This is a genomic window from Pseudomonas sp. CGJS7, from assembly GCF_036961695.1.
This window is the reverse complement of record NZ_JBAMDI010000047.1, coordinates 1-57,671: the sequence shown is the minus strand read 5'-3', so window position 1 is coordinate 57,671 and position 57,671 is coordinate 1. Positions and strand designations below refer to the sequence as shown.

Genomic DNA, 57,671 nt, shown 5'->3' with positions numbered 1-57,671 from the left:
AGATAGCCGCAGCGGCCGCAGCGACGCCCAGACCTTGCAGACCGCCCATGATTCGGCCATTGGCCTGCTTGAGCTGATTGGCGATATTCTCGACATTTCCCGCATCGAATCCGGGCACATCAGCCTGCAGCCAGTACCCACCAATCTGGTCGAACTGGTGCGCGCCACACTGCGGGTGTTCGAAGGCAATGCCCGGGCCAAAGGGTTGCATCTACACGGCGAGCTGCCTGCAGAGCCGGTATGGGTGCTGGCTGATCCACTGCGACTCAAGCAAATTCTGTCCAACCTGATCAGCAACGCCATCAAGTTCACCGACCGTGGTGAAGTGCAGGCATGCCTGCTGCTGCCCAAAGTTGCCGGCCACGGCATTCTGGCTATCGAGCTGAATGTGCGCGACACCGGCATCGGCATCAGCCCCGCCGACCAGGCCAGGCTGTTCAGTGCCTTCGTTCAGGTCGATGGCCCGAGGGCACGTCAAGGGGCAGGCCTGGGGTTGGTCATCAGCCGTACCCTAGCCGAACTGATGGGCGGCGCCCTGAGCCTTCAGAGCGTCGAGGGTGTTGGCACCCGGGTACAAGTCAGCCTGCGGTTACCTGTCTGCGAAGCACCGGCACAAGCGGACCCGCAACTCACCACACATGAAAGTAACAGCGGCCCGCTCAATATCTTGGTGGTCGACGACTACCCGGCCAACCTGCTTTTGCTGGAACGGCAACTGCAAACCCTGGGGCACCATGTGACACTGGCGGAGAATGGCAAGATCGCCCTTGCACGCTGGCAGGAAGCGCGCTTCGACCTAGTGATCACCGATTGCAGCATGCCGGTCATGGACGGACATGAGCTCACCCGGCGCATTCGCAGCCTGGAGGGCGAGCGCGGCCTGCCAGCAGGCCGTATTCTTGGCGTGACCGCCAATGCCCAGGCCGAGGAGCGTACTCGCTGCCTGGCCAGCGGCATGGACGAATGCCTGTTCAAGCCGATTGGTCTGCGCACGCTCAAGACCCACCTGCCCCAGGTGCGCCCTCAGCAGCTGTCGCCGGAGCCTTTCCATAGTGGGTTCGACCTGGCCGAACTGCGTCACCTGACCCAGGACGACGAACAGTTGACGCGGCATTTGCTGGAGCAATTGTCGATAAGCGTCGGTGAAGACCTGGCCGCCCTGCGTGCCTTGGCAACAGACGCCCCTGATGAAACCGTGCGCGCCCTTGCCCACCGCATCAAGGGTGGCGCCAAAATGATCAGGGTGCGCACTGTGGTCAAAGACTGTGAAGCTATCGAACACGCCCACGCAAAAGGGCTGCCGACCGTCGAACAACGCGCGCAACTGCAACTCAGCCTGCAGGCACTGCTTGACGAGATGCGCGAGGCGCTCAATGCAATTGCAGCGTCGAGGTTATCTGGCTGATGGCATCCACGACGTGCCGTGAGCCTTGCTGGATTTCCATGATCACCGTCCCCGCCTCATTGGCCAGCGCCACGCCGTGACCGGTGCGGTTGAGGCTCGATTGCATGCTGGCCACTGCCAATAGCGACAGGTCGTGGTTCTGCCGCACCACATCGACGATTTCCAGGGTGGCCTTGCTGGTTCGCGCGGCCAGGTTGCGCACCTCATCGGCCACCACGGCAAAGCCGCGCCCGTGCTCGCCGGCACGCGCTGCCTCGATGGCTGCATTAAGGGCCAACAGGTTGGTCTGGTCGGCGATGCTCCGAATGGTCAGCACAATCTGCCCGATCACATCCGACTGCCTGTTTACCGCGTCGATGCTGCGCGCAGCGTCGTTAAGCTCCTGGGAAATCTGCTCGATTACCTGCACCGCCTGCTGCACCACTTCGGTACCCTTGCGCGCGCAGGCATCGGTCTGCACCGAGCTGGCATGGGCGGCATGGGCGGCGCTTTGCTGGGTGCAGACCTGATGGGTGATGTCGCTGGCAAACTTGACCACTTTGCACAGGCGGCCCTTGCTGTCGAAGATCGGGTTGTAGGAGGCCTCCAGAAAAACGGTCTGGCCTTGCTTGTTGACGCGCTCGAAGCGGTGCGAGTGGTATTCGCCACGGTTCAGCGAAGCCCAGAACTCTCGGTACTGGGCCGATTCGCGTTCATGCGCCAGGCAGAACAGGCCGTGGTGGCGGCCAACCACTTCATCGAGGCGGTAGCCCATGGTGTCGAGAAAATTCTGGTTGGCCTTGATCACCCGGCCTTGCGGGGTGAACTCGATCACCGCCATGGAGCGGCTGATGGCCTTGAGCAGGCTTTCGCTCTCGTGCTCCAGCACTACCCGCTGGGTGATGTCCGACGCCACCTTGATTACGCTGGTGACTTGCCGGTGCTGGTCCAGCACGGGCATGTAGCTGGCTTCCAGCCAGACCTCGCGCCCCGCCTTGTCGATACGCTCGAACGTACCGCTGATAGCCTTGCCCTGCCCCAACTCGCGCCACAGTTGCTGGTACTCGGCGCTTTTTGCATAGTCCGGCTCACAGAACAGCCGGTGGTGCTTGCCACGCAGCTCGTCGGCGCTGTAGCCCATGGCCTGGCAGAAGCGCTCGTTGGCGTCGAGAATAGTACCGTCAGGGGCGAACTCGATCATCGCCATGGAACGGCCGATAGCGGCCAGTTTGGCTTGTGCATCGGCCAACGCCTGGCGGGTGCGCTGGATTTCTGCCAAATCAGACTTGCGATGGAAATCGAACATGACGCGGGGCTCCCTATGCGCGGTTTTCTGAGCATAGATCGCCGTTGGCAAGTCGTGGCATCTACAGCGCCTGTCTTGAACCAGCGCGCCCCCCGTAGGAGCGGGTTCACCCGCGAACACCGGCACAGCCGGTGCCATGCCCCGCATCGCCTGCTTCGCGGGTAAACCCGCTCCTACACCTACGGCGCATGTCTTGAGCCAGGCTGATTTCCTTGCAATCACTCGCCTGGCACAAAATCCAGCCGTTAGCGCGCGCGCCCTCCGTAGGAGCGGGTTCACCCGCGAACACCGGCGCAGCCGGTGCCATGCCCCCGTCGCCCGCTTCGCAGGTAAACCCGCTACACAATCGTTTCGGGCCAATCATTCCTGTGGGAGTCGCGCGAGAAGGCCTTGGCGGGCACTCTCAGGTGCTCTCGCGCACCATCAGCTCAAAGCCCAGATCCTGCTGCGCATTCGTCACCCGCTTGCCATCCAGCAACGCCAGCAGCGCCTGTGCCGCGCCCCGCCCCACCGCGGCCCGTGGTGTGCGAATGGAGGTCAGCCGCGGCACCATATGCGCCGACGCAGGCAAATCGTTGAAACCGACCATCGCCACCTGGCGTGGCACCTCCACCCCTTGACGCAAGGCCTGCAGCACCGCGCCCTGAGCCAGGTCGTCGTTACAGAAGAAGATACCGTCGACATCCGGCGCCTGCTGCATCAGCTGACTGAACAGCACACTGCCCAGGGCAATCGACGATGGCTCCGGGGCCAACACCTCCAGCTCGGCAGCCTGCAAACCGGCCTCTGCCAACGCCTGACGGAAACCCTCGGCACGCTGCATCACCCTCGGGTCCAGCTGCGCGGCAATGAATGCAAGGCGCTTGCGCCCGCGCTCGATCAGGTGCCGTGCAGCAGCACGCCCGGCCTGATGCTGCGAGAAGCCGACCGACAAAGCCCCTGGCTCGCCATTGAGTTCCATCATGTGCACACACGGCACGCCGCTGGCAGCCAGCATCTGCCGGGCAGCATCGCTACGCTCGAAGCCGGTCAGCAAAATGCCGCAGGGCTGATAGGCCAGGTAATTGCGGATCAGGTTCTCTTCTTCGGCAAGGTCGTAGTGATAGTTGCCGATCAGCACCTCTAGCCCACGAGGGCGCATGACCTCGTGAATGGCCTCCAGGGTGTCGATGAACAGTTGGTTGGACAACGACGGGATCAACACCACTACCGACTGGCTGCGTGCCGAGGCCAGCGCCCGGGCGGCCGGGTTGGCCACATAGCCTAGGTTCGCTGCTGCGGCGATGACCTTTTCCACCAGGTCAGGCGCAACGGTGCTGACCCCACGCAAGGCGCGCGAAGCGGTAATCGGGGAAACCCCGGAAAGCCTGGCAACTTCGGCCAGGGTGGGACGACCTGTAGTTCGGGAGCCGGTGCGGGACATGAATGTTGTAATTTTACTACTTGCAAGGAGAGGGAACGGCCACTAAGGTAGCGCTGTCTCAGGATGCAGGCAATGTAATCTTTGGTAGCAGCCACCACGCGCTCGCCACCAGGCGTCCATACTGCGTAAGGACAAGACCAATAACACCGGGGAGGTGGCTGTTCGTCATCGGCGAGACAGCGCTATCTCACCCGCAGGAGGTACTGATGAATTCTCCCCTGTCCGCCATTGTGGTGATGGGCGTGGCCGGTTGTGGCAAAAGCTGCATCGGCGCCGCCATTGCTGCCAGAAGCGGCGGCCGCCTGATCGAAGGCGACGCTTTCCACCCTGCCGAAAACATCCGCAAGATGAGCGCTGGCATCCCGCTGGACGACAGCGACCGTGCCGGCTGGCTGGTCCGCCTTGGTGAAGAGTTGCAAGCCACCACCCAGGCCGGTGAACGCCCGATCCTGACCTGCTCGGCACTCAAGCGCCGCTACCGCGACACCCTGCGCGATGCCATGCCTGGGCTGGTGTTCGTGTTCCTCGAACTGTCGCCTGCCGAGGCCGAAAAACGCGTGCTGGCTCGCCCAGGGCACTTCATGCCGGCCAGCCTCATCGACAGCCAGTTCGCGGCCCTGGAATCGCCACGCGGCGAGCCATTGACGCTTGCACTGGACGCCACCCAACCGATCGAAGCACTGGCCGAAGCGGTGGACCACTGGTTAAAGCACTGCGGTGAGCCGGGCCTGGCGCAAACCGCCTGACCTCGGCGGCTTTTCCGCCTCACCAAAGACAGCGCTACCCCACCCCGTAAACGCGGCAAAGACTCCAAAAAGCTACGCCCAAAACAACGATAAGACCGAGGCCTTCAAACCATGTTCGGACTGGCTACTGATACCTTCCTGCTGCTCGACGCGCTGGTTACCATCGTCGGGCTGATCCTGCTGATCACCCACTTCAAGGTTCACCCCTTCGTCGCCCTCACCCTCGCGGCCGGCTTCCTGGGCCTGACTTCCGGCATGCCGGTGGCCAAGGTCATGAAATCGTTCCAGGACGGTTTTGGCGGCGTACTCGGCTTCGTCGGTATCGTGCTCGCCCTGGGCACCATGCTCGGCAAGCTGATGGCCGACTCCGGTGGTGCCGACCAGATCGCGCAAACCCTTATCCGCGCCTTCGGCAAGAAGAACGTGCATTGGGCGATGATGTTCGCCGCCTTCCTGGTGGGCATCCCGCTGTTCTTCGAAATCGGCTTTGTGTTGCTGATTCCCCTGGTGTTCATCGTCGCCCGGCGCTCGGGCGTATCGTTGGTGAAAATCGGCATTCCGCTGCTGGCCGGCCTGTCGGTGGTGCACGGGCTGGTGCCACCACACCCGGGCCCCTTGCTGGCGATCGGCATTTTCCACGCTGACATTGGCAAGACCATCTTCTACGGCCTGATCGTCGCACTGCCCACCGCGATCATCGCCGGCCCTCTGTTCGGTAACTTCATTTCCCGCTACATCCCGGGCAACCCGTCCCAGGAGCTGATGGACCAGATCGCCAAGGACTCCGATCAGGGCAACCTGCCAAGCTTCAGCATCACCCTGATCACCGTACTGCTGCCGGTCGCGTTGATGCTGCTTAAAACGTTCGCCGACGTGGTGCTGCCTGCCGAGCACATCGTGCGCCAGTGGATGGACCTGATCGGTCACCCGATCACCGCCCTGCTCGCCGCCCTGTTACTGGCCTTCTACACCTTCGGTTCGGCCCGCGGCTTCAACCGCCAGCAGATCATGAAGATGCTCGACCAGAGCCTGGCACCGACTGCCGCCATCGTGCTGATCGTCGGCGCTGGCGGTGGCTTCAAGCAAATGCTGGTGGATACCGGCGTAGGCAACGTGATCGGGCAGATGGCTGTGCAGGCAGAAATTTCGCCGATCATGCTGGCATGGCTGGTGGCGGCGGTGATCCGCATCGCGACCGGCTCCGCCACGGTCGCCACCATCACCGGCGCGGGTATCGTGGCACCGGTGATCGACCTGGTGCCGGGGGTGAACCGTGAGCTGTTGGTACTGGCCACCGGTGCCGGCTCGCTGATCCTGTCGCATGTGAACGATGCCGGTTTCTGGCTGGTGAAGCAGTACTTCAACATGACCGTGGCAGAAACCTTCAAGACCTGGAGCATGATGGAGACGATCCTGTCCATCGTCGGCATCATTTTCATCATGTTGTTGTCGCTGGTGGTGTGACCGTTGATCGGGGTAATGGCACCTTGACGGTTCGGGTAAGGCCAAAGGGAAGTATGAGCCTTACCCTTACAGCAAAGGAGCCTGCCATGTCCCGCTCGATCGTCCTGTCGATTGCCCTGCTCGCCTCGCCGCTGGCCTTTGCTGTCGGCACCGGTCCGACCTACCCCGACGACCCACACAATACGGCGCCACAGCCAGGCGTGGACAGCACCCTCAACCCGATCGAGAAGCCTTTGCCGCGGGCCACCGACCCGCGCATACAGGGCAACGAACCGCAAAGCCCGCCAGCCAAGCAGAATGACAACCGCGATCTGCCGGGGATGGAGGGCAGTGGGTCGGAAGGTACCGGCCGGCAAGGAGAAGGCAGCTCAGGCACAGGTAACCCCTGACGACACGGCCTGTACTACCACTGACGCTTGTCAGGCCGGGTCAGCCCCAGCTTTTCGATCCGGTAACGCAGCATATCCCGCGACAACCCAAGCATCCGCGCCGACTTGGTCACGTTCCAATCGGTGCGGTCCAGGGTCTTGCAAACAAGATCACGCTCCATGTCAGGCAGGCTTGTACCCGGTTCTGGCTCGTGCCGCGGCATTTCGAACATGGTCGCCATCGGCTGTTGCGCCAACGGCTCGTCAACCAAGGTCATGCACAGGTTCAACTGATGCGCTTGCACCACCTCGTTCGGCGCCAGCAACACCGTCTGCTCCAGCATGTTGCGCAATTCACGCACATTGCCAGGCCAGCTATAACCGAGCAGCAGGCTTTCGGCCTCGGCCGAAAAGCGCAGGTTCGGCTTGCCATAGCGCCGGCTATGGTGGGCAAGGAAATGCCGCGCCAGTAGCAGAATGTCCTGCCCACGCGAATACAGGCGCGGCACCTTCAGGGCGATAATGCGAAGGCGGAAGAACAGGTCACGCCTGAATTTGCCCTGCTGCACCATTTGCTCCAGATTACAGTTGGTGGCGCTGATCACCCGCAGATCCACCTTGCGTTCCTTCACGGCACCAATCCGGCGGATGCTGCGGTCTTCCAGCAACTTGAGCAGCTTGGCCTGCAGCACCAGGTCCATTTCGCCGATCTCGTCAAGGAACAAGGTACCACCATCGGCAGCCTCTACCAGGCCTACCCGGCGCTCCTTGGCATCGGTGAACGCGCCCTTCTCGTGGCCAAACAGTTCGGCCTCAAGCAGGTTGGCAGGGATCGAAGCGCAATTGAACTCAATGAAAGGCCCTTTACTGCGCGAACCATCGAAGTGCAGGGCACGGGCCACCAGTTCCTTGCCAGTACCGGTCTCGCCTTCGATCAGCACCGGTGGCAGGTCGTCACTGGCCATGCGCCGCTCGGCATCGAGTACCTGGCGCAGGGTGTGCTTGAGGGTGAGCATCACCGGCGACTCGCCGATCAATGCCTGCAACCCGGACTTCTGCGCCTCGCGCTCCTGATAGAACGACAGCGTGCGCTCCATGCGCTCGGTAGCCAGGGCCTTGTCCAGGGTCAGTTTGAGCTCGGCCAGTACCACCGGCTTGGTGAGGTAATGAAAGGCGCCCTCCTTCATCGCCTGCACGGCATCTTCGACATTGCCGTAGCCGGTCATCATGATCACTTTCAGGTCCGGCGCCTGGGCCACCAACGTGCGCAGCAGGTCGTGCCCGCTCATGCCTGGCAACGAGTTGTCGGTCAGCACCGCGTCAGGTTGCGCCCGCTTGATCTGCTCCAACGCCAGCTCCGCGCTGTGGCACACGATGACTTCGTAGCCCTTGAGGCTGAGGTAGGTGCGAATGTTGTCGGCAAGGATTTCATCATCCTCGACGACCAGGATGCTCTGCTCCATGTTCCCCTCCCGCTGCAATATTGAATGTAAGACTGACGCGGGTTCCTTCCTCTTCGCGGCTGCTCAGGCTGACCGAGCCGCCAAAACGTTCCATGATGCGTTTGACCAGGGCCAGGCCCACACCGAGGCCACCCTGCTTGGTCGTGAAGAACGGTTTGAACACCATCCGTTCCTGCTGTTGGCTCATGCCTTTGCCGGTGTCGGTCAGCACGAACTCGGCACGCAGGCCTTCTTGCACATTGACCTGGGCATTGAGCATCCCGCCAACGGGCATGGCCTCCAGGGCGTTGGAAAACAGGCTGTTGAGAATCTGCGTAAGCTGCAGCGGCTGGCTGACCACCCACTGCACGTCAGGCCCTTCGAAATGGAAGCGCACGCCGTTGCGTTCGATCTGCTGGGCAAAGGCCAAATGGGTGTCCTCGATGGCCGCCACCAGGTCCACGGCCTCGGGTTCGTCACTGGCCGGGCGCAACGACACCAGCAGGTCGCGCACCCAGCGCGACATTCGGTCGACCTGGCTGATGATGTCAGTGATGTTCTTCTGCGCAGCAGCGTTGGCGGTTTCCTGGGCAAGTTCGGCGCTGGAGCGTATGTTGGCCAGCGGGTTACGCATGCTGTGAGCCACGGCCGACGACATTTCTCCCAGCGCCACGTAGGTTTCGCTTGCCACCAGCCGCTCCTGCTGCAGGTGCAGCATGTGCGCCGCACGGCGCACAATCCAGAACAGGCCGAAGTAGATCAACGCCCCACCCACCAGTGTCGAGGCCCAGATCAGCACATAGCCGCGCTGGATGCGCCGAATGAGGTCCTGCGGCTCCTTGTAGATTTCCACCATGGCCAGTACCTGCTCACCCTGGCTGTCGAACAGCGGGATGTAGTTCTCGATGAACAGGTAACGCGGTGCGCGCTGGAACTTCTGCTCTTCGCGATCCTCGGCGGCCTTGTGATAACTGGCCGACACCGCCTTGCGCGAGCGGAAGGCGCGCTCAAGATCGCCATCAGCCTCTATCCGCTTGCCAATCAGCTCCACGTTGGTGGACCAGACAATGGTGCGGTCGCGGGCATAGACATTGGCCAGCAAGGTGTCCGGCAGGTGCTCGACATGATCGAGGAACTCGATCCGGGTCGATTCGGCCAGGGCCGGGGTGACCTGCAAGTGCTGCAGGTCCAGCCGCGGGTCCAGCAACTCGCCCATGGTGGTGCCAGGCGGCAATTGCGAATGCCGCACTTCGGCCTGGGCCATTGCCTGAATGAACTGCGCGGTAAGCATGGCATCGCGCTCCACGCTGTCGCGCACCACGAAGCGCGTCGAAACGTAACCCAGCCCACCTGCCACCGAGGTAATGATCAACAGGCTGATCACCGAAAACCAGCGCAGCAGGTTGAATTCACGCAAGGGTACGGCCCGTCCGCTGGCGGTCGCATTGGCCTTGTCGGGCGCTTCGTCTTCCAGCATCTGCATCGCGTGGTTCCCGCGCAGGGCGTACGTTCAGAACTGCATCAAGGCCAATGGCAGCAGCCACTGGGTAGCAATCCACCTGGGCAGTCGCAGCTGCCATTTGTCGCGTGTCGCGCTTCACAAACTTCGCTGCAAAAACTTGGCCAGCAGCAACATGACAAAATAAAAACTTTAATTTTCAGTAGTTTGCCAGGACTTATTAAGATCGATTAGAGGATCAATCCCCACATTTGGGTGATTATCACCCACAAAACATAAATCCTTTTTATATCAACATCTTACTGAACCATATTGATGTCATTTGACGAATTCAGGCCAGTCGGAAACTTAACGAAACCCTTGTGCCATGGCCTTCGCTGCTGCTGAGCCGGACCGTACCGCCGAAACGTTCCATGATGCGTTTCACCAGCACCAGCCCCACCCCCAGCCCACCCTGTTTGGTGGTGAAAAACGGCCGAAAAGCCATACGCTGCTGCTCTTCGTTCATGCCCTTGCCATTGTCGGACAGGCGCAAGGTCAGGCTGCGCCGGTTGTGTCGTACCACCTCGATACGCAACCGCCCGCCCTGCTCCATCGACTCCAGGGCATTGGCGATCAGGCTACTGAACACCTGGCGCAGCAATACCGGGTGCCCCAACACCTGCACGGCCGGTAACGGTTGCAGGTCCAGGCTTACTCCGCCGCGCGCCAGCGGCACAGCGTAGGTCTGCAGGCTTTCCTGCAACGCCTGCGGCAAGTCCACCGCCAACGCCTCGTCGTTCAGCGGGCGCAGTGACTGCAGCATCTGGCGGATCCACTGCGACATGCGATCGACCTGGCTGATGATATCGTTGACCTGGCGTTGCGCCGGGCCTTCGTCGAACGCCAGGGCCAGTTCCGCACTTGAGCGGATACTGGCCAGCGGGTTGCGCAAGCTATGGGCCACCGCCGAAGACACCTCACCCAGTGCCACGTAGGTTTCGCTGCTGATCAGGCGCTTCTGCTGTACCGCCAGCAGCCGTGCGGCGCGGTGCATGATGCCGTAAAGGCCGACATAGACCAGTGCAGCGCCGACCGTGATGGCCAACCAGATCAGGATCAGGCCACGCTCGATGCGTGCGATCAGGTCGTGGGGCTCCTTGTAAATCTCGACCATCGCTGTGACCCGATCGCCATCGGCATCGAACAGCGGAATGTAGTTCTCGATGAACAACTGCTTGGGCGGGGTGATGAACTTCTGCTCGGCGCGGGCCTGTTCGAAATTGTGGTAGCTGGCCGAGACCCGCATCTTGTACTCGAAAGCCCGACTCAGGTCTTCGTCGCCTTCGATCAGCTTGCCGACCAGTGCCGGGTTGGTGGACCAGATCACTGTATGGTCCAAAGCATAAATATTGGCCAGCAGCATATCGGGCAGGTGAGCGATATGGTCAAGGAACTCGCCGCGGGCCTTGCGCCGGGCTTGCGGGTCGACGTCGGGCAAGTTATTGCGGTCGGTGCGCGGATCGAGCAGTTCGCCCATGGTCCGCACATTGGGGATCGACACATGGCGCACTTCGGCATCGGCAATGGAGGTGATGAACTGTGCGGTGAGTAACGCATCACGCTCGACGCTCTCGTCGATGATGAAGCGGCTGGAAATCAGCCCCAGCCCGGCAGCCACCGAGAGAATGATGGCCAGACTGACCCAGGCATACCAGCGCAGCAGGTTGAATGGCTTGCGCGGGGCGGCCAGCTCGCTACCGGCTGGCACGTCAAGAGTGACGGAACGAGGGGCGGCGTCCATAACGGACTCCTCAGCTGGGCACCTTCAGAAGGTTATAGCCCAGACTTGGGGAAACTATAGTATTAAATTGATGGCATCCGCCGAAGGGTATTTATTCGCCCTGACTTCACCTACCCAAAACAGCTTGAGGGTGGCGCGGCCCCTGCGGGAATGCTTGAGCTGCACGCCCGCTGTTACAAAGACGAATCATCCGTCAACCCTTGCAACTTTCGATACTCGCGCAGCACCGTGGGCACATAGCGCCGGGTCTCGGCAAACGGCGGCACGGCACCGCGCCGCAGTACAGCATCCGGGCCAGCGTTGTAGGCCGCCACGGCCAAGGTGATGTCGTTGTCGAACAGGGTGAGCATCTGCTTGAGGTAGCGTGCCCCGCCCTGCACATTGTCTTCCGGGTCCAGGCGGTCTTGCACCCCCATCTCGCGGGCGGTGTCCGGCATCAGTTGCATCAACCCCACTGCACCCGCCCGCGAACGGGCTTTGGGGTTGTAGCCGGACTCGGCCTTGATCACCGCGTGCAGCAGCGCCGGCGGCAGGTTGTGGAGGCGCGCAGCCGTGGCGACTACCTCGGCGTAAGGGCGGCCGGTGATCATCTGCGCTTTGACCGGCCCGCCCTGGGCCAGCGGCTCGCTGATCACCTTCTCATAGTGTCGCCCTGGTCGATGGACATTGGTCAGTACGTAGCCACCCTTGGCATCGATTGAGATGTACACATCGGCCTGGGCAGCACCTGCCGCCAGCCAGATCAAACCGAGGATGAGTCCACGCATGCCGGTCGCCTCTTCGTCGTGGCCCCCGATGTGGGGGAAATGCCCCGGAAAACCCGAGTACATTCACCACGACGCAAGCACTGTGCCGCTTCCTGTGCCGCATGGCGCAAGGCCCCGAGGCAGACGTGCACGGCTGTTGCATGGTGCATGTCAACGCTTGTCCCCATGCAGTGGAGGGTTTCACCATGCAGCGCAGAACCAACCCGCAACGTGGCTTCACTCTGCTTGAACTCCTGGTGGTCCTGGTGGTACTCGGCCTGCTGGCCGGCATCGTCGCGCCCAAGTACTTCAGTCAGCTCGGCCGCTCCGAGGCCAAGGTAGCGCGGGCGCAGATCGAGGGGCTGAGCAAGGCCCTGGACTTGTATCGCCTGGAGGTCGGCCACTACCCCAACAGCGAACAAGGCCTGCAGGCGCTGGTGGTCGCCCCCAGTGGCGAGGCTCGCTGGACCGGCCCGTACCTGCAGAAGGCCGTGCCGCAAGACCCGTGGGGCCGCCCTTACATCTACCGGCAACCCGGCGAGAACGGCGGTGAGTACGACCTGCTGTCGATGGGCAAGGACGGCCAGCCGGGTGGTGATGGGGAAAACGCCGAAATCACCAGTTGGCAGTAAGGAGAGCGGCCATGCGCTACAGCCTCAAGGCCCTGGGCAGGCAGGGCGTGGTGCAATTGCAGATCGATGCCGAGGACGCCGACCAGGCCCGCCGCCAGGCCGAAGACCAGGGCCTGCGTGTGCTCAGCCTGCGCAGCAGCGGCGGCGCGCTGCGCGGCATGGCCTGGCGCCGTGAAGCGGCATTCGACCTGGTGCTGTTCAGCCAGGAACTGTCAACCTTGCTCAATGCCGGCCTGCCGCTGATCGACGCACTGGAAAGCCTGGCGGAGAAGAGCCCGGCAGCGACAGCGCGCAAGGTGCTCGCCGAGCTGGTGCGCCAGCTGTACGAGGGCCGCTCGCTGTCCCAGGCGCTGGGCCAGCAACCGCGGGTATTCCCGCCGTTGTATGTGGCGCTGGTGCAGTCCAGCGAACGCACCGGTGCTCTGGGCGACGCCCTCACCCGCTACATCAGCTATCGCCAGCGCCTGGACCTGGTCCGGCAGAAGCTGGTGGGTGCCTCGGTCTACCCGTTACTGCTGTTGCTGGTGGGAGGCGGTGTGGTGCTGTTCCTGCTCGGCTACGTGGTGCCGCGTTTCAGCCAGGTGTTCGAAGGCATGGGCACCGAGCTACCCTGGCTGTCACGGGTGCTGATGCAGGTCGGCCTGTTTCTGCATGCCCAGCAAGCGCCACTGGCGCTGGGCACCGTCGGTGGGGTCGCGGCGCTTTGGCTGCTGCGCCGGCACCCGCGTGTACGGTACTGGGCCTCCTGCCAGCTGCGGCGCCTGCCCGCACTGCACCAGCGCCTGATGATGTACGAGCTGGCGCGTTTCTATCGCTCGCTGGGCATACTGCTGCAAGGCGGCATCCCCATCCTCACCGCCATGGGCATGGCCCGCGGCCTGCTCGGCAACGCAGCAGCGCAGGGCCTGGAGCAGGCCAGCCTGCGGGTGGGCGAAGGGCTGCCGCTTTCCGATGCTCTGGCGGCCGGGCACCTGGTGACGCCGGTATCCCTGCGCCTGCTGCGCGCTGGTGAGCAGTCTGGCAACCTGGGCGAGATGCTGGAGCGCTGCGCCGACTTCCATGACCAGGAAATCGGCCGCTGGGTGGAATGGTTCGTCAAACTGTTCGAACCGCTGCTGATGACCTTCATCGGCCTGCTGATCGGCCTGATCGTAATCCTCATGTACATGCCGATCTTCGAGCTGGCCTCAAGTATTCACTGAAGGGCCAGGCCCAGGCTTTCGCGTAACCTGAAGCCCACACAGGCGGTGTTCTGCGCCCAACCCGGGCGCCATCGATAGTTGATCCCCACTTATCATTCAGCGTGATATTAACCTTCGTCCCGTTCGATTCGTGCCTCACGCGCAACACACTCACACTCCGCCCACTACTAATACATTGGCGGAGTTCTCCATGGAACAATCACTCAAACCCTTGCGCTTCCCCCTCGCTGCCCTGGCAGTGGTGGTGATCAGCGCTTGCGGTCGAACCCCCGACGCGGTGCAGGCTCCCGCTGCGCCGAAGGTAAGTGTGGCCAAGGTGATCGAGCAACCGATCACCGAATGGGACGAGTTCACCGGCCGCCTCGAAGCCCCGGAAACCGTCGAGGTGCGCCCGCGGGTCTCCGGCCAGATCGACCAGGTCGCCTTCACCGAAGGCGCCCAGGTCAAGAAAGGCGACCTGCTGTTCCAGATCGACCCACGCCCGTTCCAGGCCGAAGTCCGCCGCCTCGAAGCCCAGCTGCAACAAGCCAAGGCCACCGCCATCCGCAGCGCCAACGAAGCCCGTCGTGGCGAGCGCCTGCGTGACAGCAATGCCATCTCCGCCGAACTGGCCGAATCGCGCAGCAGTGCCGCCGCCGAAGCCCGTGCCGGGGTCGATGCGATCCAGGCCCAGCTCGACCTGGCGCGCCTGAACCTCAGCTTCACCCGCGTCACCGCGCCCATCAGCGGCCGAGTCAGCCGCGCCGAGTTCACCGCCGGCAACATCGTCACCGCCGATGTCACCCCGCTGACCAGCGTGGTGTCCACCGACAAGGTCTACGCCTACTTCGACGCCGACGAGCGCGTGTACCTCAAGTACACCCAGCTGGCCCGTGAAGGCCAGCGTAGCCAGAGCACCCCGGTATACCTGGGCCTGACCAACGAAAGCGGCAACCCGCACCTGGGCCAGATGAACTTCGTCGACAACCAGGTCAACCCGCGCACCGGCACCATCCGCGGCCGCGCGGTATTCGACAACAGCAATGGCCAGTTCACCCCGGGCCTGTATGCGCGCCTGAAGCTGGTCGGCAGCGCCCAGTACGACGCCATGCTGATCAACGACGAAGCCGTGGGTACCGACCTTGGCAAGAAGTTTGTGCTGGTCATGGACAAGGACAACAAGGCCACCTACCGCGCCGTGGAACTGGGGCCGAAGCTGGAAGGCTTGCGCATCGTGCGCAGCGGCCTGGGCAAGGACGACCGCATCGTGGTCAAGGGCCTGCAGCGCGTACGCCCTGGTTCGCCGGTAACCCCGGAAGAAACACAGATGGCCAGCGAACAAACCCTCGCCGCCCTCGCCCAGCAGCGCCAGGCCCTGGAGGCCAGCAACCCGGCGCCGAAGGTGGCGGGCAACAACGTGAAAGTCGCCAGCGCCCAGGCGCCACGCGGTTAAGGGACCCTACCGATGAACTTCTCGAAATTCTTCATTACCCGGCCGATCTTCGCCGCGGTGCTGTCGCTGGTGCTGCTGATCGCGGGTTCCATCTCGCTGTTCCAGCTGCCGATCAGCGAATACCCCGAAGTGGTGCCGCCCACCGTGGTGGTGCGCGCCAACTTCCCCGGCGCCAACCCCAAGGTCATCGGCGAAACCGTTGCCGCGCCGCTGGAGCAGGCCATTACCGGTGTGGAGAACATGCTGTACATGTCCTCCCAGTCCACTGCGGACGGCAAGCTGACGCTGACCATCACCTTCGCCCTGGGTACCGACCTGGACAACGCCCAGGTGCAGGTGCAGAACCGCGTAACCCGTACCCAGCCCAAGCTGCCCGAGGAAGTGACCCGTATCGGTATCACCGTCGACAAGGCCTCGCCTGACCTGACCATGGTCGTGCACCTGACCTCGCCGGACAACCGCTACGACATGCTCTACCTGTCCAACTACGCCATCCTCAACATCAAGGACGAACTGGCGCGCCTGGGCGGCGTAGGCGACGTGCAGCTGTTTGGCATGGGCGACTACTCGCTGCGCGTCTGGCTGGACCCGAACAAGACCGCTTCGCGCAACCTGACGGCCAGTGATGTGGTCGCGGCAATCCGCGAGCAGAACCGCCAGGTAGCCGCTGGCCAGCTGGGCGCGCCACCTGCCCCAGGCTCGACCAGCTTCCAGCTGTCGATCAATACCCAGGGCCGTCTGGTCAACGAGGAAGAGTTCGAAAACATCATCATCCGCGCCGGTGCCGATGGCGAGATCACCCGCCTGAAAGACATCGCCCGGGTCGAACTCGGCTCCAGCCAGTACGCCCTGCGCTCGCTGCTGAACAACCAGCCGGCGGTGGCCATCCCGATTTTCCAGCGCCCAGGCTCCAACGCCATCGAGATCTCCGACGAAGTGCGGGCGAAAATGGCCGAGCTGAAAAAGGACTTCCCGGAAGGGATGGACTACAGCATCGTCTATGACCCGACCATCTTCGTGCGCGGCTCCATCGAAGCGGTGGTGCACACCCTGTTCGAAGCCCTGGTGCTGGTGGTGCTGGTGGTGATCCTGTTCCTGCAGACCTGGCGCGCCTCGATCATCCCGCTGCTGGCGGTGCCGGTCTCGCTGATCGGTACCTTCGCGGTCATGCACCTGTTCGGTTTTTCACTCAACGCGCTGTCGTTATTCGGGCTGGTGCTCGCCATCGGTATCGTGGTGGACGATGCCATCGTCGTGGTGGAGAACGTCGAACGTAACATCGGGCTGGGCCTGAAACCGCTGGAAGCCACGCAAAAGGCCATGAGCGAAGTGACCGGGCCGATCATCGCCACCGCCCTGGTGCTGTGCGCGGTGTTCGTACCTGCAGCGTTCATTTCCGGCCTGACCGGGCAGTTCTACAAACAGTTCGCCCTGACCATCGCCATCTCGACGGTCATTTCGGCGTTCAACTCGCTGACCCTGTCGCCAGCCTTGGCCGCGGTGCTGCTCAAGGACCATCATGCACCCAAGGACCGTTTCTCGCGGTTCCTCGACAAGCTGCTGGGCAGCTGGCTGTTCTCCCCTTTCAACCGGTTCTTCGACCGGGCCAGCCACAGCTACGTCGGTGGCGTGCGCCGCGTCATCCGCTCCAGCGGCATCGCCCTGTTCGTGTATGCCGGCCTGATGGGCCTGACCTACCTCGGTTTCTCGTCCACGCCGACCGGTTTCGTGCCGGCCCAGGACAAGCAGTACCTGGTGGCCTTCGCCCAACTGCCGGACGCGGCCAGCCTCGACCGTACCGAAGCGGTGATCAAGCGCATGAGCGAAATCGCCCTGAAGCAGCCTGGCGTGGCCGACTCGGTAGCCTTCCCGGGCCTGTCGATCAACGGTTTCACCAACAGCCCCAACAGCGGCATCGTGTTCACCCCGCTCAAACCATTCGATGAGCGCAAGGACCCGAGCCAGTCGGCGGCAGCCATCGCAGCCGCGCTGAATGCCCAGTTCGCCGACATCCAGGACGCCTACATCGCCATCTTCCCACCGCCGCCGGTACAGGGCCTGGGCACGATTGGCGGGTTCCGTCTGCAAATCGAAGACCGTGGCAACCTGGGTTACGAAGCGCTGTACAAGGAAACCCAGAACATCATCGCCAAGAGCCACAACGTCCCAGAGCTGGCTGGCCTGTTCACCAGCTACCAGGTCAACGTGCCACAAGTCGATGCCGCCATCGACCGGGAAAAGGCCAAGACCCACGGAGTGGCGATCACCGACATCTTCGACACCCTGCAGGTTTACCTGGGCTCGCTGTACACCAACGACTTCAACCGCTTTGGCCGCACTTACCAGGTCAACGTCCAGGCCGAGCAGCAGTTCCGCCTTGATGCCGAGCAGATCGGCCAACTGAAGGTGCGCAACAACCTTGGCGAGATGATCCCGCTGGCGACCTTCCTCAAGGTCAGCGACACCTCCGGGCCGGACCGGGTGATGCACTACAACGGCTTCATCACTGCCGAGATCAACGGCGCTGCCGCCCCGGGCTACAGCTCTGGTCAGGCGGAAGCTGCAATCGAGAAGCTGCTGAAAGAGGAACTGCCCAACGGCATGACCTTCGAGTGGACCGACCTGACCTACCAGCAGATCCTCTCGGGCAATACCGCATTGCTGGTGTTCCCACTGTGCGTACTGCTGGCGTTCCTGGTGCTGGCCGCCCAGTACGAAAGCTGGAGCCTGCCGCTGGCGGTGATCCTGATCGTGCCGATGACCCTGTTGTCGGCCATCACCGGTGTGATCGTATCGGGTGGCGACAACAACATCTTCACCCAGATCGGCCTGATCGTACTGGTGGGCCTGGCGTGCAAGAACGCGATCCTGATCGTCGAGTTCGCCAAGGACGAACAGGCCAAGGGCCTCGACCCGCTGGCTGCGGTGCTGGAAGCCTGCCGCCTGCGTCTGCGGCCGATCCTGATGACCTCGATCGCCTTCATCATGGGTGTGGTGCCCCTGGTGTTCAGCTCCGGTGCAGGTTCGGAAATGCGCCATGCCATGGGTGTGGCGGTGTTCTCCGGGATGATCGGCGTGACCGTGTTCGGCCTGTTCCTGACCCCGGTGTTCTTCTTCCTGATCCGCCGTTTCGTCGAGCGTCGCCAGGCCCGCAAGGCTGAACACGCTCAAGTGCTGGAGAACCACGCATGAACCTGCTCAAACCCCTGACCCCAAGCCTGCTGGCACTGGCCCTGGCGGCCTGTGCGGTAGGCCCGGACTACCAGGCGCCAGCCACCGAACCTGCGCAATTGGGCAGCGATGTGCAGGCCAAGGCCTACGACCGTAGCCGCTTCGAGAGCCTGTGGTGGAAGCAGTTCGACGACCCGGTGCTGAACCAGCTGGTGCAGGCTTCGCTGGACGGCAACCGAGACTTGCGCGTGGCCTTCGCCCGCCTGAAATCGGCCCGTTCGATCCGCGAAGATGCCGAAAACGACCCGTTCCCGGTGGTCACCAGCCGTGCCAGCAGCGATCTCGGCAAAGGCCAGATCCCCGGCCAGACCACGCAGCGGGTGAACAGCGAGCGCTACGACCTGGGCCTGGACATGGCCTGGGAACTTGACCTGTTCGGCCGCATCCAGCGCCAGCTCGAAGCCAGCGAAGCCCAGGAAGCGGTGGCCGCCGCCGACCTGCAACAGTTGCAGGTCAGCCTGATCGCCGAACTGGTCGATGCCTACGGGCAGCTGCGCGGTGCCCAGTTGCGCGAGAAGATCGCCCTGGCCAACCTGAAGACCCAGCAGGAATCACGCACCATTACCGAAACCCTGCGCGATGCGGGCGTGGGCAATGACCTCGACGTGGTGCGTGCCGATGCGCGCCTGGCCGGGGTCGAAGCCACCGTGCCACAACTGCAAGCCGAACAGGCACGGGCGCGGCATCGCATCGCCACCCTGCTCGGCCAGCGCCCTGACGCGCTCAGCGTAGACCTGTCGCCCAAGGCCCTGCCGGCCATCGCCAAGGCGCTGCCGGTCGGTGACCCGGGTGAGCTGCTGCGCCGCCGCCCGGACATCCGCAGCGCCGAGCGCCAGCTGGCGGCCGCCACCGCCAACGTTGGCGTGGCCACCGCCGACCTGTTCCCCCGCGTCAGCCTCAGTGGCTTCCTCGGTTTTACCGCCGCCCGCGGCTCGCAGATCGGCTCGTCGGCAGCCAACGCCTGGGCGCTGGGCCCGAGCATCACCTGGGCGGCCTTCGACCTGGGCAGCGTGCGGGCCCGCCTGCGCGGCGCCAAGGCCGATGCCGAAGGGGCACTGGCCAACTACGAACAGCAGGTGCTGCTGGCGCTGGAAGAGTCGGCCAACGCCTTCAGCGATTACGACAAGACCCAGCAGCGTCTGCTGTCGCTGATGCGCCAGAGCGACGCCAGCCGCAAGGCTGCAGAACTGGCCTCGATTCGTTATCGCGAGGGTACCGTGGACTACCTGGTACTGCTCGATGCCGAACGTGAGCGGCTAAGTGCTGAAGACGCACAAGCTCAGGGTGAAGTCGACCTTTATCGCGGCATCGTCTCGATCTACAAGGCCCTGGGTGGCGGCTGGCAACCGGAGACGGTGGCCAGCGCGCACTGATTCCACTGCCTCAACGACTCCTTTGGTTGGCTCCTCCCCCAACCGTTTGCCCCGCAGGCCATGGCCCGCGGGGTTTTTTTATGTTTGCCATCGTATTCACCCCAATACGCAGTGCATGGAATGCCACCGCAGGCCTGGCGCCTGGCCAGCGGCGTGCCCGGTTCGGTTGCATTTACCCCCCGGCTGGCCCAAGCTCTGCCCTTCCCGCCGCCACGGATCGTCCGATGCCCAGACGCAACCGCTACCTGATCGCCCTGCTGTTGTCGATTCTGGTATCGGCCCTGTTCGGCTACCTGTGGCGCGACGCCCCGCCAACCCCGCCAACCTTGCCAGCACACAGCTACGCCAAGGCGCTGCGCCAGGCCCACGACGGTCAGCCCGGCGCCGCACGGGTGCTGTACCAGCAATTGCAGCGTAACGACCTGCCTGCGATCCGCCGTGCGGCACTGTACGCCGAGTTGCCCAACTACCCCTCGCCGCAGGCATTGAAACTGGCCCGCCAGGACCTGGAACATGCCGAGCCGCTGGTGCGTCGAGCGGCCATTGCCAGTATCCGCCGCCTGTTACCGCCAGCACAGCGCAGCCTGGTACTCGGCCCGCTGCTGGACGACAGTGAGCAAAGCGTGCGTTTTGCCGCCGTGGATGCCCTGCTGGGCCTCGATCCCGACGCCATCGGCCTCTATTTCGGCCCCCTGCAGTCAGCCTTGGAGCAATACCAGCAAGCCCTGGAGCAACAGCCTGAAGATGCCGAGGCCCAAGTGCACCTGGCGCGCCTGTACCTGCACGAAAACGACTACACGCACGCCGCTGCGGCCCTGCAGCGTGCGCTCGCGGTTGCCCCCGGCAACCTCGATGCCCTGGCGACTCAGGTACGCCTGCTCGAGCGCCAGGGCCACCACGACGCCTCCCGCCAGGTGCTGGGCAAAGCCCTGGCGCTGAGCCCCGACTCGGCCTTTCTGCAGTATGAGCTAGGGCTTTGGCTGAAGCGCCACGAACAGCGCGAGTATGCCTTGCTGGCCCTGTCCCGCGCCGTCGAACTGGACCCGGACAACGCCGATTACCGCTATACCCTGGCAGTCACCCTGCATGAGCTGGACCAGCTCGACGCCGCCCAGAAGCAACTGGAAACCGTGCTCAATCGGCAGCCAGCCAATCGCCGGGCACGGGTGCTGCTGATTCAGTACTGGAAAGAGTCCGGCCAGTTGCAGAACGTGCAAGTATCGCTCGCCGAGCTGGAGCGTCAGAACCCGGACGACCCTGTGCTGCAACAGGGCCTGTAGGCAGTACCTGAACTTAGTTGAACCCTGAGCCTGTGCCAGGGTCCAGTGGGTATAAGGCCACCCTAAAGGAGAGTCGTTTTGGCCAGTTCGTTGGCGCTGGATGAACGTGCCTTGATCCTCGCACCGCCACAACTGGCGGCGGATACCTCACGTCTGCTGACTTCCGCCGGCATCAACAGCCTCTGCGCGGTCGACCTGGCCAACCTGCAGGCGCGTCTGACCGAGGGCGCAGGGTTGGCGATCATTGCCGAGCAGGTGTTCAGCCAAGGCCCAAGCGCCTTGCTGCAGGCATTCATCGACCAGCAACCCAGCTGGTCGGATTTGCCCATCGTGCTGCTGACCCAGGGCGCCTGGTCGACCGCTGGCGTGAATCATCATCCAGTGGGCAATCTTCTCTGGCTGGTCACGCCCTACGAAAATGCCCAGTTGCTGCACATGACCCAGTCCGCGCTGCGCAACCGGCGGCGACAGTACGTGACACGTGACCAGCTCCATGGCATGCAGCAGCGCCTGGACAGCCGGCCTTCAACCCCGGACGAAGAGCAGGACCGCAGTGAGTTCACCCGCTGCCAGGCACGCAAGATGGAGGCCATCGGCCAACTGGCCGGCGGCGTCGCCCATGATTTCAACAACCTGCTCACCAGCATCAGCGGCAGCTTCGAACTTATCCAGCGGCGCCTGCGCCAAGGCCGCAGCGACGGCCTGGATGGCGTTCTGTGCATGGGCCGCGAGGCCGTTTCACGCGCCGCCCGCCTGACCCACCGCTTGCTTGCCTTCTCTTCCCGTCAATCGCTGCACAGCCAACGTATAGATCTGCATACCTTGCTCAAGGCAGAACGCCTGGGCGCTCGCCTGAGCCCGTCGATAACCCTGCAAGTGCACGCGGCCAAAGACCTGTGGCCCGTGGAGGCGGATGACCAGCAGTTGCAGGAGGCCCTCGACAACCTGCTGCTCAATGCCCGCGAGGCCATGCCCAACGGTGGCCTGCTATGCATCGAGGCGAACAATCATCACATCGCCACCGAGCAAGCTGCTGACGGCGCTTTGCGCACTGGCGACTATGTGCGCCTGCGAATAACCGACAGCGGCCAAGGCATGGCGCAAAGCACGCTGGAGCACGCCTTCGAACCCTTCTTCAGCACCAAGGCGACCGGCCAGGGCATTGGCCTGGGGTTGTCGATGGTGTACGGCTTCAGCAAGCAGTCCCATGGGCATATCACCCTCAGCAGCGAGATCGGCCAGGGAACCCAGGTGGAGCTGTATTTGCCACGCCATGTCGACCAGGCCCTGTCATACAGCGAACCTGTGCCAGCCAGGCAAGACGGCTGCAGCCGACACGTGCTGGTTGTCGAGGACGATCCCCATGTGCGCCAACTGCTTTGCCAGGCGCTGGACGAAAGCGGCTTCCCCTGCCAAAGCGCAGCCGACGCCAATGAGGGACTGAAGGTGCTGCGCTCGGCACAACCGGTGGATTTGCTCATCACCGATGTGGGCTTGCCCGGCATGAACGGCCGGCAACTGGCAGAAATTGCCCGCAGCCTGCGCCCACGATTACCGGTGCTGTTCATCACCGGTTACGCGGAAACGGCCATGGCCCGCGAAGGCTTCCTGGGCGCTGACATGCACCTGATCTGCAAGCCGTTCGAGTTGCAGCAGTTGCAGGCTCGAGTGACACACATTCTAGGCAAGCCTTGAAGTGCCTTACACGTCAAGCAGGCGTAGCGCCTCATCGGCAAGATGCGCCAGGGAAAACGGCTTGTTCAACAATGCCGTGCCCGGCTGATCGAGCAATTGCGCTTCAATGGACTGATCCGCATAACCGGTGATGAACAGAATTTTCTGCTGTGCAAGCTGCATGCGCATGGCCTTGGCCACTTGCCGGCCACTGAACCCACCCGGCAAACCGATATCGGTGATGACCAGATCGAAAGGGCCGCCATGGCGAAAGCGCTCCAGTGCGCTATTGGCATCGCCCACATCCGTGACGTCAAACCCACGCTCAGTCAGGTATTCGCGCATGACCGCGCGCAGATCAAGCTCGTCATCCACCAGCAGCAGGCGCTTGCCAAGTGCCATGCGCTGCGAAAGCGGTACCGGCACGGGCTCATCCGGAACCGGCTCATGGCACCTGGGGAAAAGCATGGACACCTTGGTGCCCTGCTCTGGCGCCGACTCGATCCAGGCATACCCGCCCGACTGACGGACGAAGCCATATACCATCGACAGACCAAGCCCGGCCCCACGCCCGAGAGGTTTGGTTGTGTAAAACGGTTCAAAAGCCCTGGCGATATCAACCACTGCCATGCCATGGCCATCATCCTCGACATGCAACGCCACATAGTCGCCTGGCGGCAAGCCACTTTCATCCGGGAAAAACGCAGTCAGCCGTTCGTTCACGCTGCTGATGGTGACATTCCCTTGTTCCAGGCACGCTTCACGCGCATTGGCACACAAGTTGATCAAGGCATTCTCGAGCTGGGGCACGTCCAGGCTCACTGCCCAAGGTGCAATGTCCAGTTGCCAGTGCAAACGCATCTCTGCCCCCAACGCCCGCAGCAAAAGGGGTTCGCTCAAACGTAACTGCCGATTGAAGTCCAGTGGCCGAGGGGCCAATGGCTGATGGCGGGAAAATGCGATCAACCGATGGGTCAGGTCCATGGCCCGCTGCACCGCGTCGCGCGCAACGTCCACGTAGGCCTCCACACGCTCCAGCCGCCCCTCCTGCAAGCGCCGCTGCAGCAGTTCGAGGCTGCCACCAATACCGGACAGCAAGTTGTTCATTTCATGGCCCATGCCGCCTGCCAACTGGCCAACCACCTCCATACGCTCGCTGTTGTGCATCAGCATCTCTGCCTGCCGCGCAGCCTCTTCACGGTCTGCGGTGATGTCGCGGCCAACCGCAGTCAGCAGGCTGCCGTCAAACCTCGCACTCCAGCGAAACCAGTGGTAGTGACCATCGCGGTGTCGCAGGCGGATCTCCAACTGCTCCGCGTGGCTGCATTGCAGCAGCTCGGACACTGCCAATTGCACTTCGGCACGCTCTGTCGGGTGCACCAGCTGCATCACCGACATCGCCTGCACTTGTTCTTCTGTCCAGCCCAGAATGCGGTACCAGGCCGGGTTGGCAGCATGCAGTTTCAGTTCAGGGGTGAGCATCATCATCGCTTCGCGCGACAGCAACCAGAACTGCTCTCGCTCGGCCACATGCTGCTCGACCTGGCGTTCAAAGCTCTGCACCTGCTCACGCCAATGGCGGTGTGCCTCGACGCTGGCCGTGGTCTCGATCACCGTATGCAGAAACCCCGCCACGTTACCGAGTTCATCGTGCAGGGGGGCATAACCGAATGCGCACCATAGTGGTTCGGCGCCTTCACTGCGGACGATACGCAGGGGTGGGTCCTCGACAAAATTCGAGTGGCCTTCCAGTGCCTTGAACACCCAGGGGCCCACTGCAGGCCAGATATCACTCCACAGGGTATCGAACGCCATGCCCAGCGCATCCGGTAATGCCCGCAACGCCCGGTAGCCATCGTTATGCACCACACACAGGTCCGGCCCCCAGACCACCGCACATGGGAAAGGTGACAAATGCATCATGTCCACGGCAATGCGCAACGAAGCAGGCCAGCGCGACAATGGCCCAAGCGAGGTACGCCACCAGTCGAACTGGGCTATCCGCTCCCCCATCGGCTCGATCGATGGCAAAACAGGCGACTGCAGGATGACCTGCGGCGCGGGCTCGCGTGGCTTACCGTTAGCGACCAATATCGTGACTCCAGCAATGCTCAGGGTTGACCACAGCGCCGCCAAGCCTGGCACGCTCGCCCGTGGATGGATTCAAGTTAGCACAGCACGTCCGGCCCACCATGGCGGACTTGCTTGTGGCAGCTATGCTAATTAGGTTTTCCCTCGGGCCAGGGAGCACCGGCCCATTCAGGTTGGCGACGGGAGCAGGGTCATGAGCAAGAAAATTCTGGTGGTGTTGACCAATACAGCGAAGTATCCAACCCTCAAACGGGCGACCGGGTTGTGGCTGGGTGAAGCCGTTCACTTTGTCGAGAAAGTCGAAAAGGCCGGCTACACGGTCGATTATGTCAGCCCACAGGGCGGTTACGTTCCCGTCGACCCGAAAAGCCTGCAGATGGCCCCTGACCTGGACTGGCAGTGGTATGACGACAAGCGCTTCATGACGCGCCTGGGCAGTACCTTGGCCCCAGGGCAGGTGAAGGCCAACGAATACAGCGTCATCTATTACACCGGTGGGCATGGGGTGATGTATGACTTCGCAGAAAACCAGGCTCTGCAGGAACTGGCACGCAAAATCTATGAAAAAGGTGGCATTGTCGCAGCAGTCTGTCACGGCGTAGTCGGCCTGCTGAACATCAAGCTGAGTAACAACTGCCTGCTGCTCAAAGACCGCAAGGTGACCGGCTTTTCCAACATAGAGGAAAAACTGGCCGAACTGGACGACGTAGTGCCGTTCCTGACGGAGAACGAACTTGGGGCTCGCGGCGGTGAGTACAGCAAACATGATGAGCCGTGGAAGCCATACGTGGTCGACGATGACAGGCTGATCACCGGGCAGAACCCCGCTTCCACTGCCTTGCTGGCCGAGGCAGTGCTGAAAAAGCTCAAGGGCAGTTAGCTACATCAAGGCGCTCGCTTTCCTACCGCTTCAACTGCAGCCGGACTACAGCAGCCCGGTCAGCAAATACATAGGCTCAGGGCTCAACTGTTCACCACGGACAGTTTCAGAGCGGAGAACTATTAGCCTATGTCGAAAATCATGCACGCGGGGCGCAGCATGGTGGAGCTGCTGCTGCTCATTGCAGTGGCGCTGGTGCCTGTGGTTTCCGGTTTGCTGGTGATGGCTTTCCAGCTGGAAGCGAAACTTGCGGAAAACGCCAGCATTTCCGTTCAGGAGGCGGTTTTCAGCGTCGACAATGCACTGGACAGAATGCACGAGACGGCCCTGCGCACCCTGCCATTTGCAGGGGAATCTTGCGATAACGTCAAAAGCGCCTTGCAGGACCAGGTTGCCATCCGCTCCATGGTCAGGTCGCTGACCTTGCTCAAAGACAATCAACCCTACTGCAGTACGGCTTCAGGTTCGCTGGAGCATTATTCATCATTCGCGTCGTCCGGCCAGCGGGTCGCATTGTCCTACGGCCCTCCTGACACGCGCCAGAAGCTGCTGGTCGACTTTCACCAGAAGGGCAAAAACAATAGCGTCATCGTGACAGCCTATGCCATGCAGATTCGCAATGAGCTGGATGGCTTTCTGGATGGGCTGACACTGCTGGTCGAATTTGGCGACCGCTACATATGGAGCAATGGTGACAGCCGTGACCTTGAGCGCCCTTCACAGTCAGAATTCTTTACAAGCGCCATGTCGGCCAAGTATGGATACACGGTCAAAGGTGGCTACCCAGCGGGTTTCACCGCTCAGGAAATCCGCCAGTCGGTGCTGCAGATCGTCCCCTCGCTGATGCTGGTGGGGATCGTGACCGGCTCGATCGTCTACCTGGCCCTGTTCAGGGCTCGTGCCAACAGGCGGGGTACCGCCGCCGAACGAACATGACGACGACGGTACTCCAGGGGCGATCAGTCTGTGCTCAGCACGCCACGGCGTACCTGGTCACGTTCGATGGATTCGAACAGTGCCTTGAAGTTGCCTTCACCGAAGCCATCGTCACCTTTGCGCTGGATGAACTCGAAGAAGACCGGGCCAAGCAGGGTTTCCGAGAAAATCTGCAGCAGCAGGCGCTTGTCTTCGGGCTGCGAGGCACCATCGAGCAGGATGCCACGCGCTTGCAGTTGGTCGACCGGCTCACCATGGCCCGGCAGGCGCTCTTCCAGCATTTCGTAGTAGGTTTGCGGTGGCGCGGTCATGAAGCGCATGCCTAGCCCCTTCAGGGCATCCCAGGTCTTGAGCAGGTCATCGGTCAGGAAGGCCACGTGCTGGATACCTTCACCGTTGAACTGCATCAGGAACTCTTCGATCTGCCCTGCGCCCTTGGACGACTCTTCGTTGAGCGGGATGCGGATCATGCCATCAGGCGCAGTCATGGCCTTGGAGGTCAGGCCGGTGTATTCGCCCTTGATGTCGAAGTAGCGGATTTCACGGAAGTTGAACAGTTTCTCGTAGAACCCGGCCCAGTAGGCCATGCGCCCGCGGTAGACGTTATGGGTGAGGTGGTCGATGATTTTCAGGCCAGCACCCACCGGGTTGCGATCCACGCCTTCGATGAAGTTGAAGTCGATGTCGTAGATAGAGCTGCCTTCCTCGAAGCGGTCGATCAGATAGAGCGGTGCCCCCCCGATACCCTTGATCGCCGGCAGGCGCAATTCCATCGGGCCGGTTTCGATTTCTACCGGCTGAGCGCCCAGTTCCAGGGCGCGGGCATAAGCCTCATGGGCATTGCGCACGCGAAAAGCCATGCCACATACCGACGGGCCGTGTTCAGCGGCGAAGTATGAAGCGATGCTTTTGGGTTCATTGTTCAGGATCAGGTTGATGCCACCCTGGCGATACAGGTGCACATCCTTGGAACGGTGGGTGGCCACTTTGGTGAAGCCCAGTATCTGGAATACAGGCTCAAGTACGCCTGGGGTCGGCGAAGCCAGTTCGATGAATTCGAAGCCCATCAGGCCCATTGGATTTTCAAAGATATCAGCCATGTTCGTGTTCTCATCTGCAGCGAAAATTATTGATTGCGTGGGATGTGGAACAGGAACGGCGGTGAGCACGGAATGCCCCGCACGCTACGGGCGAGGTAGTCACCTATGATCAGCTTGAACCCATGGTATGTCATATGGACCCATTCTCGGCGGGCTTGATCCTTCGGAAGTGAAGGACCTTATTGTTGTATTCGTAAATCGATTCTACATTGCGTAAAATGGTTTGTCGCGTTTTAGTTGCTCGTACGCGGCGACAAACGGCTATCCTCTCGTTTTTACTCCATGATAGTCAGATCAGCATGCCCCTTACCGTCAAACGCCGCGCCGCACTCAGCTGGCGCACGCTCTTGCCCTGGGTCGTCGGCGTGCTGCCGGTCATGTGCGGCCTGGCCGTGATGAACTGGCAGGTCGAACGTGAAATGCAGGCCAGCAGCCACGCCACCACCCGCCAGGCGTTGGAGCACGTCGAACACATCCTCGACAACCTGTCCCGTGCCGCCAATTCGCTACTTCCACTGACTGACAGCTCATGCGAGCAGGCCCAGCTCATGCTGCGGGCCCAGGTTACCCGCAATGCCTTCGTGCGCTCGACCAACCTGTTCAGGCACAACAACCTTTATTGCTCCTCGCTGTTCGGCGAGTTCGAAGAACCGGTCAATCCTGGCGATTACGTCGACGGCAAGTTATGGCTGATGGACGGCAACTCGGTTACGCCGGGCCACCCGCTGCTGGTCTACCGTGCCAGCGACGGCGACCACGGTGCAATCACCACGGTGGATGGCGACCACCTGCTGACTGCACTGCGCCTGATCGGCCCCGATGAAGAACTGCAGATCCGCGTGGGCGACGCCTGGATGGGCAAGGACGGGGTGGTCCACAAAGGCGTATCCCCTGCGGCCCCCAGTGCCAACGTGCTGATTGGCTCAACCCGCTACCCTTTCAGCGTGCAGGGCGGCTACAGTGCCGACAAGCAAGGCCAACTGTTACGCAGCCACTACCCTGGCCTGCTCAGTCTGCTGCTGGTACTGGGTGCCTTGGCGGCGCTGGTGTGCCGCTGGCAGATTCGCCGCGCCACCTCTCCGCGTGCCGAACTGGAGCGTGCCCTGCAGGCCGATGAATTCCTGCCGTATTTTCAGCCGGTGGTGCGCAAGGGCGATTACCGCTGGGCTGGCGCGGAAGTGCTGATGCGCTGGCACCACCCGCGAGAGGGCCTGGTTCGCCCCGACCTGTTCATCCCCTATGCCGAACACAGCGGGCAGATTGTCGCCATGACCCGCGCGCTGCTGACACATACCGCGCAAAGCCTGGCGCCCTATGCCGGCCTGTTGGAAGACGGCTTCCATATTGGTGTCAACATCACCGCTGACCACTGCCGCGACCTCAGCCTGCTGGATGACTGCCGCACGTTCCTGCAGCACTTTCCGCCCGGCCGGGTGGTGCTGACCCTGGAACTGACAGAGCGCAAGCTGATCGAGCCTACGCCGGTCACCCTTGAGTTGTTCGAAAAGCTGCATGCCATGGGCGTGATGATTGCCCTCGACGATTTCGGCACCGGCCAGTCGAGCCTCAACTACCTGCGGCAATTCAAGGTCGACTACCTGAAGATCGACCAGAGCTTTGTTGCCATGATCGGCGCCGATGCGCTGTCAGTGCACATACTCGAGACCATCATCGAGCTGTCGGGCAAGCTGGACCTGGGCATCGTTGCCGAGGGTGTGGAAACCGACCTGCAGCGCGACTACCTGGCCGCGCACGGGGTGGACTTCCAGCAGGGTTACCTGTTCGCCAGGCCCATGCCGGCCGCCCAGTTCCTCGAAGCCCTGGCCACTCGCCCGGGCGCAACGCAGTTGCTGCAAGATGCGCCCCCTGAGATCATGCGCAGTTGATCAACCCGCTCAATTCCCGTATTCGAGGCATTCGTGTCAAAAGGCATTGTTTCATCGGTCATGGCGTCCTGCCTGTTCGCTGTGATGTACTACTATACCTCCCTGCTCAAGCCACTCGATGGCGAAGAAATCTTTGGCTGGCGCACCCTGCTGACACTGCCCTGCCTCACATTGTTCATGCTTGTCTCGAAAGACTGGAAGCGGGTGGGCGAACTGATGGGCCGGGTAAAACGCACGCCGGTGCTGTTGCTAGGCATGATCGGCACTTCCTGGCTGATGGGGGTGCAACTGTGGCTGTTTCTCTGGGCGCCCCTGCATGGGCGCAGCCTGGAAGTGTCGATGGGTTACTTCCTGCTGCCACTGGCCATGGTCCTGACCGGGCGGCTGGTATATGGCGAGCGGCTGTCACGCCTGCAGACGGTAGCCGTGGCCTGCGCCGCACTGGGCGTAGGCCACGAGCTGTACCAAAACGGCAGTTTTGCCTGGGAAACCCTGCTGGTAACGATCGGCTACCCGATCTACTTCGTGCTGCGCCGACGCTGCCGCACCGACCACCTGGGCGGCCTGTGGTGCGACATGTGCCTGCTGCTGCCGTGGGCGCTGTACTTCGTGATCCAGAGCCCACTGTCCAACGCTGACCTGCAAGCACACCCCGGGCTGTACGTGTTGGTACCGATCCTTGGCGCGATCAGCGCTTCGGCGCTTATCGCCTACGTGCTGGCCAGCCGCATGCTGCCATTCAGCCTGTTCGGCCTGCTCAGCTACGTCGAACCCGTGCTGCTGGTAGGCGTGGCGTTGCTGCTGGGCGAAACCATCGGCCCGGATCAGTGGCTGACCTACCTGCCAATCTGGGCCGCAGTACTGGTGCTGGTGCTTGAGGGCTTCAAGCACCTGCTACGTCAGCGTCGCCGTTCGGTGTAAGCCGTACCTGGCGTACCCGTCGCTCTTCAACCGCCTCCACGGTCAGCATCCAGCCATTCCAGGCTAGCCGGTCACCGACCATCGGCAGGCGGTCGAGCAAGCTCATCACCAGGCCCGCAAGGGTCTGGTAATCCTCGGTAGCACGGGCGCTGAAGCCAGTACGCGCCTGCACCTGGCTGAGGTTCAGCGCGCCGCTGACCACGAAGCCTTCCCCCTCCTGAACGATGCCCGGGCCTTCAACCTCACTGGCATCCGGCAGCTCACCGGCAATCGACTCAAGGATGTCGGTCATGGTCAACAGCCCGGTGAAGTCACCGAACTCGTTGACCACGAAGGCAATATGGGTCGACTGACCGCGCATTTGCTCCAGGGCATTGAGGATGCTGAAGCTCTCCAGCAGGTTCAACGGCGCCCGGGCCATGCTTTCCAGGTCGGGCTGGCTGCCCGAGAGCAGTTCCTTCAGCAGTTCCTTCTTGTGCACAAAGCCCAAGGGCTCGTCCACGCGACCATCGCGGATCAGCGGCAGGCGCGAGTACGGCGAATTGGCCAGGGCCTGGGCAATGGCGTCGGCCGGTTGCGCCAGGTCGATCACATCAACCTCGGCACGGGCAGTCATCACCGTACGAATCGGCCGCTCGGCCAGGTTCAGCACGCCGCTGATCATGACCCGCTCACGGCGGTCGAACAGCACCTCTTCCCCGCCACCCTCGACCAGGTCGGCAATCTCCTCGCCGACCTCGTCAGCCTCGACCCGGCGGCCGCCCAGCAGGCGCAGCACGGCATGGGCAGTACGTTCGCGCAACGGCCTGTGCTGTTGCAGGCTGCGCTTGCGGCGGGCACGGGCCAGCTGGTTGAACAGCTCGATCAGGATCGAGAAGCCGATGGCCGCGTACAGGTAGCCTTTCGGGATATGGAAGCCCAGGCCTTCGGCGGTGAGGCTGAAACCGATCATCATCAGGAAGCCCAGGCACAGCATGATCACCGTAGGGTGGGCGTTGACGAAGCGGGTCAGCGGCTTGCTGGCAACGATCATGATACCGATCGAGAAGATCACCGCGATCATCATCACGGACAACTCATCGACCATGCCGACCGCCGTGATCACGGCATCCAGCGAGAATACCGCGTCCAGTACCACGATCTGGGCAACGATCGGCCAGAACGCGGCATGGCGCAGCGTGCCGCTGGCCTGGGTCACGTGACCTTCCAGGCGTTCATGCAGCTCCATGGTGGCCTTGAACAGCAGGAACACACCACCGAACAGCATGATCAGGTCACGGCCAGAGAAGCTCTTGCCGAACACTTCGAACAGCGGTGCGGTCAGGGTGACCATCCACGAAATGCTGGCCAACAGGCCCAGGCGCATGATGAGCGCCAGGCTCAGGCCAATGACCCGCGCGCGGTCGCGCTGATGGGGCGGCAACTTATCGGCAAGGATGGCGATGAACACCAGGTTGTCGATACCCAGCACCAGCTCGAGGACGATAAGCGTCAACAGGCCTAACCAGGCCGTGGGGTCGGCTAGCCATTCCATTAGCGGGTACTCACGAGGGGCACGTCACAAGGACGGGAGAAGGATGGCCAGAAAGGCCGAAGACTGGGGGGCTCCGCGAAGGTGCTCATATAGACCTTGATAACAAATTGGGAGAACGATGCTACAAGCACAGCAGGTTTCTGTAGTAGCGCAAAACTATTACAAAACCTGTAACAACCCTGCATCGCCATTAGCCCTGCAGGTGCGAGTCGTGCGCAGGTACTTTTGTTCAATACAGCAGAACGCCGGCCACGCGAGGATAACGCCTCCCCAACCACGCGGATCTTCCTCATGAGCCTATACCTGTCCATGGCCGCCTTCGCCCTTGCGGCCTCGATCTCCCCCGGCCCGGTCAACATCGTCGCCCTTGGCATCGGTGCCCGCCATGGCCTGCGCGCCAGCGTTGCCCATGTGGCCGGCGCCACGCTGGGGTTCTGCCTGTTGCTGGTGCTGGTCGGGCTGGGCCTGCATCAACTGCTGTTGCGCTGGCCCTTGCTGGGCCTGATGTTGCACTGGGGCGGGGTGGCGTTTCTGCTGTACATGGCGTGGAAGCTGGCCAGTGACGACGGTAACCTGAACAACGCACAGCCTACCCAAGCCCCTTCAGCCTGGCACGGCGCAGCGATGCAGTGGCTGAACCCCAAAGCCTGGTTGGCAGCCGTTGCCGGGGTGGGTGCCTACACCGGCGGTGAACAGCACTTGCTGTGGCTGTTTACCTGGATCTACGGGCCGATCTGTTTCATCTCGGTGGCCTGCTGGGCCTGGGCCGGCAGCGTGATTCGCCAGTACCTGGACAACCCACGCCACCTGCGCATGCTCAATCGGAGCCTGGCCGTGTTACTGGTCGCCAGCGCGGTTTACCTGATCCTTTAAGGCTTGCACGGCTCCTGCAGGAGCGCCCAGGCTAGCGACGGCATTTCTGTAATGCCCCGGTGTCGCCGCCAGGTGCTGTTTGAATGCCCGCTGCAGGTGTGCCTGATCAGCGAACCCGGCCTCCTGTGCAACTTCAGCAATTGAGCGGCCCTGGCGCAACTGCGCCCGGGCCAGTTGCACGCGCTGGTCTAGCAGGTAGCCATGCGGCGTCAGGCCGAAGCGTTGGCGAAAGGCACGAATCAGGTAGGACCGAGACAGGCCGCAAGCCCCGCAGATGTCCTCGAGGCTGAGCGGGTCACTGCGATGGGCGCGTATGAACGCTGCCGCTGCATCCAGCCGTGGGTTGCCCTCGCCACCCTCGCTGGCATTACCACCAAGCATGCCCGGCAACTCGTGAAACAGGGCCGCCAGGCGGGCTTCGCGATCAGGCAGCCTGGCATCGAACAGGTCGGCAAAGGCCTGCAACAGCCGCCGATACAACACAGGCGAGCGGCTCCAGGTCTGCGTGGGCAGGGTAAAACCCACTGCTTGCAACCAAGGCTGATCGACGAACAGCATCAGGTAAGACCAGGGTTCCCCGGCAACAGGGTTGCAGGTATGCACCACACCCGGGTTCATCAACACCGTGGTACCCGCCCCAACCTCAACGCACTGGTCACTGTTGATGTAAGTGCTACGTCCCCCCGTGATCACCCCGATGGAGAAACTCTCGTGAGAGTGCGCGGCGTAGCACACCTTGCGCCCGTCCCCTACCCGTCGGGCTTCGACGAACGGCAAGGCAGGGTCGCGCCAAAACCGTGATACCTCGATCATCCTCTACTGCCCTGCCCGCCGCTGATCCATGCACGGATACTACACATTTATCGAGGGAACAGATCCAGCGTGCGCTCCACCTCGTCAATATCGATCCGGAAACCATCGCCTTCCGGTAGGCCTACCACAAAGCCGAAATGCTGGTGATCACGATCCGTCAGGTATTTGTAGTAACTGACGAAACGGTTCGGCGGCTGCAAAGTCAGCAGGCAGCCTCCCGCCTGCAGCACATTCACGCCATGCACCAACTGGCTACCCTCCACCCCGATGACCACTTTAGCCCCGGCGCAGGCCGCGACAATGCTCGGCACATCGGACTTCAGCGGGTTGACGATGCGAAAACCGCGGGTAGTACGCAAGTGTTCGGCAAGCTCCAGCTCGTTGCGCAACAGGCGCAGGTCACCATCACCGCCCCGCAACAGGAAAACCCCCGGGTGCTGCGTGTACGACACATGCGAGAGCAGCTTGTCACCCATGGCTCGGTAGCGAGCATGCCGGCTGCGGTTGTTGCTCTGGTCATCGAACAGCACCAGCTCACGGAAGAACGCACTGCGCAGGCGCAAAGGCTTCATGTCCAGCCAGTCTTCATAGGCCGGTGCCTGGGTAAACAGCGGATACCTGGCAGACGGGGCGGTGGTCACCGGGATGCCCTCGTTGCAGGCCAGCGCATAGGTCGGACAGTCTTCCATCAACCAGGTGCCGAACCAGGCGTTACCGTTTTGCGTGCAGTAGATTGCAGCGCGATCGATTTCATTGTCGATGAGGATGGTCGGGAAGGTACTCGGCTTCTGTGACAGCCAATGGCTGGCTTTGCCCTTGTACAACGCCCCTTCGACCAGCCATACATCCTTGATCAAGTAGCCACGGGTTGGCCCTTGCAATGTGTTGACGCCCCCCTCCATGGTCTGCGCCGGGTGCACGTAGGGGTAAAACCGCTTGCCTTCCCAGCCCGTCACCCGCTCCAGCTGACCAGGCAGGAAAATGGCCGGCGGCGAAACCGTGGCTTCGCCCGGGGCGATGTCCCAGCACTTGGTGGCGACGCTCTTGAGATCGGTCGCCGTTTTTCCACCCAGCCGTTTGCGCGCCATGTGGCGGTAGGCGGCCAAGGTCCAGCTGTGTTGCCTGGCTGCGGGCGATGCACTGAACTGCGAGATGTCGCTTCCCATGAAGCGTCCTCCCTTGATGGCGAAGTGTGGAGCCCGGCGCTAGGCGCTGTACGAAAAGTCTTGAGACGCGGGTCAGGCAAGGCGAAAACAGCCGAGGAACGGCCGGGGTCGCGCCCGACTGTACTGGAGTACATGAGCATTCCGAGGCTGTTTTCAACGCAGCATGAACCAGTATCAAGGCTTTTCTTACAGCGCCTAGGCGCCAGATCAAAGCATCCCTGGCAGTTACTCAATTGCTCGTGACTCTTTCCATGGTGGGCGGTGATTGCAAGCTGGCGTAACGGCTGCGCAACGTTTGCACAAACGGTTCGCCTGCCCCGCTGCCGCCATAGAGATAAATCTTGTGCAGGCCACCAAACACCATTTCGTGATAGCGACTGGCAACTTCTTCATCGCTTGGGCCATCCGGGAGCCCCAGATGCAACGTCAGCTTGTCGCCTTCGACCGCGAACATCGGCGTATCCCACAAGAACTTTGCCGTACCGGTCTTGGGCAGGCGGACAAACAGGTACGCATGGTTACCCAGCGAATCGATATCACCACCGCGGCGGCGCTTCCACTTCAGCAGGCCGTCGTCCGGGCGCGCCAGACACAGGCCGATGTCGTAATAATCGAAGCCCTGCTCCAGTGCCCATTCAAGCGCCATGAAGGTGGTGATCGAATTCACCTCGCGCAGTTTCTTCGCATCGGAAAACACCGCCTCGCAATAGCCAAAGCGCAACGTGCTCCAGTAACGCTTGCCGCCGCGTACCACTTCACACCCCAGGTGACAGCCGATCACTTCATCGCCCAACATGATCAAGTCAAGCCGGCCGACACTCTTGGCAATACGGAACACCTCTTCGGTAGGAAACTGCGCGGCATGAATGCCCTGCCGGGCCGAAGCATAAGGGCGCAGCAGATCCCGGTCGGCCATGGCGATTTCTTCGTCCGAAAGAGCTTGGCGCATGTGATACAGCGGCCGGTTCTTGCGAATGCTGCGCCGCAGTTCGCTGTCGTAGCGGGCCGTGATGTCTTCCAGAGGGCGCCCCAAGGGCACCACGGCGCTCAGGTAGTGCGGCACTGACAGCGCCCCCGACGTGGGCATTTCGCTGATGACCACGACGTGGCTGGCAGCCGCCGTGGCACTTGCACCGTCCACGATCGATGCGCTGCCCTGGCCCTTGCCCCCAATCAGCAGCTTGGCCATTTCCCGTTGCTGCTTGCGGCCGATGTAGAGGATTTCGTACGGGCTCTCCTGTTGCGGGCGAAACCTGGCGACTTCCCAACGCCAGAGACAGGCACGCGCCATCATTTCTCGCATTTTGCTGGCCAGCAGCCTGATTTCGTAGCGCATGGAGGGCGACAGGAGCTTGCGCGCCACAGTCGTCAAGGTCTTTTTCATTTCTTCTTCGACGTCCTTTTGAAGTGCACTATTGGCCAATCGGAAAAAGAGAAAAATCCAGCAAAAACACTTAACACTTTGATTTTTATAGTATGGCTTGCAACTTTCTAATCACATTCAGTAACAATTTAAGATGCCTGCAAACGCTTTGGCAAGCGGCTTCTGGCTGACTTTAGATCAAGTTTCATGGCGTCAAATTCCCCGCATCAAACCGACGCTCAACAACACATTTGCTATAACCGTGCCCATCAAGCTCCGCTGGCCACTTCGCTATCCATGAATAACCTTTGACGACTTGCATCAACGTCTCTCAGGCCGCTGACGGATTGCCGGGCAGGCATTGGCGGCCATGTTGAACCAGACTGGTGTTTTTCCGGCAGCCAGTGCATGCTCGCAGCTGAAACGATTCAACTGACTTGAAAACCGCCCTTTGATGTGAGGTGCAGTACCCATGGACCGTTTGCTCGATTCACTCTTCCCCAGCGCCGAGAACATCCCGGAAACCTGGCGCCTGGGAGCCCCACTGGAACAACGCGACTACCTGGTCAACGGTGAGCTCAGGCGCTGGGACGGCCCGTTGGCCACGGTGCGCAGCCCGGTGTGGCTCAAGCAAGGCGACGAAGAGCATCAGGTCATACTGGGCAGCGCCCCGCTGCTGGATGCCGAGACCGCGCTTACCGCCCTCGATGCCGCCGTACAGGCCTATGACAAAGGCCGTGGCGCCTGGCCGAACATGCGCGTGGCCGAGCGTATCCAGCATGTGGAATCCTTCCTTGCCCGCATGCGTGAACAGCGCCAGGCCGTGGTCAAGCTGCTGATGTGGGAGATCGGCAAGAACCTGAAGGATTCGGAAAAGGAATTCGACCGCACCTGCGACTACATCGTCGACACCATCAACGCCCTCAAGGACCTGGACCGCCGCTCCAGCCGCTTCGAGCTGGAACAAGGCACCCTCGGCCAGATCCGTCGCGCCCCGCTGGGCGTGGCCCTGTGCATGGGGCCCTACAACTACCCGCTGAACGAGACCTTCACCACGCTCATCCCGGCGCTGATCATGGGCAACACCGTGGTGTTCAAGCCGGCCAAGTTCGGCGTACTGCTGATCCGCCCCTTGCTCGAAGCGTTCCGCGACAGCTTCCCGGCAGGCGTGATCAATGTCATCTATGGACGCGGCCGGGAAACGGTGAGCGCGCTGATGGCCAGCGGCAAGGTCGATGTATTCGCCTTCATCGGCACCCACAAGGCCGCCAGCGACCTGAAGAAACTGCACCCACGCCCGCATCGTCTGCGCGCCGCACTGGGCCTGGACGCCAAGAACCCGGGCATCGTGCTGCCCCAGGTCGACCTCGACAACGCTGTCGAAGAGGCCGTCACCGGGGCGTTGTCGTTCAACGGCCAGCGCTGCACGGCACTGAAGATCCTGTTCGTGCACGAGGATGTGGTCGAGGCCTTCCTCGACAAGTTTCAGCACAAATTGGCGGCGCTCAAGCCCGGCATGCCGTGGGAACCTGGCGTGGCGCTGACACCGTTGCCCGAGCCTGGCAAGGTCGACTACCTCGATGGCCTGGTTGCCGATGCGACGGAAAAGGGCGCGCGCGTGCTCAACGAAAATGGCGGGCACAGCCGCGGCTCATTCTTCTACCCGGCCTTGCTGTACCCGGTCAGCCGAGAAATGCGCGTGTACCACGAGGAGCAGTTCGGCCCGCTGGTACCGGTGGTGCCCTACCGCGACCTGCAGACCGTGATCGACTATGTGCTGGACTCCGACTACGGCCAGCAACTGAGCCTGTTCGGCAACGACCCGGCCACCATCGGCAGCCTCGTCGACATCTTCGCCAACCAGGTCGGGCGCATCAACATCAATGCTCAGTGTCAACGCGGGCCAGACACCTACCCGTTCAACGGGCGCAAGAACAGCGCCGAGGGCACGCTCTCGGTGGATGACGCTTTGCGTGTGTTCTCCATCCGGACGCTGGTCGCCACCCGCTTCCAGGAGGCCAACAAAGCGCTGATCAGCGAGATCATTCGCAACCGCCAGTCGAGCTTCCTGACGACCGACTACATCTTCTGACCGCCGCGCTTATAGACAATCGATCTAGCATCACTGTCGATTTTCCATCTGGGCGAACGACTCTAAGCAACAGGGCGCCTTTCGGCGCCCATTGCACAGGAGAGTCGAACATGGCAGTCAAACCCATCCCCGAAGGCCAGCACAGCATCACGCCCTACCTGGCCATCAACGACGCCGCCAAGGCCATCGAGTTCTACAAGCAAGCCTTTGGGGCGGTGGAAATGTTCCGTCTCGATGCCCCGGGCGGTCGTGTTGGCCATGCCGAACTGAGAATCGGCGATTCGTCGCTGATGCTGGGCGACCCTTGCGACATGGAGGGCGGCCTCACCGCCAGCCAGAAGCTCAGCGGTGCGGGTGTAGGCCTGCACCTGTATGTTGAAGACTGCGACAAGGTCTACGCCCAGGCCCTGGCCGCCGGGGGCATCCAGTTACATCCCTTGACCGACCAGTTTTACGGTGACCGCAGCGGCACCCTGAAAGATCCGTTTGGCAACATCTGGTTCGTGTCCACCCACAAAGAGGACCTGACCCCCGACGAGATTCGCGCCCGTGCCGCGAAGATGTTCGGCGGTAGCCAAGCGGCGAGTTGAAAGCCGCGCGACTTTGCTTGAAGCTTGAGGCTCGTAGCTTGGAGCTGCTTCATGCGAATCATCGACAAAACCGCCACCCAGGTGCGCAGCCTGACCCCCGCTGAAGAGGAACTGCTGGTCGGCTTTGCCACCGGCAGCCTCGCCGGCCCGCGCCTGCTACAGGCCAACCAGCTACTGATGAAAGTGCGCAACGCCAACCAGTGGCTGGCTTGCGACTGCCGCAACGATGCCTTGCCGGTGCTCAATGTCACTCTCAACGGCAGCACCGGCACACTTTTCCTCAAGAACAACCCGGGCACCGCCGAGCACGCGCCTGGCTGCCCGTTCACCAAGGACGAGCGGGAAGCCGCCGAACGTGAAAACGACCCCGCCCCACCCGCCGCCTGGCTGCCACCCGATACACCCTTGCGCCTGATCAGCGACTTCCGTGCTGGCACGGCCGGCGCCGTCGGTGATGGCAACGACAGACGCGAACAGCAGCGCCTGCTGTCACTGCTGCTGACCTGGATTGAAACCAGCGGGCTCAACCTTTACGCCACCCACCTGAAAAAAGACCTGACCACACAGTTTGCCGAGTTGCGCAGCGTGGCCAGCCGCTATCCGCTGCTGGAGCGGGTGCCCGCCAGCAACTACCTGGAAACCCGCCTGGACATGAAGCACATGATGATGCTCAAGTCCCGCCTGCGCGAAGCGTCTGTGTTCGGCAACCATCGCCGCCACGGCCTGCTGCTGGACTGCGTCGACCAGATCAAAGGGCGCAAGTTGTTCAACAACCGCAGCGAGGACGGTTTCGACTTCCAGGGGCATCACCTGTACTGGGGCGGGAGCCGCACCACCGGGCCGTTGCTGGCGCTGATGATCTACTCGCCGACCAGCGCCGGAAGCCATTTCTATGAGCTGATCCATGTGGCCAGTGTGCCCGTGCTGTCGCGCGCGCACCTGTTCCCGGTGTACCGTGATGAAGAGCGCGAGCCGCTCAAGGCATTGGTGTCGCTGATCGACTGGATGGCCAGTAAAGGGGTGAAAGTGCAGATGCGTCGCCCCGTGATTGGTGGGCAGGTGATGGATGAGCTGGTGCTGACCTCGGACCAGGACCGGGTGTTGTCAGTGTCGCTGCTGGAACAGCCCATCGGCCCCGAGCCGGATACCGAGAACTTCAAGCGCTACGCCGACTTCAAAAGCCTGGAAACGTTCCGCAAGTTCGTTGCCGGCTTTTTCATGCGCGAGCGTTGAAATTGGCTCGCGCAGTTCCCTGCAGGAGATCGCCCTGCCCTTCGGGCGGGGCGGTCACTCAGCGAACACAGGCGGCAAGCGGCTAGACAAGGGTGCATTGGCCGCACAGGCGCGTCAGCCCAGGAACAGCTTGTACGCCGGGTTGTCAGTCTCGTCCCAGTACCGATACCCCATCTCGTCCAGCGTCAACGGCAAGCCCGCCAACTCGTCCGCTGGCACTTCCAAGGCAGCGAACACCCGCGCCTCCGCCGCACCATGGTTGCGGTAATGGAACAGGCTGATGTTCCAACGCTTGCCCAACCGCTCCAGAAACCCCAGCAACGCCCCTGGCCGTTCGGGGAACTCGAAGCGCAGTACCCGCTCATCAGCCCCTGACGCGGCATGCCCGCCGACGGTATGGCGCACATGCAGCTTGGCCAGCTCGTTGTCGGTCAGGTCCAGCACGCTGTACCCCTGCTCCCGCAAGCTGGCCAGCAACTGCTCACGTGGGTCGTGCACCGGGTGGGTCTGCACGCCAACGAACAGGCGCGCCTCCTTGCCGGGGTAGAAGCGGTAGTTGAATTCGGTGATCTGCCGCTTACCCAGTGCCTGGCAAAAGGCCCGGAAGCTGCCCGGCTGTTCCGGAATTGTCACGGCGATGATCGCCTCGCGCTGCTCACCCAGCTCGGCCCGCTCGGCCACATGGCGCAAGCGGTCGAAATTGACGTTGGCCCCGGAGTCGATGGCCACCAGGGTCTGCCCCTGCACACCTTCACGCGCCACGTACTTCTTGATACCGGCCACGGCCAAGGCCCCGGACGGCTCGGTGATCGAACGGGTGTCGTCGTAGATATCCTTGATCGCCGCGCACAGCTCGTCACTGCTCACCGTCACCACCTCGTCGACGAAGTGGCGGCACAGCTCGAAGCAATGGGCGCCGATCTGCGCCACCGCCACGCCATCGGCAAAGGTGCCGACCTGCGGCAGGATCACGCGCTCGCCGACGGCCATGGCAGCCTGCAGGCAGTTGGAATCTACCGGCTCGACGCCGATCACCTTCACGTCAGGGCGCAGGTACTTCACGTAGGCGGCGATACCGGCGATCAAGCCGCCACCGCCCACGGGCACAAAGATCGCGTCCAGCGCCCCCGGGCGCTGACGGAGGATTTCCATGGCCACGGTACCCTGCCCGGCGATCACATCCGGGTCATCGAACGGTGGCACGAAGGTCGCGCCTTCGCTGTCGGCCAGCTTCAGCGCGTGGGCCAGCGCATGCGGGAAGCTCTCGCCATGCAGCACCACATGCCCGCCGCGCGAACGCACGCCTTCCACTTTCAACGATGGCGTGGTGGTGGGCATGACGATGGTTGCCGTCATACCCAGATGCGATGCGGCCAAGGCCACGCCCTGGGCATGGTTGCCCGCCGAAGCGGTGATCACCCCGCGCTCACGCTGCACATCGGTCAGACGCGACAGGCGGGTGTAGGCACCCCGGATCTTGAACGAAAACGTAGGCTGCAGGTCTTCGCGCTTGAGCAACACCTGGTTGCCCAGGGCGGCAGACAAGGCCGGGGCCGCTTGCAGGGGCGTTTCAATGGCCAGGTCGTACACCGGCGCCGCAAGAATGCGCCGCACCTGCTCCGACAGCAGTTGCTGGGGGGTGACGGTAGTACGAGGGACACTGAAGCTGGTCATCGATGACTCCTTGGCTATTTTTACGTTGCCCAGGAGTCAGAGAGAAAAAACCCGCCTCCAGGGCGGGTTCGGTGCACGTACGCGCTAGCCCGCCAAGCTGATAATGGCGGTAATAATAATGGCGTTCACGTGCGGGAATGTATTCATGGGGTAGGAACTTAGCCTGCCTCGCAGCCGAAAGTCAACACTTGGCCTGCTGCGCCGAAAGCGGCACATCGAACACCTTGTCGAAGCCCCACTGGAAGACAAAGGCGTAAACGAAGAAGAACACGAACAACGCCAGATTGGTCAGCAGTGCGGCCCACAGGCTCACGTCCAGCCAGTACGCCACCAGCGGCAACAGGATCACCACCAGCCCACCCTCGAAGCCCAGCGCATGCAGCAGGCGCCGCAGGAAGGTGCGCTCACGTTTGGGCTGGCGCGCTTCCCAACGTTCGAATACCCAGTTGTAACCCATGTTCCAGCTCATCGCGATGCCTGACATCAGCACCGACAGCACGGTCGACTGCGCCATGCCGGCGCCGAACGCCAGCTCCAGTGCGGGCGCCACACAGGCGACGGCGATGGCCTCATAGAGAATGGCCTGGACGATCTTGCGGGCCTTACCTTGCATGTTCAGCTCCCTGAATGAACGACCTGTAAAGCTACAAGATGCAGCCCGCAAGAAACAGCCCGAAATTTGGACAATCCCGCGTTCGGCTGCTTGTATCTATTCCGTACATGACAGTGACATCTCCTGCACCTTCGTCGAGGGAACGAACGAGGATAAGACGATGGCCCACTCTGCCCTGCCGGTGGCTGACACATGAGCCTGGTATTCATCGATTTTCTCACTTACCTGCTGTTCGGCCTGAAGCTCCTGGCGATCACCCTTGCCTCGTTGATGTTCCTGCTGGGCCTGGACGACCTGTTCATCGATCTGTGCTATTGGGGGCGCACGCTGATCCGGCGTTTTCGCATCTACGGCAAGTTCGAAAGGGCCGATGAGAAGCGCTTGTACGAAGTCCCGGAAAAACCGTTGGCCATCATGGTCCCCGCCTGGAACGAAGTCGGCGTGGTCGGTGAAATGGCGCGCCTGGCCGCTTCGACCATCGACTACGAGAACTACCAGATCTTTGTCGGCACCTACCCCAACGACCCGCAAACCCAGGCTGACGTGGACGCGGTGTGCCTGCACTTCCCCAACGTGCACAAAGTGGTCTGCGCCCGCCCCGGTCCCACCAGCAAGGCCGACTGCCTGAACAACATCATCGACGCGCTGCTGCGCTTTCAGCAGGACGCCGGCATCGAGTTCGCCGGTTTCATCCTGCATGACGCCGAAGACGTGATCTCGCCGATGGAGCTGCGCCTGTTCAACTACCTGCTGCCGAGCAAGGACATGATCCAGATCCCGGTGTATCCCTACGCACCGGAGTGGAAGGGCTTCACTGCCGGCCACTATGTCGACGAGTTTGCCGAAAACCACGGCAAGGACGTGATCGTGCGCGAAGCGCTGACCGGCCAGGTGCCCAGTGCCGGCGTCGGCACCTGCTTCAGCCGCCGCGCCATCAGCGCACTGCTCGAGGACGGTGACGGCATTGCCTTTGACGTACAGAGCTTGACCGAAGACTACGACATCGGCTTTCGCCTGAAGCAAAAAGGCATGAAGTGCATTTTCGCCCGCTACTCCATCACCGACCCGGCACTGACCCTGAAGCAGGAATGGCGCCCAGGCATGAGCCGGGAATTCTCCCAGGTGATCTGCGTGCGCGAGCACTTCCCGCGTGACTGGCAGCATGCCATCCGGCAGAAGTCGCGCTGGATCGTCGGCATCGTGTTCCAGGGCACCAGCAACCTCGGCTGGAGCCGCAAGGGCGCGCTCAACTATTTCCTCTGGCGTGACCGCCGCGGGCTGTTCGCCTACCTGCTGAGCTTCCTGGTCAACCTGTTACTGCTGGTGTTGCTGGCCATGTGGCTAGTCACGGTGATTGCGCCGGAGTCGTGGCGCTTCATGTCGATCCTCAGCGACAGCTGGTTGCTGTCGACCCTACTGTGGCTGAACGGCCTGATGCTGCTCAACCGGCTGTTCCAGCGCGCCTGGTTCGTCACCCGCTTCTATGGCATCGGCGAGGGCCTGCTGTCGGCACCGCGGATGATGTGGAGCAACTTCGTCAACTTTTTCGCCAACCTGCGTGCACTGCGCCAGGTAATGGAAATGGGCGATTCGCGGCGCGTGGCCTGGGACAAGACCACCCACGAGTTCCCCGCCATCGCCACCCCGGCTCGCACACCACTGGGCCAGCGCCTGGTGGCCAAGGGCCTGATCACCGACGAACAGTTGCAGCAGGCCATCACCAGCCCGGTTCGTCGGCGCCTGGGCCGCGAGTTGCTGCTGCGTGGCTGGCTGAACAGTGAGCAGTTGGTGGCCACCCTGGCCGAACAACTGGACCTGCCCTGGGCACCGCTGAACCCGTTCAAGCTCAGCCCGCAACTGATCGCCAAACTACCGCGCAAGCTGGCCACCCATTACGGCGTACTGCCCGTGGACGAAGACGGCGACACCCTGATCCTGGCCAGTGAAAGCCCGGTCAGCCAGGTGTCGCTGGGTGTGATCAGCCGCCAGCTGAAACGCCCGGTCAAGGCACGCCTGGTCCCCCAGGGCCGGGTCACGCTGGGCCTTCGCTACCACTACCCAAGCCCCTGGCAGCATCAAGAAACCCGAGACATGCTGGCCGTGCTTGAACGCCACCAGGACGACGAAGCGCTGCTGGAGCGGGTCAGCCATCACCAAGTCATGCTAGGCGCGCTGCTGCAGGTGCGCGGCATGGTCCCTGTCACCCTGTTCAACCAGGCGTTGATCGACTTCGACCCCGAACACCAAAGCCTCGGCGAGCACCTGATTGCCCGCGGCATCATCACCAGGCAGGTGCTGGAACAGGCCCTGATCGAACAGGCCAGTGAACAGCAAGTGGCGATTGATCTGACCCGGGAGGTGGCATGAAGCCGCGTTTTTCCCTTGCTTTCACTGGCCTGCTGCTGTGCTCCGCCGCCCTGCCCGTTGCCGCTTCGGCGCCGATGACCGACTTCCAGCGGTTCACCAGCTTTCCGTTCATGGACCGCAGCTATCGCGAGGCCAGGAAAGACAACTGGGCTGAAGTCGAGCGCCTGACCCGCCATGTGCTGGGCCGGGTACCGAACAACGACGAAGCCCGCGCCCTGCTGGTCGAAGCCCTGGCCCACCAGCGCCGTTACAAGGAGGCCCAAGCGCTGGCTGAACAGCTAGGCGACAGCCCCGAATATGCCGACGCGCTGCTGGAGCTGCGCCTGACCTGGATCGAGCAGGACCCGCCACCGGCCAGCCAGGTGGACCAATGGCTGGCCGCCAGCGACGGCAACCACCGGGTACAGCTGTGGCAGGCCTACAGCCTGAGCCTGGCCAAGTTTGGTGGCGCTGCCAAAGCGCTGGACTGGCTCAACCAACTGCCGCCCGGTGGGGACGGCCAGGTCCTGCGCCTGGCCCGGGCCACCTTCGCCGAACAGCTGCGCAACTGGAAAGAAACCATCGAGCAACTGCAGCCGCTGGCCGACACAGGCCAGTTGCCTGCCCAGGACTGGCAACGCCTGGCCAATGCCTATATCCAGCAAGTCGACGAAAAGGGCCTGACTGCGCTGCTGACCCAAGCCCCCTCCCCCGCAGCAGCCAACCAGACGCGGCTGGCCATGGCCAACCGCGCCATTGCCGTCGGCCACCACCAGCAGGCCCAACGCTGGCTGCAGTCGCTACCGCCTGATCAACTGCAGCAACCCGAGCAGCGCCAGCAACTTTGGCAACTGGCCCGCGAAGGCGACGATGCAGCGCTGGTGCGACGCCTGAGCAACGACCTGCAGCGCCCCTGCCTTGAAACGGTCGACTGGCTGTCACATCAAGACCCGGACCTGGCCCGGGAACAGTTCAAGGCCTGCTCCGCCAGCGCCGACCCTCGGGCCTATGCCGTGCTCAAGCAGCGCCTGTATGGCGCCCCGTCGCCGCCCCCGCAGCCGCGCACCGCCGCAGAATGGGAACAACGCTATCGGCAGACCGGCGACCTCGCCGCCCTGGAACAAACCACCTTCCTGTTGACCGAACAGGGCGACGGCGATCACGCACGGCACTTGCTGGAGCAAGCCTACGACCGCCGCCAGGGCCGCCTCGGCCCATCGCTGCTACAGCGTCTGGCCAACCTGTATGCCCGTGACGACGGGCCCCTGGACAGCCGACGCATGCTCGGCCTGATACCCCGGGTCAACGCCAACACCCGCGCCCAGTTGCTCGGGCGGCTGGCCGAGGCCGGCCAGTGCGATGCCGTGCGCCAGGCAGTGCCGGCCACCCCGAGCGAACCGGGCCAGTACCGCGCCCTCGGCCGTTGCGCCATGCCCGACCAACCGGGTGCGGCGGTGGTCTACTACCAGGCTGCCGAGCGTTTGGGCGACCCTGGCAACCGTCTACCGCTGGCCTACGCACTCGAAGCGGCCGGCGACTCCGAAACCGCCCAGCCGATCTGGCGCAGCCTGCCAGACAGCGCCTTTACCGATAATGCCCGCCTCACCGCTGCCCGCGGCGCGCTGAATGCAGGCGACGCCGATGCAGCACGCCGCTACTGGGACGCTGCCGCGCACCAGAGCGCTGATGACTGGGCGCTGGGCGCCGCCATCGCCCAGCGCCAAGGTGACCCGCAGGCCGCGCTGGGCTTCCAGCGCCAGGCTCTGGCGCACAGCCCGCGCCCCGACCACTACTACGCCGCATCCAGCACCGCACAACTGGCCGGCGACAGTGCGCAGAGCACCGCCTGGCTGGCCGAAGCCGTGCGCCTGGCCCCCGACCAGCCGCGCTATCGCGCCGACTACGGCATGCGCCTGGCTGGCTCGACGGACAAGGCTCAGCGCATGCAATCGATTCCCTACCTTGAACGCGCCACTCACGACTTCCCCGAGGACTACCGCCTTGGCGAAACACTCGCCTTGCGCTATGACGAACATGCCGACAGCGCTGCGGCACGCCGCGAACTGCGCCGCATTCTCGACGTAGAGCAGAACCTGGTCGACGGTGATGACGAATACGGCAGCCTGGAGGCCCGCAAGTACCGCCAGCGCCGCGCCCACGAGAGCCTGTCACGGCGCGACACCATTACCCTGGCCAGCACCTGGTCGCCGGCCGGCACCTCGACCAACGACAAGTTTCTCGACAATGGCCAGCGCAGCGGCAGCTCGCGCCGGGCGCAATCGCAGAACGTGCAGCTGGCCATGTGGGACCATGCCCTGGGCGAGGAGCCCAGCCGCAATGGCAGCACCCTGTCAGTGTATGGCCGGGTACTGTTCGGTGGCCAAAGCCGCACCGACTATGCCCAGAGCATGGGAACCGGTGTCGGCCTGCGCTACAAGCCGCTCGGCCAGTCCAACCTCAACCTGTATGCCGAGCTTTACCACCAGCGGCAGATCGACGAAGCACACTATCGCGGTCTCAGCCTTGGCCAGTTACTGAGCCCGGCCAAGGTCGGCGGCAACTGGGGCGATTTGCGCCACCACGCCGAATCGAGCAATGACCTGCTGCTGCGCGCCACCGCCTCGTTCCTCGACCAGGGAGGCTGGCGCAACGATTGGCGCATCGATGAGGACGACTGGAACGAACGATTCCTCTACCTCGATGCTGCCTGGTGGACCCGAGCCGGCGACCATGCCTGGCTGTCGCGCTACCAGCAGGGCCACGCCTGGAAGCTGCCGGGCAGCTCGCCGCAAACGCTCATGCCCTACGGCTTTGTCGAGTTCTCCAGCCAGGACCCCAGCAACGACTGGCGCCAGGACGCCCGCGCCGGGGTTGGCGTGCGCTGGCAATGGTGGTTCGACGACGACCGCTACAACGCCTACCGCGGCTCGCTGAAAGTGCGTGCCGAGTACCAGCAATCGCTGGGCGGTAACCTCTACGAGCGCGCCAACGGTGTGCTGGTCGGTGCGGAGATGACCTTCTGATGCGTACGCTCATCGCCTTCTGCCTGCTGGCCCTGTGCCTACCGGCCACCGCTGACCAGCGCCTGTTCTACCAACCCCTTAACCGCGATGCCAGCGTCACACCCGCCCAGTGGCAGCACCTGTGGCAAGCCACCGTGGCCAGGGGTGGCAAAACCCTGATCGTGCAATGGAGTGCCTATGGCGACAGCGATTTCGGCGGTGCCCAGGGCTGGCTGGCCAACAGCCTGCGCACCGCGCGTGCCGAGGGCTTGCAGCTGGTGCTGGGGCTGTACATGGACCCGGCCTACTACCAGCGACTCGACGAGCTGGATGGCGAGGGCCTGAACAGCTACTGGAAAGCGCAGCTGGGGCGCTCGCTCAGCCAGTACCAGCAACTGCGCCAGGCCTGGCAGTTGCCAGTGGACGGCTGGTACCTGCCCATGGAGCTGGACGACCAGCATCTGCGCGAGACCGAACGGCGCGATGCGCTGTACAGCCAGTTGCAGGCCTTCAACCGCCAGTTGGACAAGCCGTTGCATATCAGCGCCTTCAGCACAGGCAAGCTGACGCCGCGGGTCAATGCCCTCTGGCTGGATCAACTGGCCGGCTTGGGCTTGACTGTGTGGTGGCAGGATGGCGCCGGCACCGGGCGTTTGCCGGCGTTGGTGCGTCAGGGCTATGAGCAGGCCCTGCCGTGCCGGGTGGGTGTGGTGCGCGAGGCGTTCCGCCAGGTGAGCGCGCCGGAGCAGGCGTTTCGGGCGGAGCCCGCCGAGCCCCGGCTGGGTAGCGGGTGCCATGCCGAGGCAGTGTTTGCCTTGCGCTACCGGCCTTGGGCCCGAGGTATCTTGCCACAGCAATGAATTACCAGGGCCGGCCTCTTCGCGGATAAACCCACAGGGCCCCCACACCGTACGGTCCCTGTAGGAGCGGGTTTACCCGCGAAAGTTCCAGGCCTGAAAAAGTAGTAGCCTCAGGAGCCCACCGATGTTCAAGACCATCGAAGCCCACGTACGCCAGCAGGTCGCGCCCGCCGCCCTGCGCGCCGAGTTCCGCCAGCACGAATTCGAGTCCATGCGCTCGTTCTGCCTGCTGGTATTCTCGATCAGCGTCCTGATCTGGCTGGTCTTCGACCTGATCGTCAGCTTCCTCGGCGACCAAGGCTTCACCTGGCTGTCCTTCCTGTTCATCGCCCTGCTCGGCAGCCTGATCGTAGTGCTGCATTTCACTCGCCGCAGCCATCACTTCGACGTGCTCAACCTGCTGTTCATTACCGTCATCACCCTGGGCATGCGCCTGGTGATCGAAGGCATCCCGATAGCCCTGCGCCCGGTGTGGTTGGTGCTCGGGGTGTCCACCGTGCTGTATGCCATGTCGGTGCTACCGGTGCGGCGCTGGTCATTCTTCTGCGCCATGGTCATCACCTGGGTGATGCTTAATCCGTTCTACCACACCCGCATCGAGCCCGATGCGCTCGAAGGCGCCATGCTGATCAGCTATGCCGTTTTTCTAAGCGGCCTGGTCAGCTACAGCTACCTGCAGATCCGCAAGGCCAAGCTGCATAATTTCTACCTGTCCAAGGTGTTGCTGGAGCAGGCCTACGTCGATGCCCTGACCGACATTCCCAACCGCCGCTCGTTCATGGCCCAGGCCGACCGCCAGCTGCGGATGGCGACGTCCGGGCAGTACCTGGCCATGATCGATATCGACAATTTCAAGCGGGTCAATGACCGTTTCGGCCATGACGTGGGCGATGAAGTGCTCAAGCGCGTGGCCCTGCATATCAAGACAAGCATGGCCGATCAGGCGTTTGCCCGGCTGGGAGGTGAAGAGTTTGCGATCTTCTTTGAAGGGCTGGATCAGCAAGGGGCCGAGCAGCGAGTGGCCGCGCTGTGCCAGCGCGTGCGCGAGGACGCTGGCGAGCACCCGGTCACCATCAGCATTGGCCTGGCCAGGGTCGACCGGGGAGAGAGCCTGACCACCGCGCTGGTCCGCGCCGATCAGGCATTGTATGAAGCCAAGCACACTGGCAAGGACCGCTTTGTGTCGTGGTCCAGCGAGCTGGCAGAGCAGGATTAGCAGGCCCGTCTCTTCGCGGTTGCGGCGCCCCTATCCGCCGGCGGGTAAACGAATCCTGAACTGCGCCCCACCCAGCGCCGACTGCGCCAGGGTCAAGGTGCCACCCTGCCCCTCGATCGCCCGCCGGCTGATGGCCAACCCCAGGCCAAAACCACCGGTGTTGCGATCGCGACTGCGGTCCAGACGGTAGAACGGCTGGAAAACCCGCTCGCGCTCCTCCACAGGGACGCCAATCCCGTCATCCTCCACCGTCAGCAGGCAGGCGCCATCGGCTTCCAGGCGCAAACGCAGCAACAGGCTTTCATCGCAATAGCGCATGGCATTGCGCACCAGGTTCTGCACCGCGCGCGCCGTCAGTCGCGGGTCCAGTACAAAGCGCGGCAACTCACCCTCGGCGCGCACTTCCCACTGGATACCCCGGCCATCGAGTTCCTCGGCAAAGCCCCCAAGCACACTGTCGACCAGCTCCAGCAGCGATACCTCCACCCGCTCCCGCGCCTGGTCGGCGTTGTACAACCGGCTATAGGACAGCAGCTCCAGCACCAGTTCATCCAGCTCGCGCACATGCCCGACCAGCTCCAGCAGGCGCTTGCGGCTGGCTGGCGGCACTTCGTCGAACAGCAGCACCAGGCCGAAGTCCAGCCGGGTCAGTGGCGTGCGTAACTCGTGCGATACCGCATTGAGCAGTTCACGCTGCTGGTTGACATGGCGTTCCAGGTCACTGGCCATGGTGTCGAATACCCCGGCCAGTTCACCAATGTTGGAGTGAGGCGAAATGTGCGTACGCTCGGCCATCTGCCCCTGGCCCAGGCGCCGAGCGGTCTCCTTGAGGCGCTCCAGATCACGCCAGTGCGGCCAGACCCACAGCAGCAGGCAACCCAGCATGGCTGCACCAATCAACACGGTCACGCCCCACGACAGCACGTTGATGTCCAGCGGGTCTGGCGGGGAATGCAGGCGTACCAGCCACTCCTTGTCCAGCGGCGCCAGCACCGTCTCGTAATAGCCCCACTCGGCAATGCGCACTGCGTACAGGCCATGCTCCAGGCGCGCCTGCTCCTCATCGCTCAAACCGGCCTGATCCCTGCGCAGCAGCTGCAGTTCCAGCGGCGCGAAATCACTGGCCAGTTCCTGCTCCACCGCTGGCCACTGCTCGCGCGGGGCCAGGCGGAACTGGCGCACGATCAACGCTTGTACACCCTTGGCCTGGTCCAGGTTGTAGGCCATGAACCGGTCGCGGAACAGGCCGACGATGGTGTCAGGGATGAACAGCAATGCACCGGCGTAGGCGACGATGATCACCAGGTACAACCGCACCAGGATCTTGAGCATGGCCGATCAGCACTCCCACTCGACACGGCTGAACAGGTAGCCCTTGCCCCACACGGTCTTGATCTTGCGCGCTTCGCCGGCGTTGTCGTCGAACTTGCGCCGCAGTTTGGAAATGGCCACGTCAACGGAGCGATCGGTGCCATTGAACTCGATGCCACGCAGCTGTTGCAGGATACGGTCGCGGTTCATCACCTCACCAGCATTGCGCGCCAGCACCACCAGCAGGTTGTACTCACCGCTGGACAGCTCCACCTCCTCGCCGCGCCAACTCACCGTGCGCTCGGCCAGGTCGATACGCAGGCCACCAATCAGGATCAGGTCGTTGTCCAGGCGCGGTTCGTTGACACTGCTGCGGCGCAGCAGCGTGCGCACCCGGGCCAGCAGCACGCGTGGCTCACAGGGTTTGGTCACGTAGTCGTCGGCCCCCATTTCCAGGCCTAGCACCTGGTCATGGCTGTCGTCGCGGGCCGTCAGCATGAGGATTGGCAGGGTCTGCGACTCCTGGCGCAGCAGCCGGCACAGCTGCAGGCCATCGATGCCCGGCAGCATCAGGTCAAGGATGACCAGGTCAGGCCTTTGCCGACGGTACTCGTCCAGCACATGATCGCCCCGGGCGATCACCTGGACATGGAAGTCGTTGCGTTGCAGGTAGCTGGCGATCAGCTCGGACAGGGCGCTGTCGTCTTCGACCAGGAAAATGTTCGGCATAGGTGCTTGGGCGTCTGGGTTGAAGTAAGCCTGTGGCGAGCGCTTCGCGGGTAAACCCGCTCCTGCGGGTCCCCGTAGGAGCGGGTTCACCCGCGAAAGGGCCAGCACAGGCGCATCCAGAATATAGAACCCAACCACTCGACAGGATCATTCTTCACACTTTTTCACACTCGCCCTACAGGTATTAACAGCCGCCCAGGCAGCGTCTGCCTTAGCATATACACGGTCATCATCGGAAGATCCGCATGCCTACTACCCTCTCCCCGTGCCTGCGCCCGTTGGCGCTCATGGCATTCCTGAGCCTGTCCCTGGCCGGTTGCAGCGACAGCGCCGAGCCAGACGAACAGGCCCCCACTGCGCAAGTGCGCGTGGAAACCCTGCAACTGCAGCCACTGGCCATCAGCAGTGAACTCAGCGGCCGTATCCTCGCGCCACGCACCGCCGAAGTGCGTGCGCGGGTCGCAGGTGTGGTGCTCAAGCGGGTGTACCGCGAAGGCAGCGACGTCAAGCGGGGTGATGTACTGTTCCTGATCGACCCGGCGCCGTTCAAGGCCGACCACGACAGCGCCCGCGCCACGCTGGCCAAGGCCGAGGCCACCCGGTACCAGGCGCGCCTGCAAGAGCAGCGCTACCGCGAGCTGGTCGACGACAAAGCCGTCAGCCGCCAGGAATACGACAACGCCAAGGCCAGTTTCCTGCAGGCCGATGCCGAAGTGGCCGAAGCCAGGGCGGCGCTGGAGCGCGCCCGGCTGAACCTCGGCTATGCCACCGTGACCGCGCCGATCTCCGGCCGTATCGGCCGCGCCCAGGTCACCGAAGGCGCGCTGGTCGGGCAAAACGAAACCACCCCGCTGGCGACCATCCAGCAGTTGGACCCGATCCATGCCGATGTCACCCAGTCTACCCGCGAGCTCAACGCCCTGCGCCGTGCCCTGCGCGCCGGCGAATTGCAGCAGGTGGGCGACGGCCAGGCACGCGCCACGCTGATTCAGGATGACGGCAGCGCCTACCCGCTGCCGGGCAAGCTGCTGTTCTCCGACATCAGCGTCGACCCCAGCACCAACCAGATCACCCTGCGCAGCGAGTTCCCCAACCCGGACCTCGACCTGCTGCCAGGCAGCTACGTGCGGGTACGCCTGGAGCAAGCGGTGCAACCCAAGGGCCTGAGCGTGCCGCAACGCGCCATCCTGCGCGACAGCGCCGGTGTGCCCAAGGTGCTGGTGGTGGACCAGCACGCCCGGGTCAGCGACCGCCAGGTTGTACTGGGCAGCGCCCAGGGTGACCGCTGGATCGTCAGCGAAGGCCTGGCGGCCGGTGAGCGGGTGGTGGTCGAGGGCCTGCAGCACGTCAAGGCCGGTGACCAGGTGCAGGTCGACAACACGCCCGCTGCCCCACCCATCGCACAGCATACCGGCCAGTGAGGGCCTGATTCATGCCGCAATTCTTCATCGATCGCCCGGTATTCGCCTGGGTGGTCGCACTGTTCATCCTGCTGGCCGGCGCGCTGGCCATCCCGCAACTGCCGGTGGCCCAGTACCCCAACGTGGCACCGCCGCAGGTGGAAATCTACGCCGTGTACCCGGGCGCCTCGGCGGCGACCATGGACGAAAGCGTGGTCAGCCTGATCGAACAGGAGCTCAACGGCGCCGACAACCTGCTGTACTTCGAGTCGCAGAGCAGCCTGGGCAGCGCCACCATCACCGCCACCTTCGCCCCGGGTACCCACCCGGACCTGGCCCAGGTCGACGTGCAGAACCGCCTGAAGGTGGTCGAGTCGCGCCTGCCGCGCCCGGTCACCCAGCAGGGCCTGCAGGTGGAGAAAGTGTCCACCGGCTTCCTGCTGTTGGCGACCCTCACCTCCGAAGACGGCAAGCTCGATGAAACAGCGCTGTCGGACATCCTTGCACGTAACGTGATGGACGAGATCCGTCGCCTCAAGGGCGTCGGCAAGGCCCAGTTGTATGGCTCCGAACGGGCCATGCGCATCTGGATCGACCCGCGCAAGCTGATCGGTTTCAACCTCACGCCCAACGATGTAGCCGAAGCCATCGCTGCGCAGAACGCCCAGGTCGCCCCTGGCAGCATCGGCGATCTGCCCAGCCGCAGCACTCAGGAGATCACCGCCAACGTGGTGGTCAAAGGCCAGTTGAGCAGCCCCGAAGAGTTTGCTGCCATTGTCCTGCGCGCCAACCCGGACGGCTCCACGGTCACCATCGGGGATGTCGCCCGAGTTGAAATCGGTGCCCAGGAATACCAGTACGGCACGCGCCTGAACGGCAAACCGGCCACGGCCTTCAGCGTGCAGTTGTCGCCCGGCGCCAACGCCATGGAAACCGCTACCCTGGTACGGGCGAAGATGCAGGACCTGGCGCGCTACTTCCCGGAAGGCGTCAAGTACGACATCCCCTACGACACCTCGCCGTTCGTCAAGGTGTCGATCGAGCAGGTCATCAACACCCTGTTCGAGGCCATGCTGCTGGTGTTCGCAGTCATGTTCCTGTTCCTGCAGAACCTGCGCTACACGCTGATCCCGACCCTGGTCGTGCCAGTGGCATTGATGGGCACCTTCGCCGTGATGCTGGCCATGGGCTTCTCGGTCAATGTGCTGACACTGTTCGGCATGGTGCTGGCCATCGGTATTCTGGTCGACGATGCCATTGTGGTGGTGGAGAACGTCGAGCGCATCATGGCCGAAGAAGGCTTGCCGCCCAAGCAAGCCACGCGCAAGGCCATGGGCCAGATCAGCGGTGCAATCGTCGGCATCACGCTGGTGCTGGTGGCGGTATTCCTGCCCATGGCCTTCATGCAAGGCTCGGTGGGGGTGATCTACCAGCAGTTCTCGCTGTCGATGGCGGTGTCGATCCTGTTCTCGGCGTTTCTCGCCCTCAGCCTGACCCCGGCATTGTGCGCCACCCTGCTCAAGCCCGTGGCCAAAGGCGAGCACCATGAACGCAAAGGCTTCTTCGGCTGGTTCAATCGCCGCTTCGAAAGCATGAGCAACGGCTACCAGCGCTGGGTGGTGCAGGCGCTCAAGCGCAGTGGCCGCTACCTACTGGTGTACGCGGTGCTGCTGGCGGTGCTGGGCTACGGTTTCAGCCAGCTGCCTACGGCGTTCCTGCCCACCGAAGACCAGGGCTACACCATCACCGACATTCAGCTACCGCCGGGCGCCAGCCGCATGCGCACCGATCAGGTAGCCGCGCAGATCGAGGCGCACAACGCCGAAGAACCGGGTGTGGGCAACACCACCTTGATCCTCGGCTTCAGCTTCTCCGGTAGCGGGCAGAACGCGGCGCTGGCCTTCACCACCCTCAAGGACTGGTCCGAGCGCGGCGCCGACGACAGCGCCCAGTCGATCGCCGACCGCGCGACCATGGCCTTCACCCAGCTCAAGGACGCGATTGCCTATTCGGTACTGCCGCCCCCCATTGACGGCCTCGGTGAGTCGACCGGTTTCGAATTTCGTCTTCAGGACCGTGGCGGCATGGGCCACGCCGAGCTGATGGCAGCCCGTGACCAGTTGCTCGAAAGCGCCAGCAAAAGCAAGGTGCTGACCAACGTGCGCGAAGCCTCGCTGGCGGAAAGCCCGCAGGTGCAGCTGGAAATCGACCGCCGCCAGGCTAATGCACTGGGTGTGTCGTTTGCCGATATCGGCACGGTGCTGGACGTGGCCGTGGGCTCCAGCTACGTCAACGATTTCCCCAACCAGGGCCGCATGCAGCGGGTGGTGGTGCAGGCCGAAGGTGACCAGCGCAGCCAGGTCGAAGACTTGCTGAACATTCACGTGCGCAACGACAGCGGCAAGATGGTGCCACTGGGTGCGTTCGTGCAGGCCAGGTGGGTCAGCGGCCCGGTGCAACTGACCCGCTACAACGGTTACCCGGCGGTGTCGATCTCAGGCGAGCCAGCCGCCGGCTACAGCTCGGGCGAGGCCATGGCCGAAGTCGAGCGGCTGGTGGCGCAGCTACCGCCCGGTACCGGCCTGGAATGGACCGGCCTGTCACTGCAGGAGCGGCTGTCCGGTAGCCAGGCCCCCCTGCTGATGGCGCTGTCGCTGCTGGTGGTGTTCCTGTGCCTGGCTGCGCTGTACGAAAGCTGGTCGATCCCGACTGCGGTGCTGCTGGTCGTTCCGCTCGGTGTGCTCGGTGCGGTGCTGGCGGTGACCTTGCGCGGCATGCCCAACGACGTGTTCTTCAAGGTTGGCCTGATTACCCTGATCGGCCTGTCGGCGAAGAACGCCATCCTGATCATCGAGTTCGCCAAGCATCTGGTTGACCAGGGCGTGGACGCCGCCGACGCCGCCGTGCAAGCGGCCCGCCTGCGCCTGCGGCCGATAGTGATGACGTCGCTGGCGTTCATCCTCGGCGTGGTGCCCCTGGCCATCGCCAGCGGCGCAAGCTCTGCCAGCCAGCAGGCGATTGGCACCGGGGTGATCGGCGGCATGCTCAGCGCCACCCTGGCGGTGGTGTTCGTGCCGGTGTTCTTCGTGGTGGTGATGCGCCTGTCCGGGCGACGCCAGGCGCATGACAGCGACGGGCAACCCGTACCCCGCGAAAGCTGACTGGACAAGCCCCGCGTGAAATGGGAGGGTTCCCGGCAATGACTGCCCGGAACCCTTTTTCATGCCTGACGCACTCCCCCCCTGCTCCATCCTCATTCTCGCCGGTGGCCGCGGCCAGCGCATGGGCGGCCGTGACAAGGGCCTGGTGGACTGGCAAGGCGAGCCGTTGATTGCACATGTTCATCGAGCGGTGCGGCCACTGAGCGACGACCTGGTGATTTCCTGCAATCGCAACCAGGCGGCATACCAGGCATACGCCGACCGGTTGGTGGGCGATGCAGAAGCCGACTTCCCCGGGCCGCTGGCGGGGGTGATTGCCGGGCTCAGGGTGGCACGTCATGCGTGGGTGGTGGTGCTGGCTTGTGATGCGCCGCTGGTTGATCGCGAATTGATTGAGGGCCTGCTGCGGCTGGCAGTGGCCGGTAACAGCGCGGCAATGGTGCGTCAGGGTGGTTTCTGGCAGCCGATGTTCAGCGTACTGCCCAAGCGGGTGTTGCCGGTGTTGGAGCAGGCCTGGGCAGCGGGCGAGCGGAGTTTGCAGAAGGCCCTGCTGCGCGAGGCGGTGCAAGGGCTGGAGTGCGCCGAGAGTGATCGCCGGCTAAGCAACTTCAACAGCCCGGAACGGCTGCAGGACTGAGGGCATGACACCGCCCTCACAGGTAATCCACAACACCTCAGGACTGTGGTGATCTTGTGGGAGCGGGCATGCCCGCGAAGAAATCACCGCGGTGGATGGCACCGGCTCTGCCGGTGTTCGCGGGTAAACCCGCTCCTACGACGGCCTGTGGTGATCTTGTGTGGGCATGCCCGCGAAGAAACCACCGCGGTGGATGGCACCGGCTCTGCCGGTGTTCGCGGGTAAACCCGCTCCTACGACGGACTGTGGTGATCTTGTGGGAGCGGGCATGCCCGCGAAGAAACCACCGCGGTGGATGG

General features: G+C 62.9%; 40 protein-coding genes and 3 pseudogenes (1 of these 43 running past the window's edge). 26 read left to right on the top strand and 17 right to left on the bottom strand.

The window, feature by feature from the left end; translation table 11 throughout:
• Positions 1-1,405 (top strand): annotated as a pseudogene (locus V7787_RS25755) (transporter substrate-binding domain-containing protein); it begins 1,876 nt to the left of the window's first position.
• On the opposite strand, the pseudogene V7787_RS53145 reads toward V7787_RS25755, so the two are convergent.
• The 3 genes and pseudogenes from V7787_RS53145 to V7787_RS25745 all read right to left on the bottom strand — a co-directional run.
• A pseudogene (locus V7787_RS53145) lies at positions 1,371-1,802 on the bottom strand (methyl-accepting chemotaxis protein); the annotation flags it as partial. The pseudogenes V7787_RS25755 and V7787_RS53145 overlap by 35 nt on opposite strands.
• A gap of 105 nt (positions 1,803-1,907) precedes the next feature.
• A pseudogene (locus tag V7787_RS53140) lies at positions 1,908-2,585 on the bottom strand (PAS domain-containing protein); the annotation flags it as partial.
• A gap of 508 nt (positions 2,586-3,093) precedes the next feature.
• Positions 3,094-4,113 (bottom strand): LacI family DNA-binding transcriptional regulator, encoded by a 1,020-nt coding sequence (locus V7787_RS25745; RefSeq protein ID WP_003253830.1) that lies wholly within the window; start codon positions 4,111-4,113, stop codon positions 3,094-3,096.
• Positions 4,114-4,319: 206 nt separating this feature from the next.
• Here V7787_RS25745 and V7787_RS25740 point away from each other — a divergent pair, with 206 nt between their 5' ends.
• The 3 genes from V7787_RS25740 to V7787_RS25730 all read left to right on the top strand — a co-directional run bounded on the left by V7787_RS25740 (position 4,320) and on the right by V7787_RS25730 (position 6,712).
• Positions 4,320-4,859, top strand: coding sequence for a gluconokinase (locus V7787_RS25740; RefSeq protein ID WP_010954284.1), 540 nt, complete (start codon positions 4,320-4,322; stop codon positions 4,857-4,859).
• Positions 4,860-4,970: 111 nt separating this feature from the next.
• A complete protein-coding gene (locus V7787_RS25735) occupies positions 4,971-6,323 on the top strand; it encodes a GntP family permease (RefSeq protein ID WP_060489439.1) in 1,353 nt (450 codons plus the stop codon).
• 86 nt (positions 6,324-6,409) lie between these two features.
• Complete coding sequence (locus V7787_RS25730; protein WP_064491195.1) at positions 6,410-6,712, top strand: hypothetical protein; 303 nt, start codon at positions 6,410-6,412, stop codon at positions 6,710-6,712.
• 14 nt (positions 6,713-6,726) lie between these two features.
• Here V7787_RS25730 and V7787_RS25725 read toward each other — a convergent pair whose 3' ends face one another.
• From V7787_RS25725 to V7787_RS25710, 4 genes are all read right to left on the bottom strand, one after another.
• The gene (locus V7787_RS25725) at positions 6,727-8,154 is read right to left on the bottom strand and encodes a sigma-54-dependent transcriptional regulator (protein ID WP_064491196.1); all 1,428 of its coding nucleotides are present in this window, start codon (positions 8,152-8,154) and stop codon (positions 6,727-6,729) included.
• Positions 8,123-9,616: a sensor histidine kinase gene (locus tag V7787_RS25720; RefSeq protein ID WP_064491197.1), complete on the bottom strand. Its 1,494-nt coding sequence runs from the start codon at positions 9,614-9,616 to the stop codon at positions 8,123-8,125. Before V7787_RS25720 ends, V7787_RS25725 begins: the two co-directional genes overlap by 32 nt.
• Before the next feature lie 307 nt (positions 9,617-9,923).
• Positions 9,924-11,375 carry a sensor histidine kinase gene (locus tag V7787_RS25715; protein WP_336090053.1) on the bottom strand — a complete coding sequence of 484 codons (1,452 nt, stop codon included), beginning with the start codon at positions 11,373-11,375 and terminating at the stop codon, positions 9,924-9,926.
• A gap of 173 nt (positions 11,376-11,548) precedes the next feature.
• Entirely contained in the window at positions 11,549-12,142 is a 594-nt protein-coding gene (locus tag V7787_RS25710) for a lytic transglycosylase domain-containing protein (RefSeq protein WP_004576566.1), read from the bottom strand.
• Between the two features lie 185 nt (positions 12,143-12,327).
• On the opposite strand from V7787_RS25710, the gene gspG reads away from it, so the two are divergent.
• The 7 genes from gspG to V7787_RS25675 all read left to right on the top strand — a co-directional run bounded on the left by gspG (position 12,328) and on the right by V7787_RS25675 (position 22,966).
• Positions 12,328-12,753, top strand: coding sequence for a type II secretion system major pseudopilin GspG (gene gspG, locus V7787_RS25705; RefSeq protein ID WP_003253843.1), 426 nt, complete (start codon positions 12,328-12,330; stop codon positions 12,751-12,753).
• 11 nt (positions 12,754-12,764) lie between these two features.
• Positions 12,765-13,955, top strand: coding sequence for a type II secretion system F family protein (locus V7787_RS25700; protein ID WP_064493286.1), 1,191 nt, complete (start codon positions 12,765-12,767; stop codon positions 13,953-13,955).
• Positions 13,956-14,145: 190 nt separating this feature from the next.
• On the top strand, positions 14,146-15,387 hold the full coding sequence (gene mexE, locus V7787_RS25695) for a multidrug efflux RND transporter periplasmic adaptor subunit MexE (protein ID WP_003253847.1): 1,242 nt from the start codon (positions 14,146-14,148) through the stop codon (positions 15,385-15,387).
• A 12-nt stretch (positions 15,388-15,399) separates the two neighbouring features.
• Positions 15,400-18,579, top strand: coding sequence for an efflux RND transporter permease subunit (locus V7787_RS25690; protein WP_003253849.1), 3,180 nt, complete (start codon positions 15,400-15,402; stop codon positions 18,577-18,579).
• The gene (locus V7787_RS25685; protein ID WP_064493284.1) at positions 18,576-19,991 is read left to right on the top strand and encodes an efflux transporter outer membrane subunit; all 1,416 of its coding nucleotides are present in this window, start codon (positions 18,576-18,578) and stop codon (positions 19,989-19,991) included. The genes V7787_RS25690 and V7787_RS25685 overlap by 4 nt, the downstream gene beginning before the upstream one ends.
• Before the next feature lie 224 nt (positions 19,992-20,215).
• A complete protein-coding gene (locus V7787_RS25680; RefSeq protein ID WP_064493283.1) occupies positions 20,216-21,271 on the top strand; it encodes a HEAT repeat domain-containing protein in 1,056 nt (351 codons plus the stop codon).
• A 78-nt stretch (positions 21,272-21,349) separates the two neighbouring features.
• Complete coding sequence (locus V7787_RS25675) at positions 21,350-22,966, top strand: response regulator (protein ID WP_064493282.1); 1,617 nt, start codon at positions 21,350-21,352, stop codon at positions 22,964-22,966.
• A gap of 6 nt (positions 22,967-22,972) precedes the next feature.
• Here the strand turns inward: V7787_RS25675 and V7787_RS25670 are convergent, their stop codons facing one another.
• The gene (locus V7787_RS25670) at positions 22,973-25,036 is read right to left on the bottom strand and encodes a hybrid sensor histidine kinase/response regulator (protein ID WP_081273301.1); all 2,064 of its coding nucleotides are present in this window, start codon (positions 25,034-25,036) and stop codon (positions 22,973-22,975) included.
• Between the two features lie 193 nt (positions 25,037-25,229).
• Here V7787_RS25670 and V7787_RS25665 point away from each other — a divergent pair, with 193 nt between their 5' ends.
• On the top strand, positions 25,230-25,916 hold the full coding sequence (locus V7787_RS25665) for a type 1 glutamine amidotransferase domain-containing protein (protein ID WP_064493280.1): 687 nt from the start codon (positions 25,230-25,232) through the stop codon (positions 25,914-25,916).
• 129 nt (positions 25,917-26,045) lie between these two features.
• On the top strand, positions 26,046-26,852 hold the full coding sequence (locus V7787_RS25660; protein ID WP_064493279.1) for a CSS-motif domain-containing protein: 807 nt from the start codon (positions 26,046-26,048) through the stop codon (positions 26,850-26,852).
• Positions 26,853-26,875: 23 nt separating this feature from the next.
• Here V7787_RS25660 and hppD read toward each other — a convergent pair whose 3' ends face one another.
• A complete protein-coding gene (gene hppD / locus V7787_RS25655) occupies positions 26,876-27,952 on the bottom strand; it encodes a 4-hydroxyphenylpyruvate dioxygenase (RefSeq protein ID WP_064493278.1) in 1,077 nt (358 codons plus the stop codon).
• Between the two features lie 299 nt (positions 27,953-28,251).
• On the opposite strand from hppD, the gene V7787_RS25650 reads away from it, so the two are divergent.
• Both V7787_RS25650 and rarD read left to right on the top strand, forming a co-directional pair.
• Complete coding sequence (locus V7787_RS25650; protein ID WP_064493277.1) at positions 28,252-29,838, top strand: EAL domain-containing protein; 1,587 nt, start codon at positions 28,252-28,254, stop codon at positions 29,836-29,838.
• A 33-nt stretch (positions 29,839-29,871) separates the two neighbouring features.
• A complete protein-coding gene (gene rarD / locus V7787_RS25645; RefSeq protein ID WP_064493276.1) occupies positions 29,872-30,759 on the top strand; it encodes an EamA family transporter RarD in 888 nt (295 codons plus the stop codon).
• Here rarD and V7787_RS25640 read toward each other — a convergent pair.
• Complete coding sequence (locus V7787_RS25640) at positions 30,722-32,293, bottom strand: TerC family protein (protein ID WP_064493275.1); 1,572 nt, start codon at positions 32,291-32,293, stop codon at positions 30,722-30,724. The genes rarD and V7787_RS25640 overlap by 38 nt on opposite strands.
• A 291-nt stretch (positions 32,294-32,584) precedes the next feature.
• Between V7787_RS25640 and V7787_RS25635 the strand changes: the two genes are divergently transcribed.
• Positions 32,585-33,166 (top strand): LysE family translocator, encoded by a 582-nt coding sequence (locus V7787_RS25635; protein ID WP_064493274.1) that lies wholly within the window; start codon positions 32,585-32,587, stop codon positions 33,164-33,166.
• Here V7787_RS25635 and V7787_RS25630 read toward each other — a convergent pair.
• From V7787_RS25630 to V7787_RS25620, 3 genes are all read right to left on the bottom strand, one after another.
• Positions 33,131-33,979, bottom strand: coding sequence for a helix-turn-helix transcriptional regulator (locus V7787_RS25630; RefSeq protein WP_064493273.1), 849 nt, complete (start codon positions 33,977-33,979; stop codon positions 33,131-33,133). The two genes, V7787_RS25635 and V7787_RS25630, sit on opposite strands and share 36 nt — an antisense overlap.
• A 47-nt stretch (positions 33,980-34,026) precedes the next feature.
• Positions 34,027-35,145, bottom strand: a complete 1,119-nt coding sequence (locus tag V7787_RS25625; RefSeq protein ID WP_064493272.1) for a glycosyltransferase 61 family protein — start codon at positions 35,143-35,145, stop codon at positions 34,027-34,029.
• A 229-nt stretch (positions 35,146-35,374) separates the two neighbouring features.
• A complete protein-coding gene (locus V7787_RS25620) occupies positions 35,375-36,529 on the bottom strand; it encodes a hypothetical protein (RefSeq protein WP_003253880.1) in 1,155 nt (384 codons plus the stop codon).
• A 451-nt stretch (positions 36,530-36,980) separates the two neighbouring features.
• Between V7787_RS25620 and V7787_RS25615 the strand changes: the two genes are divergently transcribed.
• From V7787_RS25615 to V7787_RS25605, 3 genes are all read left to right on the top strand, one after another.
• Complete coding sequence (locus V7787_RS25615) at positions 36,981-38,600, top strand: NADP-dependent glyceraldehyde-3-phosphate dehydrogenase (RefSeq protein ID WP_020190270.1); 1,620 nt, start codon at positions 36,981-36,983, stop codon at positions 38,598-38,600.
• 110 nt (positions 38,601-38,710) lie between these two features.
• Complete coding sequence (locus V7787_RS25610) at positions 38,711-39,190, top strand: VOC family protein (RefSeq protein ID WP_064493271.1); 480 nt, start codon at positions 38,711-38,713, stop codon at positions 39,188-39,190.
• 51 nt (positions 39,191-39,241) lie between these two features.
• Positions 39,242-40,423 (top strand): hypothetical protein, encoded by a 1,182-nt coding sequence (locus tag V7787_RS25605; RefSeq protein ID WP_064493270.1) that lies wholly within the window; start codon positions 39,242-39,244, stop codon positions 40,421-40,423.
• A gap of 114 nt (positions 40,424-40,537) precedes the next feature.
• On the opposite strand, the gene ilvA is transcribed toward V7787_RS25605, so the two are convergent.
• Both ilvA and V7787_RS25595 read right to left on the bottom strand, forming a co-directional pair.
• Positions 40,538-42,097: a threonine ammonia-lyase, biosynthetic gene (gene ilvA, locus V7787_RS25600; protein ID WP_081273300.1), complete on the bottom strand. Its 1,560-nt coding sequence runs from the start codon at positions 42,095-42,097 to the stop codon at positions 40,538-40,540.
• A gap of 181 nt (positions 42,098-42,278) precedes the next feature.
• Positions 42,279-42,710, bottom strand: coding sequence for a PACE efflux transporter (locus V7787_RS25595; RefSeq protein ID WP_010954313.1), 432 nt, complete (start codon positions 42,708-42,710; stop codon positions 42,279-42,281).
• A gap of 192 nt (positions 42,711-42,902) precedes the next feature.
• On the opposite strand from V7787_RS25595, the gene nfrB reads away from it, so the two are divergent.
• The 4 genes from nfrB (at position 42,903) to V7787_RS25575 (ending at position 50,134) form a co-directional block, all read left to right on the top strand.
• Complete coding sequence (gene nfrB / locus V7787_RS25590; protein ID WP_104887715.1) at positions 42,903-45,077, top strand: cyclic di-3',5'-guanylate-activated glycosyltransferase NfrB; 2,175 nt, start codon at positions 42,903-42,905, stop codon at positions 45,075-45,077.
• On the top strand, positions 45,074-48,079 hold the full coding sequence (locus tag V7787_RS25585) for a phage receptor (RefSeq protein WP_064493269.1): 3,006 nt from the start codon (positions 45,074-45,076) through the stop codon (positions 48,077-48,079). Before nfrB ends, V7787_RS25585 begins: the two co-directional genes overlap by 4 nt.
• Complete coding sequence (locus V7787_RS25580; protein ID WP_064493268.1) at positions 48,079-48,918, top strand: DUF4434 family protein; 840 nt, start codon at positions 48,079-48,081, stop codon at positions 48,916-48,918. The genes V7787_RS25585 and V7787_RS25580 overlap by 1 nt, the downstream gene beginning before the upstream one ends.
• Before the next feature lie 124 nt (positions 48,919-49,042).
• The gene (locus V7787_RS25575; RefSeq protein ID WP_064493267.1) at positions 49,043-50,134 is read left to right on the top strand and encodes a GGDEF domain-containing protein; all 1,092 of its coding nucleotides are present in this window, start codon (positions 49,043-49,045) and stop codon (positions 50,132-50,134) included.
• A gap of 30 nt (positions 50,135-50,164) precedes the next feature.
• On the opposite strand, the gene V7787_RS25570 is transcribed toward V7787_RS25575, so the two are convergent.
• Together V7787_RS25570 and V7787_RS25565 are read right to left on the bottom strand one after the other, a co-directional pair.
• Positions 50,165-51,466, bottom strand: a complete 1,302-nt coding sequence (locus V7787_RS25570; RefSeq protein ID WP_064493266.1) for an ATP-binding protein — start codon at positions 51,464-51,466, stop codon at positions 50,165-50,167.
• Between the two features lie 6 nt (positions 51,467-51,472).
• The gene (locus tag V7787_RS25565; RefSeq protein ID WP_019437505.1) at positions 51,473-52,174 is read right to left on the bottom strand and encodes a response regulator transcription factor; all 702 of its coding nucleotides are present in this window, start codon (positions 52,172-52,174) and stop codon (positions 51,473-51,475) included.
• A 245-nt stretch (positions 52,175-52,419) separates the two neighbouring features.
• Here V7787_RS25565 and V7787_RS25560 point away from each other — a divergent pair, with 245 nt between their 5' ends.
• From V7787_RS25560 to mobA, 3 genes are all read left to right on the top strand, one after another.
• Positions 52,420-53,595, top strand: coding sequence for an efflux RND transporter periplasmic adaptor subunit (locus V7787_RS25560; RefSeq protein ID WP_064493265.1), 1,176 nt, complete (start codon positions 52,420-52,422; stop codon positions 53,593-53,595).
• 11 nt (positions 53,596-53,606) lie between these two features.
• The gene (locus V7787_RS25555) at positions 53,607-56,735 is read left to right on the top strand and encodes an efflux RND transporter permease subunit (protein ID WP_064493264.1); all 3,129 of its coding nucleotides are present in this window, start codon (positions 53,607-53,609) and stop codon (positions 56,733-56,735) included.
• Between the two features lie 61 nt (positions 56,736-56,796).
• Positions 56,797-57,372 carry a molybdenum cofactor guanylyltransferase MobA gene (gene mobA, locus V7787_RS25550; RefSeq protein WP_010954323.1) on the top strand — a complete coding sequence of 192 codons (576 nt, stop codon included), beginning with the start codon at positions 56,797-56,799 and terminating at the stop codon, positions 57,370-57,372.
• Positions 57,373-57,671 lie beyond the last annotated feature (299 nt).

Bases quoted from the DNA above. Each gene is read 5' to 3' on its own strand.
- V7787_RS25745 (WP_003253830.1), bottom strand. From the start codon at position 4,113: ATGTCCCGCACCGGCTCCCGAACTACAGGTCGTCCCACCCTGGCCGAA.
- V7787_RS25740 (WP_010954284.1), top strand. From the start codon at position 4,320: ATGAATTCTCCCCTGTCCGCCATTGTGGTGATGGGCGTGGCCGGTTGT.
- V7787_RS25735 (WP_060489439.1), top strand. From the start codon at position 4,971: ATGTTCGGACTGGCTACTGATACCTTCCTGCTGCTCGACGCGCTGGTT.
- V7787_RS25730 (WP_064491195.1), top strand. From the start codon at position 6,410: ATGTCCCGCTCGATCGTCCTGTCGATTGCCCTGCTCGCCTCGCCGCTG.
- V7787_RS25725 (WP_064491196.1), bottom strand. From the start codon at position 8,154: ATGGAGCAGAGCATCCTGGTCGTCGAGGATGATGAAATCCTTGCCGAC.
- V7787_RS25720 (WP_064491197.1), bottom strand. From the start codon at position 9,616: ATGCAGATGCTGGAAGACGAAGCGCCCGACAAGGCCAATGCGACCGCC.
- V7787_RS25715 (WP_336090053.1), bottom strand. From the start codon at position 11,375: ATGGACGCCGCCCCTCGTTCCGTCACTCTTGACGTGCCAGCCGGTAGC.
- V7787_RS25710 (WP_004576566.1), bottom strand. From the start codon at position 12,142: ATGCGTGGACTCATCCTCGGTTTGATCTGGCTGGCGGCAGGTGCTGCC.
- gspG (WP_003253843.1), top strand. From the start codon at position 12,328: ATGCAGCGCAGAACCAACCCGCAACGTGGCTTCACTCTGCTTGAACTC.
- V7787_RS25700 (WP_064493286.1), top strand. From the start codon at position 12,765: ATGCGCTACAGCCTCAAGGCCCTGGGCAGGCAGGGCGTGGTGCAATTG.
- mexE (WP_003253847.1), top strand. From the start codon at position 14,146: ATGGAACAATCACTCAAACCCTTGCGCTTCCCCCTCGCTGCCCTGGCA.
- V7787_RS25690 (WP_003253849.1), top strand. From the start codon at position 15,400: ATGAACTTCTCGAAATTCTTCATTACCCGGCCGATCTTCGCCGCGGTG.
- V7787_RS25685 (WP_064493284.1), top strand. From the start codon at position 18,576: ATGAACCTGCTCAAACCCCTGACCCCAAGCCTGCTGGCACTGGCCCTG.
- V7787_RS25680 (WP_064493283.1), top strand. From the start codon at position 20,216: ATGCCCAGACGCAACCGCTACCTGATCGCCCTGCTGTTGTCGATTCTG.
- V7787_RS25665 (WP_064493280.1), top strand. From the start codon at position 25,230: ATGAGCAAGAAAATTCTGGTGGTGTTGACCAATACAGCGAAGTATCCA.
- V7787_RS25660 (WP_064493279.1), top strand. From the start codon at position 26,046: ATGTCGAAAATCATGCACGCGGGGCGCAGCATGGTGGAGCTGCTGCTG.
- hppD (WP_064493278.1), bottom strand. From the start codon at position 27,952: ATGGCTGATATCTTTGAAAATCCAATGGGCCTGATGGGCTTCGAATTC.
- V7787_RS25650 (WP_064493277.1), top strand. From the start codon at position 28,252: ATGCCCCTTACCGTCAAACGCCGCGCCGCACTCAGCTGGCGCACGCTC.
- V7787_RS25640 (WP_064493275.1), bottom strand. From the start codon at position 32,293: ATGGAATGGCTAGCCGACCCCACGGCCTGGTTAGGCCTGTTGACGCTT.
- V7787_RS25635 (WP_064493274.1), top strand. From the start codon at position 32,585: ATGAGCCTATACCTGTCCATGGCCGCCTTCGCCCTTGCGGCCTCGATC.
- V7787_RS25630 (WP_064493273.1), bottom strand. From the start codon at position 33,979: ATGATCGAGGTATCACGGTTTTGGCGCGACCCTGCCTTGCCGTTCGTC.
- V7787_RS25625 (WP_064493272.1), bottom strand. From the start codon at position 35,145: ATGGGAAGCGACATCTCGCAGTTCAGTGCATCGCCCGCAGCCAGGCAA.
- V7787_RS25620 (WP_003253880.1), bottom strand. From the start codon at position 36,529: ATGAAAAAGACCTTGACGACTGTGGCGCGCAAGCTCCTGTCGCCCTCC.
- V7787_RS25615 (WP_020190270.1), top strand. From the start codon at position 36,981: ATGGACCGTTTGCTCGATTCACTCTTCCCCAGCGCCGAGAACATCCCG.
- V7787_RS25610 (WP_064493271.1), top strand. From the start codon at position 38,711: ATGGCAGTCAAACCCATCCCCGAAGGCCAGCACAGCATCACGCCCTAC.
- V7787_RS25605 (WP_064493270.1), top strand. From the start codon at position 39,242: ATGCGAATCATCGACAAAACCGCCACCCAGGTGCGCAGCCTGACCCCC.
- ilvA (WP_081273300.1), bottom strand. From the start codon at position 42,097: ATGACCAGCTTCAGTGTCCCTCGTACTACCGTCACCCCCCAGCAACTG.
- V7787_RS25595 (WP_010954313.1), bottom strand. From the start codon at position 42,710: ATGCAAGGTAAGGCCCGCAAGATCGTCCAGGCCATTCTCTATGAGGCC.
- nfrB (WP_104887715.1), top strand. From the start codon at position 42,903: ATGAGCCTGGTATTCATCGATTTTCTCACTTACCTGCTGTTCGGCCTG.
- V7787_RS25585 (WP_064493269.1), top strand. From the start codon at position 45,074: ATGAAGCCGCGTTTTTCCCTTGCTTTCACTGGCCTGCTGCTGTGCTCC.
- V7787_RS25580 (WP_064493268.1), top strand. From the start codon at position 48,079: ATGCGTACGCTCATCGCCTTCTGCCTGCTGGCCCTGTGCCTACCGGCC.
- V7787_RS25575 (WP_064493267.1), top strand. From the start codon at position 49,043: ATGTTCAAGACCATCGAAGCCCACGTACGCCAGCAGGTCGCGCCCGCC.
- V7787_RS25570 (WP_064493266.1), bottom strand. From the start codon at position 51,466: ATGCTCAAGATCCTGGTGCGGTTGTACCTGGTGATCATCGTCGCCTAC.
- V7787_RS25565 (WP_019437505.1), bottom strand. From the start codon at position 52,174: ATGCCGAACATTTTCCTGGTCGAAGACGACAGCGCCCTGTCCGAGCTG.
- V7787_RS25560 (WP_064493265.1), top strand. From the start codon at position 52,420: ATGCCTACTACCCTCTCCCCGTGCCTGCGCCCGTTGGCGCTCATGGCA.
- V7787_RS25555 (WP_064493264.1), top strand. From the start codon at position 53,607: ATGCCGCAATTCTTCATCGATCGCCCGGTATTCGCCTGGGTGGTCGCA.
- mobA (WP_010954323.1), top strand. From the start codon at position 56,797: ATGCCTGACGCACTCCCCCCCTGCTCCATCCTCATTCTCGCCGGTGGC.